General features: G+C 36.9%; 66 protein-coding genes and 7 pseudogenes. 25 read left to right on the forward strand and 48 right to left on the reverse strand.

The features are described from left to right. The 4 genes from H6F62_RS14045 to H6F62_RS14060 all read right to left on the reverse strand — a co-directional run. On the reverse strand, positions 1-1,532 hold a 1,532-nt coding region (locus H6F62_RS14045; protein WP_190372302.1), incomplete at its 3' end, for an N-6 DNA methylase. 158 nt (positions 1,533-1,690) lie between these two features. Continuing rightward, positions 1,691-1,915, reverse strand: a complete 225-nt coding sequence (locus H6F62_RS14050) for a hypothetical protein (RefSeq protein ID WP_028083582.1) — start codon at positions 1,913-1,915, stop codon at positions 1,691-1,693. 8 nt (positions 1,916-1,923) lie between these two features. Continuing rightward, positions 1,924-2,187 (reverse strand): hypothetical protein, encoded by a 264-nt coding sequence (locus H6F62_RS14055; RefSeq protein WP_028089732.1) that lies wholly within the window; start codon positions 2,185-2,187, stop codon positions 1,924-1,926. 10 nt (positions 2,188-2,197) lie between these two features. Then, positions 2,198-3,166, reverse strand: coding sequence for a hypothetical protein (locus tag H6F62_RS14060; RefSeq protein WP_190372303.1), 969 nt, complete (start codon positions 3,164-3,166; stop codon positions 2,198-2,200). A gap of 649 nt (positions 3,167-3,815) precedes the next feature. Here H6F62_RS14060 and H6F62_RS14065 point away from each other — a divergent pair. After that, positions 3,816-4,457 (forward strand): hypothetical protein, encoded by a 642-nt coding sequence (locus H6F62_RS14065; RefSeq protein WP_190372304.1) that lies wholly within the window; start codon positions 3,816-3,818, stop codon positions 4,455-4,457. A gap of 132 nt (positions 4,458-4,589) precedes the next feature. Here the strand turns inward: H6F62_RS14065 and H6F62_RS14070 are convergent, their stop codons facing one another. After that, positions 4,590-5,225 (reverse strand): molybdenum cofactor guanylyltransferase, encoded by a 636-nt coding sequence (locus H6F62_RS14070; protein ID WP_190372305.1) that lies wholly within the window; start codon positions 5,223-5,225, stop codon positions 4,590-4,592. 101 nt (positions 5,226-5,326) lie between these two features. On the opposite strand from H6F62_RS14070, the gene H6F62_RS14075 reads away from it, so the two are divergent. The 5 genes from H6F62_RS14075 to H6F62_RS14095 all read left to right on the forward strand — a co-directional run bounded on the left by H6F62_RS14075 (position 5,327) and on the right by H6F62_RS14095 (position 9,741). Further along, complete coding sequence (locus H6F62_RS14075; RefSeq protein WP_137909363.1) at positions 5,327-5,788, forward strand: nitrate reductase associated protein; 462 nt, start codon at positions 5,327-5,329, stop codon at positions 5,786-5,788. Between the two features lie 51 nt (positions 5,789-5,839). After that, a complete protein-coding gene (locus H6F62_RS14080; protein WP_137909362.1) occupies positions 5,840-6,046 on the forward strand; it encodes an RNA-binding S4 domain-containing protein in 207 nt (68 codons plus the stop codon). Between the two features lie 480 nt (positions 6,047-6,526). Further along, entirely contained in the window at positions 6,527-7,489 is a 963-nt protein-coding gene (locus tag H6F62_RS14085; protein ID WP_190372306.1) for a hydrogenase small subunit, read from the forward strand. 50 nt (positions 7,490-7,539) lie between these two features. Further along, a complete protein-coding gene (locus H6F62_RS14090; RefSeq protein WP_190372307.1) occupies positions 7,540-9,135 on the forward strand; it encodes a nickel-dependent hydrogenase large subunit in 1,596 nt (531 codons plus the stop codon). Positions 9,136-9,318: 183 nt separating this feature from the next. Beyond that, positions 9,319-9,741: a hypothetical protein gene (locus tag H6F62_RS14095; protein WP_137909345.1), complete on the forward strand. Its 423-nt coding sequence runs from the start codon at positions 9,319-9,321 to the stop codon at positions 9,739-9,741. A 638-nt stretch (positions 9,742-10,379) separates the two neighbouring features. Here H6F62_RS14095 and H6F62_RS14100 read toward each other — a convergent pair. Both H6F62_RS14100 and H6F62_RS14105 read right to left on the reverse strand, forming a co-directional pair. Further along, on the reverse strand, positions 10,380-10,691 hold the full coding sequence (locus H6F62_RS14100; RefSeq protein WP_137908524.1) for a helix-turn-helix transcriptional regulator: 312 nt from the start codon (positions 10,689-10,691) through the stop codon (positions 10,380-10,382). Then, positions 10,678-11,016: a type II toxin-antitoxin system RelE/ParE family toxin gene (locus H6F62_RS14105; protein ID WP_242026021.1), complete on the reverse strand. Its 339-nt coding sequence runs from the start codon at positions 11,014-11,016 to the stop codon at positions 10,678-10,680. The genes H6F62_RS14100 and H6F62_RS14105 overlap by 14 nt, the downstream gene beginning before the upstream one ends. A gap of 379 nt (positions 11,017-11,395) precedes the next feature. On the opposite strand from H6F62_RS14105, the gene H6F62_RS14110 reads away from it, so the two are divergent. Next, entirely contained in the window at positions 11,396-11,869 is a 474-nt protein-coding gene (locus tag H6F62_RS14110) for a hydrogenase maturation protease (RefSeq protein WP_190372308.1), read from the forward strand. Between the two features lie 41 nt (positions 11,870-11,910). Here H6F62_RS14110 and H6F62_RS14115 read toward each other — a convergent pair whose 3' ends face one another. From H6F62_RS14115 to H6F62_RS14125, 4 genes are all read right to left on the reverse strand, one after another. After that, on the reverse strand, positions 11,911-12,285 hold the full coding sequence (locus H6F62_RS14115; RefSeq protein ID WP_190372309.1) for a hypothetical protein: 375 nt from the start codon (positions 12,283-12,285) through the stop codon (positions 11,911-11,913). 18 nt (positions 12,286-12,303) lie between these two features. After that, positions 12,304-12,630, reverse strand: coding sequence for a hypothetical protein (locus tag H6F62_RS21345; RefSeq protein ID WP_322745893.1), 327 nt, complete (start codon positions 12,628-12,630; stop codon positions 12,304-12,306). A gap of 62 nt (positions 12,631-12,692) precedes the next feature. Beyond that, positions 12,693-12,896: a hypothetical protein gene (locus H6F62_RS21350; protein WP_347238712.1), complete on the reverse strand. Its 204-nt coding sequence runs from the start codon at positions 12,894-12,896 to the stop codon at positions 12,693-12,695. 598 nt (positions 12,897-13,494) lie between these two features. Then, entirely contained in the window at positions 13,495-14,001 is a 507-nt protein-coding gene (locus H6F62_RS14125; RefSeq protein ID WP_190372310.1) for a hypothetical protein, read from the reverse strand. A gap of 264 nt (positions 14,002-14,265) precedes the next feature. On the opposite strand from H6F62_RS14125, the gene H6F62_RS14130 reads away from it, so the two are divergent. Further along, the gene (locus H6F62_RS14130) at positions 14,266-15,606 is read left to right on the forward strand and encodes a glycoside hydrolase family protein (RefSeq protein WP_190372311.1); all 1,341 of its coding nucleotides are present in this window, start codon (positions 14,266-14,268) and stop codon (positions 15,604-15,606) included. Between the two features lie 215 nt (positions 15,607-15,821). Here H6F62_RS14130 and H6F62_RS14135 read toward each other — a convergent pair whose 3' ends face one another. From H6F62_RS14135 to H6F62_RS14205, 15 genes and pseudogenes are all read right to left on the reverse strand, one after another. Further along, the gene (locus H6F62_RS14135; protein ID WP_199290971.1) at positions 15,822-16,208 is read right to left on the reverse strand and encodes a hypothetical protein; all 387 of its coding nucleotides are present in this window, start codon (positions 16,206-16,208) and stop codon (positions 15,822-15,824) included. Then, positions 16,205-17,242 (reverse strand): annotated as a pseudogene (locus tag H6F62_RS14140) (site-specific DNA-methyltransferase). The gene H6F62_RS14135 and the pseudogene H6F62_RS14140 overlap by 4 nt, the downstream one beginning before the upstream one ends. Before the next feature lie 300 nt (positions 17,243-17,542). Further along, entirely contained in the window at positions 17,543-17,863 is a 321-nt protein-coding gene (locus H6F62_RS14145; RefSeq protein WP_190372312.1) for a helix-turn-helix domain-containing protein, read from the reverse strand. A 198-nt stretch (positions 17,864-18,061) separates the two neighbouring features. After that, complete coding sequence (locus H6F62_RS14150) at positions 18,062-18,313, reverse strand: FeoA family protein (RefSeq protein ID WP_137908516.1); 252 nt, start codon at positions 18,311-18,313, stop codon at positions 18,062-18,064. Between the two features lie 110 nt (positions 18,314-18,423). Next, the gene (locus H6F62_RS14155) at positions 18,424-18,723 is read right to left on the reverse strand and encodes a 2Fe-2S iron-sulfur cluster-binding protein (RefSeq protein ID WP_137908515.1); all 300 of its coding nucleotides are present in this window, start codon (positions 18,721-18,723) and stop codon (positions 18,424-18,426) included. A gap of 110 nt (positions 18,724-18,833) precedes the next feature. After that, positions 18,834-19,211, reverse strand: a complete 378-nt coding sequence (locus H6F62_RS14160) for an iron-sulfur cluster assembly accessory protein (protein WP_168358355.1) — start codon at positions 19,209-19,211, stop codon at positions 18,834-18,836. A gap of 61 nt (positions 19,212-19,272) precedes the next feature. Next, positions 19,273-20,055, reverse strand: a complete 783-nt coding sequence (locus H6F62_RS14165; RefSeq protein ID WP_028089549.1) for a HesA/MoeB/ThiF family protein — start codon at positions 20,053-20,055, stop codon at positions 19,273-19,275. A gap of 10 nt (positions 20,056-20,065) precedes the next feature. Further along, the gene (gene nifW / locus H6F62_RS14170) at positions 20,066-20,383 is read right to left on the reverse strand and encodes a nitrogenase-stabilizing/protective protein NifW (protein ID WP_137908514.1); all 318 of its coding nucleotides are present in this window, start codon (positions 20,381-20,383) and stop codon (positions 20,066-20,068) included. Beyond that, positions 20,380-20,580 (reverse strand): CCE_0567 family metalloprotein, encoded by a 201-nt coding sequence (locus H6F62_RS14175; RefSeq protein WP_028084342.1) that lies wholly within the window; start codon positions 20,578-20,580, stop codon positions 20,380-20,382. The genes nifW and H6F62_RS14175 overlap by 4 nt, the downstream gene beginning before the upstream one ends. Before the next feature lie 131 nt (positions 20,581-20,711). Further along, positions 20,712-21,188 carry a NifX-associated nitrogen fixation protein gene (locus H6F62_RS14180; RefSeq protein WP_028084341.1) on the reverse strand — a complete coding sequence of 159 codons (477 nt, stop codon included), beginning with the start codon at positions 21,186-21,188 and terminating at the stop codon, positions 20,712-20,714. Beyond that, entirely contained in the window at positions 21,185-21,604 is a 420-nt protein-coding gene (nifX, locus tag H6F62_RS14185) for a nitrogen fixation protein NifX (protein WP_035368007.1), read from the reverse strand. The genes H6F62_RS14180 and nifX overlap by 4 nt, the downstream gene beginning before the upstream one ends. A gap of 45 nt (positions 21,605-21,649) precedes the next feature. Then, complete coding sequence (gene nifN / locus H6F62_RS14190; RefSeq protein WP_190372313.1) at positions 21,650-22,978, reverse strand: nitrogenase iron-molybdenum cofactor biosynthesis protein NifN; 1,329 nt, start codon at positions 22,976-22,978, stop codon at positions 21,650-21,652. Positions 22,979-23,115: 137 nt separating this feature from the next. Further along, positions 23,116-24,486, reverse strand: a complete 1,371-nt coding sequence (nifE, locus tag H6F62_RS14195; RefSeq protein ID WP_190372314.1) for a nitrogenase iron-molybdenum cofactor biosynthesis protein NifE — start codon at positions 24,484-24,486, stop codon at positions 23,116-23,118. A gap of 446 nt (positions 24,487-24,932) precedes the next feature. Further along, positions 24,933-26,468 carry a nitrogenase molybdenum-iron protein subunit beta gene (nifK, locus tag H6F62_RS14200; protein ID WP_190372315.1) on the reverse strand — a complete coding sequence of 512 codons (1,536 nt, stop codon included), beginning with the start codon at positions 26,466-26,468 and terminating at the stop codon, positions 24,933-24,935. A 153-nt stretch (positions 26,469-26,621) separates the two neighbouring features. Next, positions 26,622-26,717, reverse strand: a complete 96-nt coding sequence (locus tag H6F62_RS14205; protein ID WP_199306435.1) for a nitrogenase molybdenum-iron protein subunit alpha — start codon at positions 26,715-26,717, stop codon at positions 26,622-26,624. A 217-nt stretch (positions 26,718-26,934) separates the two neighbouring features. Here H6F62_RS14205 and H6F62_RS14210 point away from each other — a divergent pair, with 217 nt between their 5' ends. From H6F62_RS14210 to H6F62_RS21245, 13 genes and pseudogenes are all read left to right on the forward strand, one after another. Then, on the forward strand, positions 26,935-28,245 hold the full coding sequence (locus H6F62_RS14210; RefSeq protein WP_190372316.1) for a site-specific integrase: 1,311 nt from the start codon (positions 26,935-26,937) through the stop codon (positions 28,243-28,245). A 676-nt stretch (positions 28,246-28,921) separates the two neighbouring features. Further along, positions 28,922-31,345, forward strand: a complete 2,424-nt coding sequence (locus tag H6F62_RS21240) for an esterase-like activity of phytase family protein (RefSeq protein WP_190372317.1) — start codon at positions 28,922-28,924, stop codon at positions 31,343-31,345. Between the two features lie 132 nt (positions 31,346-31,477). Then, positions 31,478-31,600: pseudogene (locus tag H6F62_RS21020) on the forward strand (type II toxin-antitoxin system VapC family toxin); the annotation flags it as partial. Continuing rightward, entirely contained in the window at positions 31,597-31,845 is a 249-nt protein-coding gene (locus H6F62_RS14220; protein ID WP_137908508.1) for a hypothetical protein, read from the forward strand. The pseudogene H6F62_RS21020 and the gene H6F62_RS14220, both read left to right, overlap by 4 nt. Positions 31,846-32,121: 276 nt before the next feature. Beyond that, positions 32,122-32,295, forward strand: coding sequence for a type II toxin-antitoxin system HicA family toxin (locus H6F62_RS14225; protein ID WP_199290972.1), 174 nt, complete (start codon positions 32,122-32,124; stop codon positions 32,293-32,295). Beyond that, positions 32,285-32,548, forward strand: coding sequence for a type II toxin-antitoxin system HicB family antitoxin (locus H6F62_RS14230; RefSeq protein ID WP_137908507.1), 264 nt, complete (start codon positions 32,285-32,287; stop codon positions 32,546-32,548). The genes H6F62_RS14225 and H6F62_RS14230 overlap by 11 nt, the downstream gene beginning before the upstream one ends. Before the next feature lie 279 nt (positions 32,549-32,827). After that, on the forward strand, positions 32,828-33,406 hold the full coding sequence (locus H6F62_RS14235) for a Uma2 family endonuclease (RefSeq protein ID WP_190372318.1): 579 nt from the start codon (positions 32,828-32,830) through the stop codon (positions 33,404-33,406). A 61-nt stretch (positions 33,407-33,467) separates the two neighbouring features. Next, positions 33,468-34,046, forward strand: coding sequence for a hypothetical protein (locus tag H6F62_RS14240; RefSeq protein WP_137908505.1), 579 nt, complete (start codon positions 33,468-33,470; stop codon positions 34,044-34,046). Between the two features lie 187 nt (positions 34,047-34,233). Next, positions 34,234-34,866: a hypothetical protein gene (locus H6F62_RS14245; RefSeq protein WP_137908504.1), complete on the forward strand. Its 633-nt coding sequence runs from the start codon at positions 34,234-34,236 to the stop codon at positions 34,864-34,866. 320 nt (positions 34,867-35,186) lie between these two features. Then, a complete protein-coding gene (locus H6F62_RS14250; RefSeq protein ID WP_137908503.1) occupies positions 35,187-35,702 on the forward strand; it encodes a peptidylprolyl isomerase in 516 nt (171 codons plus the stop codon). Between the two features lie 215 nt (positions 35,703-35,917). Then, positions 35,918-36,562 carry a hypothetical protein gene (locus H6F62_RS14255; protein WP_190372319.1) on the forward strand — a complete coding sequence of 215 codons (645 nt, stop codon included), beginning with the start codon at positions 35,918-35,920 and terminating at the stop codon, positions 36,560-36,562. A 119-nt stretch (positions 36,563-36,681) separates the two neighbouring features. After that, positions 36,682-36,936, forward strand: coding sequence for a PIN domain-containing protein (locus H6F62_RS14260; protein ID WP_199306436.1), 255 nt, complete (start codon positions 36,682-36,684; stop codon positions 36,934-36,936). Positions 36,937-36,945: 9 nt separating this feature from the next. Then, positions 36,946-37,071, forward strand: a complete 126-nt coding sequence (locus tag H6F62_RS21245) for a hypothetical protein (protein ID WP_255501589.1) — start codon at positions 36,946-36,948, stop codon at positions 37,069-37,071. On the opposite strand, the gene H6F62_RS14265 is transcribed toward H6F62_RS21245, so the two are convergent. The 3 genes from H6F62_RS14265 to H6F62_RS14275 all read right to left on the reverse strand — a co-directional run bounded on the left by H6F62_RS14265 (position 37,072) and on the right by H6F62_RS14275 (position 39,052). Then, positions 37,072-37,413, reverse strand: coding sequence for a DUF5615 family PIN-like protein (locus H6F62_RS14265; RefSeq protein ID WP_162501197.1), 342 nt, complete (start codon positions 37,411-37,413; stop codon positions 37,072-37,074). It abuts the gene before it with no gap. After that, complete coding sequence (locus tag H6F62_RS14270) at positions 37,410-37,634, reverse strand: DUF433 domain-containing protein (RefSeq protein ID WP_039201637.1); 225 nt, start codon at positions 37,632-37,634, stop codon at positions 37,410-37,412. The genes H6F62_RS14265 and H6F62_RS14270 overlap by 4 nt, the downstream gene beginning before the upstream one ends. 704 nt (positions 37,635-38,338) lie before the next feature. After that, a complete protein-coding gene (locus tag H6F62_RS14275) occupies positions 38,339-39,052 on the reverse strand; it encodes a Uma2 family endonuclease (protein WP_190372320.1) in 714 nt (237 codons plus the stop codon). Positions 39,053-39,186: 134 nt separating this feature from the next. Here H6F62_RS14275 and H6F62_RS14280 point away from each other — a divergent pair, with 134 nt between their 5' ends. After that, positions 39,187-39,576: a hypothetical protein gene (locus tag H6F62_RS14280; protein ID WP_137908500.1), complete on the forward strand. Its 390-nt coding sequence runs from the start codon at positions 39,187-39,189 to the stop codon at positions 39,574-39,576. Between the two features lie 16 nt (positions 39,577-39,592). On the opposite strand, the gene H6F62_RS14285 is transcribed toward H6F62_RS14280, so the two are convergent. Together H6F62_RS14285 and H6F62_RS14290 are read right to left on the reverse strand one after the other, a co-directional pair. Next, the gene (locus tag H6F62_RS14285; RefSeq protein ID WP_190372321.1) at positions 39,593-40,201 is read right to left on the reverse strand and encodes a Uma2 family endonuclease; all 609 of its coding nucleotides are present in this window, start codon (positions 40,199-40,201) and stop codon (positions 39,593-39,595) included. A 66-nt stretch (positions 40,202-40,267) separates the two neighbouring features. Then, on the reverse strand, positions 40,268-41,002 hold the full coding sequence (locus H6F62_RS14290; RefSeq protein WP_190372322.1) for a Uma2 family endonuclease: 735 nt from the start codon (positions 41,000-41,002) through the stop codon (positions 40,268-40,270). Between the two features lie 389 nt (positions 41,003-41,391). Between H6F62_RS14290 and H6F62_RS14295 the strand changes: the two genes are divergently transcribed. Together H6F62_RS14295 and H6F62_RS14300 are read left to right on the forward strand one after the other, a co-directional pair. Further along, positions 41,392-41,640 carry a hypothetical protein gene (locus tag H6F62_RS14295; protein WP_190372323.1) on the forward strand — a complete coding sequence of 83 codons (249 nt, stop codon included), beginning with the start codon at positions 41,392-41,394 and terminating at the stop codon, positions 41,638-41,640. A 25-nt stretch (positions 41,641-41,665) separates the two neighbouring features. Continuing rightward, positions 41,666-42,082 carry an HNH endonuclease gene (locus H6F62_RS14300; protein WP_190369975.1) on the forward strand — a complete coding sequence of 139 codons (417 nt, stop codon included), beginning with the start codon at positions 41,666-41,668 and terminating at the stop codon, positions 42,080-42,082. Between the two features lie 286 nt (positions 42,083-42,368). On the opposite strand, the pseudogene H6F62_RS14305 reads toward H6F62_RS14300, so the two are convergent. The 4 genes and pseudogenes from H6F62_RS14305 to nifH form a co-directional block, all read right to left on the reverse strand. Then, positions 42,369-42,839, reverse strand: a pseudogene (locus H6F62_RS14305) (nitrogenase component 1); the annotation flags it as partial. 297 nt (positions 42,840-43,136) lie between these two features. Beyond that, positions 43,137-44,546 (reverse strand): site-specific integrase, encoded by a 1,410-nt coding sequence (locus H6F62_RS14310; RefSeq protein ID WP_190372324.1) that lies wholly within the window; start codon positions 44,544-44,546, stop codon positions 43,137-43,139. A 97-nt stretch (positions 44,547-44,643) separates the two neighbouring features. Next, positions 44,644-45,558: pseudogene (locus tag H6F62_RS14315) on the reverse strand (nitrogenase component 1); the annotation flags it as partial. Positions 45,559-45,689: 131 nt separating this feature from the next. Then, a pseudogene (gene nifH / locus H6F62_RS14320) lies at positions 45,690-46,151 on the reverse strand (nitrogenase reductase); the annotation flags it as partial. Between the two features lie 110 nt (positions 46,152-46,261). Here nifH and H6F62_RS14325 point away from each other — a divergent pair. Further along, the gene (locus tag H6F62_RS14325) at positions 46,262-47,704 is read left to right on the forward strand and encodes a site-specific integrase (protein ID WP_137908496.1); all 1,443 of its coding nucleotides are present in this window, start codon (positions 46,262-46,264) and stop codon (positions 47,702-47,704) included. Between the two features lie 188 nt (positions 47,705-47,892). Here H6F62_RS14325 and H6F62_RS14330 read toward each other — a convergent pair whose 3' ends face one another. The 13 genes and pseudogenes from H6F62_RS14330 to nifU all read right to left on the reverse strand — a co-directional run bounded on the left by H6F62_RS14330 (position 47,893) and on the right by nifU (position 55,774). Then, positions 47,893-48,123: a hypothetical protein gene (locus H6F62_RS14330; RefSeq protein ID WP_137908495.1), complete on the reverse strand. Its 231-nt coding sequence runs from the start codon at positions 48,121-48,123 to the stop codon at positions 47,893-47,895. Further along, a pseudogene (locus H6F62_RS14335) lies at positions 48,123-48,248 on the reverse strand (type II toxin-antitoxin system HigB family toxin); the annotation flags it as partial. The pseudogene H6F62_RS14335 and the gene H6F62_RS14330, both read right to left, overlap by 1 nt. Further along, positions 48,238-48,453: a type II toxin-antitoxin system HicB family antitoxin gene (locus tag H6F62_RS14340; RefSeq protein ID WP_137908494.1), complete on the reverse strand. Its 216-nt coding sequence runs from the start codon at positions 48,451-48,453 to the stop codon at positions 48,238-48,240. The gene H6F62_RS14340 and the pseudogene H6F62_RS14335, both read right to left, overlap by 11 nt. Before the next feature lie 55 nt (positions 48,454-48,508). After that, a complete protein-coding gene (locus tag H6F62_RS14345) occupies positions 48,509-48,700 on the reverse strand; it encodes a hypothetical protein (RefSeq protein WP_242026023.1) in 192 nt (63 codons plus the stop codon). A 70-nt stretch (positions 48,701-48,770) separates the two neighbouring features. After that, on the reverse strand, positions 48,771-48,995 hold the full coding sequence (locus tag H6F62_RS14350; RefSeq protein WP_137908493.1) for a hypothetical protein: 225 nt from the start codon (positions 48,993-48,995) through the stop codon (positions 48,771-48,773). A gap of 134 nt (positions 48,996-49,129) precedes the next feature. Then, positions 49,130-50,455, reverse strand: a complete 1,326-nt coding sequence (locus tag H6F62_RS14355) for a type ISP restriction/modification enzyme (RefSeq protein WP_190372325.1) — start codon at positions 50,453-50,455, stop codon at positions 49,130-49,132. Continuing rightward, positions 50,452-50,616 carry a type II toxin-antitoxin system RelE/ParE family toxin gene (locus H6F62_RS20570; RefSeq protein WP_199306437.1) on the reverse strand — a complete coding sequence of 55 codons (165 nt, stop codon included), beginning with the start codon at positions 50,614-50,616 and terminating at the stop codon, positions 50,452-50,454. Before H6F62_RS20570 ends, H6F62_RS14355 begins: the two co-directional genes overlap by 4 nt. Position 50,617: 1 nt before the next feature. Continuing rightward, positions 50,618-50,755 carry a type II toxin-antitoxin system RelE/ParE family toxin gene (locus H6F62_RS20575; RefSeq protein ID WP_199294581.1) on the reverse strand — a complete coding sequence of 46 codons (138 nt, stop codon included), beginning with the start codon at positions 50,753-50,755 and terminating at the stop codon, positions 50,618-50,620. Between the two features lie 2 nt (positions 50,756-50,757). Then, positions 50,758-51,015, reverse strand: coding sequence for a type II toxin-antitoxin system ParD family antitoxin (locus H6F62_RS14365; protein ID WP_137908491.1), 258 nt, complete (start codon positions 51,013-51,015; stop codon positions 50,758-50,760). Between the two features lie 79 nt (positions 51,016-51,094). Continuing rightward, positions 51,095-52,849, reverse strand: coding sequence for an N-6 DNA methylase (locus H6F62_RS14370; protein ID WP_190372326.1), 1,755 nt, complete (start codon positions 52,847-52,849; stop codon positions 51,095-51,097). A gap of 146 nt (positions 52,850-52,995) precedes the next feature. Then, positions 52,996-53,574: a hypothetical protein gene (locus H6F62_RS14375; RefSeq protein WP_137908489.1), complete on the reverse strand. Its 579-nt coding sequence runs from the start codon at positions 53,572-53,574 to the stop codon at positions 52,996-52,998. 629 nt (positions 53,575-54,203) lie between these two features. Beyond that, positions 54,204-54,638, reverse strand: a pseudogene (locus tag H6F62_RS14380) (AAA family ATPase); the annotation flags it as partial. A gap of 224 nt (positions 54,639-54,862) precedes the next feature. Beyond that, positions 54,863-55,774, reverse strand: coding sequence for a Fe-S cluster assembly protein NifU (gene nifU, locus H6F62_RS14385; protein ID WP_137908487.1), 912 nt, complete (start codon positions 55,772-55,774; stop codon positions 54,863-54,865). Positions 55,775-55,795 lie beyond the last annotated feature (21 nt).

Raw genomic sequence — 55,795 nt, forward strand, 5'->3', positions numbered from 1 at the left:
CCAGTATATTCAATATCTACTAAATATCTTTCATCTTGATTTAAGACCCTTTTGCGTTTACTCGCATTTTGCGAACTGACAGAATAAGGAGGATTTCCTAATACTACAGTTACAGAAATGTCGGTTTTTACTTTGGCTGCTTGACTTGATTCTTCTGCGATAATTTGGGTAATACCGGGAATTAATTCCCCGGATTTTATTCCTGCTTCCAAAGCATTAGTTAAATAAATTTTTAATCTTTCTGCTGGTGCAAATTTATAACCTAAATCTCCTAATAATAAACCTAACTTTAGATGTGCTATGGTATAGGGAGTCATCAATAATTCAAACCCAAATAAACGCTTTAAAAGTTTTGCGTCTCTTAAAAAACTATGCCATTTATCAACACCATATTTAGCAACATGATCACGAATTTGTTTAATAACTGCATATAAAAATGTTCCTGTTCCAGTTGCTGGGTCAAGAATTGTGACTTTGCGATTTCCTAAACCATATTCTAAATCAAAAATTTCTTCATTAACTAAAATATCATTAACAGAACGGACAATAAAATTAACTACAGGTTCAGGAGTATAATAAACTCCTCTACTTTTTCTTAATGAAGATTCATAAGCGGCTAAAAATGTTTCGTAAAAGTGAATAACTGGATCTTCTGTGCGGGTTTCTTGACCAAAGTTGTCTAAAATATTGGTCATGTCTATTGTGTTAAATAAGTCTATTAAATTCTCAATTGATTTGTGAATTTTACTAATGCTATTAGTTCCTAAAACTAAATCAAATAAACCTTTTAAAAAAGGAATTTTATCGGTAATATAAATACTGGCTGTTGTGCGATTAAATGCAAATTCTCCAGGGTTTTGTGCATGACCAATTTTTGCAGTAAATAACCCATAAGCGATAGTTTGAGCGTACATATCTGCAAATTTATCATTATCTATATCTAAAAGTAGTAGTTTTTTAAATGTCTCTTGTAGACGATTTAATTCTTCTGTGGTTGTTTCTATTTCTAAAGATGATTGAATGGCGTTTCTAATGGTTTTAGTATAAGCTGCCATTTCTTTAGCCAAATCGTAATAATTATTAATATCTTTGGCTTTTTGATTTAGGAATAATTGTAGTAATTCTCTAATTGGTTGTAAATTATTAATTAGAATAATTTTACCTGATTTTAAATCAGCTAGTTTAGCAGTTTTTTCACATTCTCCGTTTACATACCACCGAAATTCTAGATAATTAGTTAAAATCAAATTGTCACCAATATTTGATTCTAAATAACGTTTGAGTTGTGGTATTTTTTCGATTTTAGTTAAATCAATATTAATATCTTTAGCTTCTATATATCCTAAAATCCGCTCATTTTTTCTGATAGTTAAATCGGGTATTCCTGCTTGATTACCTTTTTCTTCAATTCTGGCATTAATCCCTATCATTAAACCCTCAATGAGACGTTTTAGACTGGGGTAATGACTACTTTGTCCACCACTTTTAAGATTTTCTTGTAAATCTTGGATGTAGTTATTAAAATCAGACATAATCCCTGGATAATTATTTATTAAACTTCTTGCTTTTTATAATAGCATATAATTGTAATATATTTGTAGGTTGGGTTAAGCGACAGCGGAACCCAACAAGTTGTGAAAATGAAAATGTTGATGTTGGGTTTCCTGGGGTCAACCCAACCTACTGTAAATCATTTCATTCTAAAATCTTGCAATAAAAAAGGCATAATTGCACCCGTAATTAAACTAGCTACAGTAATGGGAATACAAAGGGGAATTGATGCTTGTGCTAGTAATACTAATATAACTGTGCCAATACCACTAGCAATTATGGTTTGACGCAGAAAATATATGGGGTCACGGAATAGTTTACCCTTAAAAAATAACTTAATAGAAAACCAACTTAATTCTAACATATATCCTCCTAGTAATTAGCTAATAAATTCAGGATAAATAACCCTAAAATTACCGCAGGAATTACCCCCGCTGGTGCGAATAAACTACCAATTATGGCTGCAAATTTGTATCCAATATCTTTACCAGCAAGGATAATTCCACCAATTGCACCACCAACCATTGATAAAATTACAGCAATGATTAACCAAGTAAATCCTGTGGTGAAATTTAATTCTGTATTTAGACTATACAGAAAGTTAATAAATTCTGGATCATTGACAAAATCAAACATGATGATTCTCCTATACTTGGATTTCTGCGGCTAAATCTTCTAGTGCTTTACCTACTATTTCTGCTTGTTCTAATTGTTGATTGTCTGTAAATATTTGCCAAGCTTGCTGATAGTATTCTCGCGCTTGCAAAAGGTTTCTTTGATTTCCTAATTCCGGTTTTTCAGGATTGTCAGGTAAGTTGAAAAGAACATTAGCTTTGTTAGAAATTGTGTTAGCATATTCTAACGGTGTATCTTGAGGATTACGCACTTTTAAAGCTTCATTGTAAGCTAAAATAGCCCGTAAATTATTTTCTACAGGATGAGAACTCACTAAATATTGTAAAGCATTTCCTAAATTATTTTGCAACATTGCATATTCTCTAGGATGGTCAATGATGTTAATATGTTTGAGAGCAGTTTCAAAAGACTGTATTGCTAAACCTTGACGTAAAGATTCCCGTTCTGATGACATAGGTATAGACAGATAAGCGATCGCTATATTATTATATAAAATCGCATATTCTTGGGGATACTTTTCCCAAGTAAACACCCGCAAAGCCTGATGATAAACATGAATACTATCAGTTATCCGCGCTAAATTTTCGGGAACTAAAGACTGTAAAACCAAACCCAAATTCATTTGGGCTGCTGCCACTTCCTCCGCAGTGGCAAATTGTTGTAAAATTGGCAAAGCTTCCTCATAATCTGCCCGCGCTTCTTGCAACATCTGGGAATCACCATCAGGAATCATCTGTAATGCCCCTGCCTTGCCCACCTTAGCCCGTGCTTTCAGTAAAACATATTCCAGTCCACACATTTGATATGCACGGTCAAATAGCCCAATTGCATGGCGTAAATCTTGGGATGTTTGCGGCTTTTTTTGTAAACCTGTCGCAATTTCCATCAGCATTTGGATTTTTTCTGCTGTTGTTGCTGACTCGGAAGATATAGCCGCGATCGCTGCTTTTACCGCTGAATCTGTCATACTAGATATCATAAATTATTCTGGGGAATTAAATTATCAATACTCACACATTTGGGTTATTAACTAAGCTGATTTACGCAGTTTTCGAGTTGATGCAGATTTCTGGATTTATCATTGTTTCATGACAAATTATGAAACCCACTTTTTTGATCAATTTCCTAGCTGAAAGCAAAATTTACCTAAAGCTAAATAGGGAGTTTTTACTTATTTCCTATTCACGAACTTGAGTACAAGGGCAACAACACCAATATTTTCCACTATAAAACATTTGCTTGATGAAAATCTAGAGTAAATTTACCAATATTAATCTCAGTTTAAAAAAATTTACTGTAATTTACAACTTGAATGATAGCTTTTACTAAGCTGTTACCCAGCTAAATTGTACCATCCTAATATGGTTAAATCTTGTTTGTGGTGCGGGCATCCTGCCCGCTATAATTATACAAACTATAATTATACAAACTAAATGCAGTACAGTTGATCACTCCAAGCCATATTTATTACATAATATATTTATATGATTATCTATGTAGATGATTAGAAATATTTATCTACTGTTTACTTGTTTTAGTAAAACTACTTGACATCTTTTACCATAACTGGTATCATCAGCTAGATGTATATTTTACAATCTTTGTTCATTCAATAACCACAAGACATTATGAATTTACAGAAAATTGCGCTTTTAACCGGATTATCTGTTGCCAGTGTTTTGGGCAGTGGCGCTTTATCACCCGCCCATGCTATTGTAACTAATTACGTGATATCAGGTGGTACATTCAGCACTGGTGGAACACTAACCGGAACTTTCAAATACGATGGCTCAACGTATACAGATTGGTCTATCAGTGTAACTGGAGCTAGTAGTACACCTTTACTCAGCGCTTTTACTTATAGTGCAGCGAACGGTTCTACCCTGTCGAGTTTTAGCCCCTCTGGCTTCACTCTTGATTATAGTGATAATAAATTAACCTTGCCTCAATATTTTGAACGGACGTTGACAGTATCTTTTGATCAACCTTTACCCCTGTCCATTGGCCAGAGTACGAATCTAACCAAATCTAATCGTAGCTATACTACTGGCTCTAGGGAGTCTGGGTACACTAATCAGGGTACTAATGCACGTGGTATTAATGGTGGTATCGTGACCGCAGTTCCCTGGGAAACAGACGCGCTTCCTTTAGTGGGTGCAACAATGGTATTTGGGGCTGGCGTTTTTGCTAAAAGAAAAATCGCCCAAGGGAAAATCAAGAACCTTAATTTTGAACCAGTTAAGTCTGAATGCTTAAGCAACGTTGATTAATAACAGTATTTAACTAAGCAAATTTTAAAAAGCTAAGTTGGATAAATATTAATTAATCTAATCGCGTCTAATTTTATCCAGATTCGCAAATTTAAGGAAATGTGCTTAGGGAAATTATTATTTTTAGACCATTTAGGGTCTCTTTAAATCCCCGATTTCTTTTAATTCGGGGATGTTCTTGTTAAAATTAAATAGCATTTGTGAATCTTCCAAAGGTAATACTTCTACTGAATAAGATTTTAACCACTGCTGAAAAGAACGTCCACCTTGTTCAATATACTGCCTTAATTCCGGTAAACAACGACGACGATAAAAACCACATAAAGGTTGCCAAATTTGATGATTTTGTACCAAAGCTGCTATTTTATTTTCGGGAATTGTGTTTAATTGACCTATCCAATTTTGCAATATTTCTAGCCGTAAATTTGGTAAATCACAAGCTAATAAAAGTACCCAATTTGTTTCTACTGCTGCTAAACCTTGCATAAAACCTACAAGGGGTCCATGGGTGCGGGGTTCATTGCCAGTTTCCCCAGGTAAAGGAACTTCTTGAATAAATTGACTTTTAGATGTGAGTAATTCTTGATAACGTTCTGGCCAGGGAGTGACAATATAAACTTTATCCGTACAAGCCGCTGCAATAGTACAAATTAATCTTAACATAGGCACACCGCCCATGGGAATTAAAGCTTTATCTCTACCCATGCGAGTGCTTTTACCACCAGCTAAAATAATAGTCGTAACATGATGCTGGGAATCAATATTCATAATATTTGGATTCTATTTAATAAAATTTAACTTTATTTTCTCATAAATCATTTACAATAACTATATAAATCTATTTTTGATCAAAAAATAACACCCATTTTATGACAGATTTTTTTGAATTTGAAGCGGATTTTGTTGATTCCTTGCGCTGTATTCCTATGCTAGTACGTTACAAACTAGATACTTGCGGAATTAAGCTAAAATTAGCAGAATGGAATCAGATGAATCAAGAATCACGTCAAAAATTAATCATATTACCTTGTGATACAGATAGTCAAATTCATAATTACAGAGATTATATTCAGCAGCTAGTATTGAAACTGACTGGTAAATCTGTAGCTGAATTACCAATTGAACCTGATCCAGCATGGCTAGATACTACCAATATTCCCAGAAGTGTTGACGAAAAAGCTCAAGAAATAGGTATAATTATCACTATCGAGGCTTGGGAAAATTTAACCATTTTACAGCGGTTTGTCCTAATTAAACTCAGTCGTCCTAGCCATGAAAATAAAAACTTTTTACCGGCTTTGGTAGAATTTAATTTATTGCCAAAATCCTAAATTCTGCTATATTGCTATAGATGATACTTTTTAAGTAATTAGTAAAGGCAAATGATTAAATTAGACCAGTTTTTAAAGTTTATTGGTATAACCTCTACGGGAGGTCAAGCGAAATTGTTGATACTTGATGGTGAGGTGAAAGTGAATGGTATAGTGGAAACAAGAAGGGGACGAAAATTAGGAGATGATGATATAGTGACAATAGGACGAGAAACTTTTAAAGTAGGGGAAATTATACAGCAAGTTGAGATTGAGTGAAGTACACTTTGTGCAGGCAAGATGCCCGCACCACAAGAGTTTTATTATTAATATCTGTACTTCATAAGATCGGGAACTGCTGTATCACGTCCTGATAATTAATTAATTTTTATACTTGTTATTTATTTGTTATTTTACTGCCATTTGCCTATTCAAAAACTTTTAAGTTTTATTTAGAAAAAAGGTAATTGACTTAAATAATACCTTAGATTATAATAACAAATATAGCTATAGCACTCCTAAAGAAAATGTGTTTGTGGCAATTGCAGTAGACATAGACATCTCCCTGTTCTCCTCCTCCGTGATCTCTGTGTCCCAAGTGGTTGGTTAATACAAATCTGGCCCACAAATCAAATAGGAGTCCAAATTAATGATCAAGAGGGTCAAAATCTACAAGCTAAATCCTGAAAAAAGGGAAATTATACCCCTCGAAAACTTCCTTAATTGTCCATTGTCAACATATATAAAAATACATAGCTAATGACTAATGTACTTTGGCTACAAGGTGGTGCTTGTTCAGGTAACACCATGTCATTTCTGAATGCGGAAGAACCGACAGCTTGTGATTTAATTGCTGATTTCGGCATGAAAATACTTTGGCATCCTTCCTTGGGTTTAGAATTGGGTGATAACGTCCAAATCATGTTATGGGACTGTATTTTAGGGAAAACGCCCCTGGATATTTTAGTATTTGAAGGCAGCGTAGTTAACGCCCCTAATGGTACAGGAGAATGGAACCGGTTTGCAGACCGTCCCATGAAAGATTGGTTAAACGATTTAGCCAAAGTTGCCAAATTCATTGTCGCAGTAGGAGACTGTGCGACCTGGGGGGGAATTCCCGCAATGTCACCCAACCCCAGCGACTCCAAAGGACTACAATTTCTGAAACGGGAAAAAGGCGGTTTTTTAGGTTCAGATTTTGTCAGTCAAGGTGGTTTACCCGTCATTAATATTCCCGGTTGTCCTGCACACCCCGACTGGATAACGCAGATATTAGTAGCGATCGCCACCGGACGAATTGATGATATAGTTCTCGATGAACTACATCGTCCCCAAACCTTCTTTAATACCTTCACCCAAACTGGTTGTACCCGCAATATTCACTTTGCATACAAAGCCACAACCGGGGAATTTGGCCAACGGAAAGGTTGTCTATTTTACGACTTAGGTTGTCGTGGACCCATGACCCGTTCTTCCTGTAACCGTATTCTTTGGAACCGCGTCTCCTCCAAAACCCGGGCTGGAATGCCCTGTTTAGGCTGTACAGAACCGGAATTTCCCTTTTTTGACCTTGAACCCGGAACAGTTTTTAAAACCCAAACCGTCATGGGAGTACCCAAAGAAATACCCCCCGGAGTCAACCATAAAGATTACGCAGTGCTTACCGTTGTCGCCAAAGACGCAGCCCCAAAATGGGCAGAGGAAGACTTTTTTACCGTTTAGTTATTGATCATTAGTAGAAACAATTACCTATTACCAATTACCCAGAAAATATGCCAATTCAAACCTTAGATATTTCACCCGTTGGTAGAGTCGAGGGTGATTTAGATGTGCGTGTCGAAATCGAAAATGGATATGTCACCAACGCCTGGACTCATGCCGAACTTTTTCGGGGTTTTGAAATAATTTTACGCGGAAAAGATCCCCAAGCCGGCTTAATTGTTACTCCCAGAATTTGTGGTATTTGTGGCGGTTCTCACCTCAGTTCTGCCTCTTGGGCGTTGGACACAGCTTGGGGAACAGAAGTTCCCAGAAATGCGATTTTGGCGAGAAACTTAGGGCAAATTGTCGAAACAATCCAAAGTATTCCTCGCTATTTTTACGGACTATTTGCCATTGATTTAACTAATAAAAATTATCGCCGCAGTCACTTTTATGATGAAGCTTGTCGGCGCTTTGCTGCTTTCACAGGTAAATCCTATGAAATCGGCATTACCATTTCTGGAAAACCTGTGGAAATTTACGCTTTATTAGGTGGACAATGGCCGCACAGCAGTTATATGGTGCCTGGTGGAGTAATGTGCGCCCCCACTTTAACTGATATTACCCGCGCCTGGGCAATTTTGGAATATTTCCGCACTAATTGGTTAGAACCAGTGTGGTTAGGATGTTCTTTAGAAAGATATGAAGAAATTCAATCTTATGAGGATTTTCAAAAGTGGTTAAATGAAGATGTTAAACATCGAGAATCTGACTTGGGTTTATATTGGAGAATGGGGTTAGATATCGGTTTGGATAGATATGGTGCGGGTGTGGGTAAATATGTGACTTGGGGTTATATTCCCCATGAGGATAAATACAATAAGCCCACCGTTGAAGGACGTAATGCTGCTGTGATTATGAAAAGTGGTGTTTATGATAGTTTTACTGATACTCATAGCTTGATGAATCAAGCATTTGCTCGGGAGAATTTAACCCATTCCTGGTATGATGAGGGTAGCCAAGATTGGCATCCAAGCGATCGCACTACAAACCCAATTAATCACAATCAAAAAGACTTTAATGGGGCATATTCTTGGTCAAGTGCTGTCCTCCACCAAGACTTAGGACGTTTAGAAGCAGGACCTCTAGCGCGTCAATTAGTTGCCGGCGGAAATCATGGGGAATCTTGGCAACATTATGACCCATTTATTCTGGATACATTTAAGAAAATGGGGGGTGCAAGTGTTCATGTTAGACAATTAGGAAGAGTCCACGAAATAGTTAAACTATATCGTCAAGCTGAACGGTGTTTAAGGGAGTTCAAATTAAACGATCCTTGGTATATTAAACCCGAAGAAAAAGATGGTAAAGGTTGGGGTGCAACGGAAGCCGCTAGAGGTGCATTATGTCACTGGGTAGAGATCGAAAAAGGCAAAATTAAACAATACCAAGTTATCGCTCCCGGTACTTGGAATATCGGACCCCGTGACGGTGCAGGAGAACTAGGACCAATTGAAAAGGCATTAATAGGAACGCCAATTCAAGACCCTAAAGACCCGGTAGAAGTTGGTCATGTAGCCCGTTCTTTTGATTCGTGTTTGGTGTGTACTGTTCATGCCCATGACGCAAAAACTGGTGAAGAATTGGCACGGTTTAGAACAGCTTAATTTATATGATTCAGATCCCGGACTTCTTCAAGAAGTCAGGGTTCTATATAATTGTTATTTACTGTACAAAAGTTCCTAAATCCGTGAGTTAGTCTGAATTTTAAGGAATAATTGATAATTCCTAATTATCAGATGAAGAATTATCAATTAGGAATTAGAAAATACTAAAATTGGTAACTAATTGTGTCTAATTTAGAACTACATCAATATCTTCCCCAGCTTCCTGATGCCGTACTGCAAGAATTTATAGAATGGTGTATGTTGGAGCAGTCAACAGCCGCAGGATTAGAATTTAAACCTGATCAAAGTAAGTTCAAGAATTTAGCCCCAGCGGATTATTCTAAGCAACTAGTTGATCAATTTATGAAAGTCAGACCTGACCCAATTAGAGCCGGTTTGGTGGCTGTCATTGCCGGTAAACAAGCTGATAAACACGAATTAACAGGTTTAGCTGCGGTGGTTGATTTTGTTTCTCTTTATGTTAAGTATTTAATTCCTAAAGATGGTACTAATCCAGAAGAAGCTGATGCAATTTTAGCGAAAGCATCACAACATCAATATGAGCGACTTGTGGAAATTTCCCAAAAGCATGGTGTAAGTTTATAGATTTATAGGGTGGGTAATTCCCACCCATGAAAATAATAATTGACAATAATTGTAGGTTGGCTTAAGCGAATCGCAACCCAACACAAAAGGGTAAGTCAATTATAAACCTCAGTTAAAGATTTTCAAGATGTTAATTTTTAATCTAAAAAATGAAAATTTATTTACTCACAATGAATAAATTATCAATAAATAATCCTGTTAATCCTTTAATCTTGATCATCCTGATTCTGACAATAGTAACCTCTGACGCACTTAGTTAATATAAATGTTGGGTTTCCTTGCGTCAACCCAACCTACTTTACTAAATTAATGTAAGTACGAGACATCTGCTCATTTCTTCATCTCTCTGGGACTGTGCGCCTCTGGGTTAGCTTTATTCCTCCACATCAAACCACACAGGAGAAATATCATCAACCTGTCCATTATAATTAATCGTAATTTCTTGACCTTCCCGAATATATTTATAAGCAATAATATCAATGATATTTTTAGCAAAATTCTTAATATAAGTAAGTTCTTACAAAGACCCTGATATCAATAAAAAGGGTGAAATAAGCGATTCCTACGGAGTGCTTCGCTATCGCAGAAAATCTATTTCCCCACTGAAAGTTTTACTCCACCTTACCCTCTGCCAGTCACTATGCAATTTGCTGTTCATCCATTGGAGTTAGATGAATTACTACCCGCTGATTCAGAGCATGAGCGATTTTTTGCAGCATGGAAAGAGAATGTCCTTCATAGTCAGCATCTTCTAGCCGTGCAATTACTGGTTGTTTTGTACCAATCAGTTCAGCCAACTGTTTCTGCGTTAACCCTGCTTTGGTTCTGGCTTCATATATTAACTGTGCCACTTCTCCATTAATGGCAGATACCGCTACCATTGCCTCAAGTTGAGGATCAGTACGAGTCATCTTGTCGATAATTTTAATCGCATCCTTAGTCTTGGCCATCATCATCTTCCTCCTCGTAGTAAGTGTGTGTTTCTGGGTTTTCCTCAAATAAACGCTTTCGCGCTATCGCTCGTTCGATATCAATTGCTGGTACTGCTGCTTGTTCTTTCGTAATGGCTTGTGCCAGAATCGCCACGTTTTGCCCATGAAAGAAGTACAAAATCCGGTACTGGACATGAATATGCTTTGCCCGCAATTCATAAATTCCATCTCGCAAGTAATCCGCCCCAGGGCGACGCAGTTCGTATCCTAAAGCCGCAAGCTGCTTGATGCGGGCTACACAGTTTGCATATCCTTTGCGGTCTTCTTTTAAAAGTCGCGTCAACCATTCCAGAACAGGTACTTCCCCATCCTCCTCCTAGTAGAAAACAACCTGGGTTTCAGGCACTGCACACTCTCTCACTATATCAATATTGTTATTATAGGCCAACTTGGATACTTTGGCACAATAACCTCCATGTTTGGTGTTTTGCGTAAGTAGGTTGGCGTTAAAAATTGTCGTTATAGTGAGGGAACTCTTAACTCTTAACTCTTAACAGAAAAGAGGTTTCGGGCAACTTTACTTTTCGTTACTGATGTCGGTTTTTTTCCGTTCACTTATTTAAACTCAGTATAAAGTCAATGATTAAAGATGTAGTCAGAATTTCCATAAATTTTAATTTTTTGTGCCAAGTTGATAATATTCATGTTAGGATAAATATCTCATGCTAACTATCATTGGTTGTGGTAATCTGAATCGCAGTGATGATGCTGTCGGCGTAATTATTGCCCAAGGTTTACAGCAATATCTCGCCCAAAATCCTCACCCCAAAATCCGCGTTTTTGACTGTGGAACTGCGGGAATGGAAGTGATGTTTCAAGCGAGAGGAAGTAAAAAATTAATTATTCTTGATGCTAGTTGCACAGGTTCAGAAGCAGGTGCTATATTTAAAGTCCCAGGGAACGAATTAGAGGCGCTACCCGAACCTAGTTACAACTTACATGATTTTCGTTGGGATCATGCTTTGGCGGCTGGGAGAAAAATCTTTGGTGATAATTTTCCTCAAGAGGTGACAGTTTATTTAATTGAAGCTGGAAATCTGGATTTGGGGCTGGAATTAAGTTCTGTGGTTCGACGTTCTGCTGATTTAGTTTTTGCTGAACTAATTACAGTTATCCAGCAGAATGTCATGGCTTAATCAACAATCTCAAATCCTAAATTCTCAAATCCTCAATTAAATCAGATCCAATCACGATAAACTGGTAACTCATCTACCCTCATTTCAAAAGGTACAGTTTGATGATCAGGTGGACAAATACGAATTTTGGCACTGCTAACAATGCCAGAAAGAACATTGGCCATGGGAACAATTTGTTGCAAAATTCGCCAGTTAGTAACTTGGTCGGGACATTCAATGACTAAAGTCAAAATACTAGCGTGGGTTGTGGCATACCAACGACAATTAGACAACAAATTATGAATAATGCGATCGCATCCTTCATAAAAGTATTTACTAATTGAATGTTCTAATTGTTGTCTAAGCATAATATCTACTGATGTTGGCTGTATAGGGTGCTTATCATCAGCATGGAATTGAGATTCTTTTTTCGTCATTTCCCGTTATTTTCCTATTTATTTACCAATTGCCATTGCGTACAATACGTCCTTATTGGTTTGTAGAAAGTCTTGGGTTTCATCATCATAAAAAGCACCAATCCTACTACAATCTATTTGCCAATAATTGCTAAATAAATACACACTCTTTCCAATAAATCCGGCTAATTGCACAGCGGTTTGATAACTCAAATAATTGGACACAAAAAACAAAGTTACAGCACAATCTCTATCTATAGCTTGATTAATGCACAAATAACCTATTTTTTCCCTAAAGTTACCCGCTTCAATGAGATGTGTATTTTTATAGAACCCTGGTGAAATTCCCTCGATATCATGCACCACTGAGTAAATTTCTATTTCCTCAAAATTCTCCGTTGCTATTGGTGGTTGAACTGCTCAAGCAATTACCAATAGACATTTTCTCCAAACAGAATGTTTTTGAAAACGCCTAATAGAACGTCTATTCCCAACGTTATCAAAAAACCGTTCTCGGTGAAAATCGCTGTAAATTGAGGATGTTCTAGTTTTTGCTGGTGACTAGGCTGTAAAGACGTTGCTTGATAGACATCTTCCACACATTTATTAACAATGGCCAAGACTACAGACAAAAGATATAGGTAGTCTTAAGCGTCTGACTAGTTTTTTTCGCGCTGCTTGTCGAAATCACACAACTAGTAATAAACTCCTGGTTCTCAAATCCCAAATCTGCATTGAGAATAAGTTTATCAAAATCAAAACATAGTTGTATGTTTTTTTCGTGAAGATATGCTCAAGCAGCGATAGCGCTTAAATGGTGTCCGCTGTCCAACAAACAATATCTACAACTCCTGTCTTGATATTTCCAGCTAGACCTATGATAAACACAACTAACTAAAAAGATGAATCTGTTGATACATTTATTTAGTATAACATAATTTTCTCATCCATCATCGCCTAATTTATAAATTAAGGTCAGACAATTATTCTCAACTATTATTCCTTCTACACCGCGTGTCTGTACATAAACTTCCGTAGGATATAAACCCCCCGCAGAGGGATTTACCCGCAATTTATACGAAATCCTGATCACGTAATAAATACGGGCATTATTTATTAACATTTTAGGTGTTTTTTATGGGATCTGGCTTTTTACCTTTATTTTTAAACACATTTAAACACATTTTTGATGTTTAATTAATAGTAGCGTCTTGGAAATTAAAAGTTTTATTATTCCGATACTACCTGTTTAATTACCTCTAAAGGTAACTCGAACACCTCTGCAATTTGCTGATCATTTAAGCCAAAATACCTTAATTTACTAATCTTTTCTATCTGAGTTTTATTCTGATTTCGTTGCTTTAATTTAGAATCACCAGAATGACTTTTATCTGGTTTAGTTTTAGGTTGTTTAGAACCAATATTTATACAGCCCTTTCCAAATATATTACTACTATTATTAACCAAAGAAATATTCACATTTCCTTGTCGTTCTAAAACTGATTTAAGATTACTTTTATCAACTGGTTCACCAAAAATATCAGATAACATTTTTAAAAGTTCGTAACCTACATCCTTTGCATGACCCGCGCTACAACCACAATTTTCCGCAATATCAGCATACTTTTGATACTTTAATGTCCCCTCAATAACTCCACGTTGCAAGTCATTGAGATGCTTTCCCGTGTTGAGATAAACAGCGTCATCCACAAGTTGTAGTAGTTCGTGAACCTGCATGGCTAAAAATGTAACGCGACATAAGTAATGATAGCAGACTTTATCCGTACTTTTCAGCTTTTTTCCGTCTGTTTGTAATTTTTTTTTGCAATCCGCTTTTTTCCGCTTTTCAGGTTTAGGTAAGTGGTGTAACGTGGGTGAAAAACAAAAGGAAACATAGTACCTTTTAACATATCTTATTTTTTGTGAACCCTCAACATTACTGGAGGTATATCAAAAAATTTGAAGATGATCTCAAAAGAACTTTAGCCTAAAGTTAAAAGCATGAAACCAAGTAACGAGTGTTTTAGTTTAATTAAAAAATGGGAAGGGTTGCACCAGAAGCGCCCTGATGGTTTGATTGGAGCGTATAAAGATCCAGTTGGAATATGGACGATTGGGTTCGGCTCTATAGAACACTTGGATTTGAACAGACCCATTCAGCCCGGTGATGTTATCAATGAAACAACAGCAGAACGCTGGCTTAAACTGGAAGTTGAAGAAGCAGCAAAAGATGTTGATCAGCTTTGTCGAGCAGCTTTAACACAAGGTATGTTTGATGCCTTAGTTTCCTTTGTTTATAACATTGGCATTGGAGCATTTGGTGAGTCAACACTATTACGAAAACTTAATAATGACGTAGATTACGAAGGTGCAGCCCGCGAATTTGACCGTTGGGTAAATGGTACAGACAATGGTAATACAAAAGTTTTGCCAGGATTAGTCAATCGTCGTAATGACGAAGAAGCTTTGTTCCGAAGAGATGGGTTAAATCCTTCGGTGGGAAATTCTGCAAGTTCCACTTCAGTCCCAACTACAACCCCTACTACTTCATTAGTAGAAGAACGTCCCTATCACCCTGCTCCCGTACCTCTACCATTTACCGGTGCATTAATTGTCAAGGGTGATGTGGGAGATGATTGCTACATCCTCAATTGCGCTCTTGCAGGATTGGGATTCCTGCGGATGGCTCCGCAGCCAAATGAGTTTAATGATATTACCAAAAGTGCTGTTGAACTGCTGCAAAGACGTGAGGCTTTAAGCAAAATTGATGGTAAGGTCGGACCAGAAACCAAAAGAGCGATCGAAAATGCTTTAAGACGAGCGCGAGGACTTGTTCCTGCTCCTACACCGGATAGAGGTGTTTACTGTCACCTTACACGCACCAGTAAAGATGCGTATGAAGGCTTGAAATTGTGTAAATTGGAGTTTGTACATCCCACACGAGGTGTGGTTGAATCCCTAGAGGTTGTATCTGGCGGACCAAGAGCGCAGCGTTTCTTACTATTTAGCGATCCTGACAGTTTTCCAGGTAGTCTACAGCCAATTCCTCAAGGTAGCTATATTATCGGCGATATTGACTGGGCAGGAGGTAAAGATAATTATAACGCATCCCATCCAGACTCACACAACGGACTTGGTCCTGTATGGGTTCCGTTCGTTGGTAAGCAATCAGATGACCGTGACGCATTTGGATTTCATGCTGATTGGAACTGGATTAAAGAGGGACACAGTCCTGGTAGTGCGGGTTGCGTCTGTGTAAGTTCTATTAATGATTTAAAAGAACTGGTACGTTTATTGCGAGAGTTTGATCCGCGGTTGCTAGTTGTAGATTGGGGATTGTAGCCCACATTCCGCACTTCATTTTGTAATACACCAAGATTACCAATATCGGGCTAATAATGGTCGGATAGCGATTCCTACGGAGCGCTTCGCTATCGCATTACCACCAGGAAAAATCAGGATTAATACTTAATTGGAAAAATGCTTATTTTTATTGACATTGTTGTAAAATTTTCTCCCAAGCTTGAATATGAAAATCTTTTACCTCCGTTGAATTTCTAGCATCTTGTACTAATTCTTCTGTATATGTTTTGATAAATTGTTGCTTTTGTTAAAAATGCAGTTTCCTTATTAGCGTATCGTGGAAAATTTATTTTAAAAAACGGTGTAGTTACCTTAGTATCAAGGACTCTAGCAGAATATCCATTTGGAAATTTAGCCATGTGCAACCTAATATCTTGCTCAGGTTTAATTATTTTCTTGAGTAGACTGGTAATAATTACTTGAATTAAAGATTTATCAGTTTCTATTTTATGAACGAAAATATCTACACAGTCTTTTATTTCTTCCTCAATTTCTGATAACGCTTGATTTTTAATTAATTCAATTGCTTCCTGATAAAATTGTTCTAATATTTCTATTTCTCGATGATAATTATATTTCATATAAATAATTCCTGTTGTTGAGAATCAGGTTGTTCCATGCGGTTATTAGCTAAATTTACATAATCAGGATTAATTTCAATTCCTAAATAGTTTCTATTTAAATTTCTAGCTGCTACACAACTAGTACCACTACCACAAAAAGGATCAAGAATAAAATCACCTTCTTGAGTTAACAATTTAATAAGTTCTTGAATAATATATAAAGGATAAACTGCTGGATGATGATTATTTTTAGTAATTTCTACCGGACTTTCAATGATGTCTTTTTTCATGGTGTTTCCTAAAATTCTAATAATAGTAAAACCATGATTCTTAATTTGGTTATTTCTCCCTCCTTCTTGTCCACCATAGGCTAATTTATGTATTCCATGAATTTTCATTCTAAATCCTTCAATTTCTCCATTATGTACTGCTAAAATAGCTTGATTTAATTCTTTAATAGCATGATTTTTTTGTGCCTCGCTTAAATCAGAATTTTTAATTAATTCCAGATATTTTTTACCTAATTTATCAGATGGTTTACCTTTAATACTTTTATTAAAGGTATCTAGATGTTGTAAATAATTATCTAAATTAAAGTAATAATCTTTTGATTTGGCAAATATGAAAAATGGTTCTGTAGCTTGTATTAATTTTCTTTTATCTTGACGTGGTGTAGGATTTAGTTTTGATCATGTAATTTGATTAATCAGAAAAATATTTTGATTTTGGGTAGCTTGAATGGCAAATTTATAAGGAATTAGAGATAAACCACCGTTAATATATTTATCTCCCAAATTAAAAACTATTGCTCCTGTTTTTTTCAAAACGCGCACACATTCCCCAAATACCGTTAAGATATTTTGTAAATATTCTGCTTCCGTTGTTTCATTCCCTATACCTAAATTACCATTTCCATAATCACGTTGCTGAAAATATGGGGGTGAAGTGATGATTAAATCAAAAGTATCACTTTCTATTTGTTTGAGAATAGATAGATTGTCACCGAGAAGAATTTTATTTCTAAAGTCTAATATTTGTTGTTGTACTTTCATATAATTTAATTATTAATTATATTAATTAAATTGTGATTTTCAAACTATCATACAGCATCTTTGTTTTTAACCTGACAAATTTAATAAAATTTAACGTTTGATTTAGTTTTGTAGGGTGTGTTAGCCATACAGCATTTTTGTTTTTAACCTGACAAATTTAATAAAATTTAACGTTTGATTTAGTTTTGTAGGGTGTGTTAGCGATCGCATAACGCACCTTTGAAAAATTTACCACCAACCATAAATGAGCGAGTTTTAGAGAAAATTTTATCTTTAGTTGACTTTAGTTGAAGATCTTCGTCAGATATCAATCTCAGAAATTCCTGATAAAGTAACTTGTGGACGGTTAGGAAATTCAACAACAAGCTTTAAATCACCACCTAAATCAGTAATATACTTTCGCAGAATTGAAAGCATTAAATCAGTATTTTGTTCCATTTGAGAAACATTTCCTTGATCAATTTGAAGAAGTTTTGACATTTGCTCTTGAGTGAGTTTGAGTGCTAGTCTCAATTGTTGTCGTGTCATTTCTTCAGCAATGAGAAAGTTAGATTCTTCAGCAATTTTTTGCTGTCTTTCTAGTGGTAACTGTTCTAGTTTTTCCTTTAAAGTTTTCCCCATTGTTTATTCTCACTTTTCTTCTGATTGGGTTTTTAATAGCTCATATTATTTCACCTCTCTAACTTTATAGTATTTTAACATCTTTTGCTTTAGGCTTTAAGTTTAAGTCTATAAATTTAAACTACGTATTAAATACTATACATAGGTTTAAGTGTAAAAACCACAATTTAAACCAATAACTAAACTTAATCACCATTTTCAGCCATCAATTACCCGCACATAAATAGCCCGCGCTATTTGGCGATTTATAGTCATAGATAAACTACCACATTTAATAATAAAAGTTGGAAATTGCTGTTCTACAGTAATGGTATTACCTGTTTTAATGCCCATTGATATCAGCTTTTTTCTAATTGTCTCATCCTGAGTTTGACAAAAAGTAACTATGCCACATTCTCCTGATTTTAGTAACTCTAAAGAACAGCCCATAACGGTAAAATTAGTAAACATTGAATTATCAAAATAAACAATGAAAATTGAAATGATGAAAGATGATAAACATCCTCCATCATTGTGAAAGTGAAAGAATTTAGGATTTCTAAATCCCGACAAATATTGTATTAAGCAAGGTAAGGTTCTTGGTGGGTTTTGATTGTGCAGTTAGAACGGGGATAGCTAACACATAATAAGGCGAATCCTTTGCCCATTTGCTCATCATCTAAAAAGGATTGATCATCTTGGTTAATTTCACCTTCAACAATCTTACCTACACAGCTAGAGCAAGCGCCGGATTTACAGGAGAAAGGTAATTCCAGACCAGCTTCTTCTGCTGCGTCTACAATTGTCATGTCTTCATCACATTCAATTGTGGTGTCTATATCTTCTTTTTTGTTGATCAATCTTACTTGATATGTCGCCATTTTCCGATTCTCCTCAAAGATTAATGAAGTGAGTTTTTGAGTTCGTTAAGTTTTCCGAGATCAAGTCAAAATTCAAAATAAAGGAGCTAACTTTTGAAGTTTGAACTATTCTATTTACCGCAAGGTACACCATTGGGAGTACCATCACTGGTTTTAAAGGACTTGCCACAACCGCAGGTATCAGTTGCATTGGGGTTGGAAAACTTAAAACCGCTATCCATAACTCCCTCAACAAAATCAACTACCACACCTGCTAATAACGGCGCACTTTTAGCATCAACGTAAATCAACACATTTCCTTGTTGAGTTACGATATCATCAGGTTGGGGCTTGCTAGTAATTTCGATGCCATACTCGTAGCCACTGCAACCACCATCTTTAACCGAGATGCGGACACCCTTTGTGGCGTTATTAGTTTCGTCGGTTGTAGAACCCTTGACAAATGCCCAGAGACGAAATTCTGCCTTTTCTGTTAAAGTAACAGTCATTTTATGTCTTATTCTGTAGCGAATATTCTGATTTGGATGTGGATTTTCAAGAAGTGGTAACTTACACCGTTGCGGCTTGAGATTGGGAATATCTCCAAGGGGCAGTATTACCGCAGACTGGACAATTGCGATCGCGGTGAGAACGACGTTTAGCAAATTCCATTCTGTTTAAATCAATGGTTAGTAATTCTGATAACAGCGGTTGACTAAAACCAGTAATCAGCTTTACCGCTTCCAAAGCCGTCAAACAGGCCAAGGTCCCAGAAACAGCCCCCAGCACGGAAAAACCGCGTCGGTCCCAATCCGGCTTTTCTGGAAACAGACAAGATAAACAAGGGGTGACACCGGGAATAATCGTGGTCAGGTAAGCCTCCATACCGTCCATGGCTGCCTCTACCATGGGCTTGCGCCAGCGGACACAGGCTTCATTTAACAAATTGCGTTCAGTGAAATTATGAGCGCAATCCAAAGCCATATCCGCCGACTGTACCAACCCATCCACATTTTCTGCGGTAATGTAATCGTGAACTACATCCACTTGAACATCAGGATTGATGGCTTTGAGGGTTTCTTGGGCTTTAAATACTCTGGGTTTACCCACCCAGTCATCAGTCATCAAAACCTGACGATTCATATCATCCAGCCGCAAATCACCACCTCGGACTAGGATCAGCCGCCCAACGCCTGCTACTGTTAAGTAAAGCGCCGCTGTACCACCTAATCCACCCACACCTGACACTAAAACAGTCGCTGATTTTAGGCGCTTTTGAGCTAATTCACCAAAATTAGGAAGCATCATTTGGCGACTATAGCGTTCCAATTCGGTAGGCGTTAGGTTAATCACTTTTTAACTCCTAATCTGAGGTGATTTCTGTCAGGGTGACAACATTTTTGGGCTTATCATTAAATACCTTGAACAGCTTTTGTTCATGGGGTGTGGATTCTATAAACACCTGATAAGCTTGTTGCAAAGCAACACAATATTTCTCTAATCTTTCTTGGTTACTGAGTTGAGGATAACTATCATCAATTTGACTCATGAACTGAGAAAACTTTTTCAAAATATGTAAACGGTTGACATTTACAAATTTTTGGTCATAGGGTAGATTAAAAAAGATGAAAAACTCTTCGGCATCTACGAGGTTTTTAAATTCATCAATATTGGTACTCATTTAGAATTCTCCATTTTTTTGAGTTGTTGCTTGAGTCCATCTAACTGACAGTAGATTTCGTAAGTTTCCGCAGCAACATCCATCAGTTTTTGGTAATCTGTGGGTAGTCCTTCTGCTAAATCATGCAGATCCATTTTCATTTGACCTGCTTTGCTATTTAGCTTTTTAATCTTGGTTGTGATTTCCTCAATTGTCATATTTTTTGTCCTTTGTCATTGGTCAGTTGTCCTTTGTCCGTTGTTAGTTGTAATTTGCTATAGAAGAGAACAAATTTGCAAGTCTCCTCTAACTAATCACCACTAACCACTGACTACTGACCAATGACTAATTAAAGATTGCCTACTTCCGGGAAACGTTTGGCTAAATCAATGCCTTTTTCCACAAACTTTGTGCCTTCTTCGTCTAATTTCTCGAAAGAATCAAAACCAAAACGATGAGCATCACGCAAAGTTTTCACAGCTAATAATAAGCGTCCTGAAAATACTAAAGCCCAACCAAAACCCTCATGTCCTAATTCAATAACTACATTAGAAATGAGTCCAGTTTCCTTTTCAATGCTGGCAGCTACCGCTCGAAAAAAGGCATTTATACGGGAAATAGTGGCGGGGTCAACTTCACCTTCTACAGAAATTTCTCGTTTCTTTTGTTTAGTAACAATATAGGGTTTGAGGATTAATTCATCAGTCCAATTTCGGTAGAAACCATAACTATCTTGCGCCCGAATTTGTTGAACTAATGCTTTCAAAAAAGGAGGTAAAATAACCTCTAAATTGTTACCAGTTCCATTCACATTATTTGTACTCATACTGTTGCTTCGTTTTCAATTTCTTCAGCAAAACTAGGTTTTTTCTGTTGTAAAGCTTTTCGTAACCAAGGTGGAGGATTACCTTTGAGAGTTTTGACTAATTTATCGAGAATTTCTGCAATTTTTTCCTCTTCAGATTTAGCCTTAACTGGGGTTACACCTTTCTTAATTAAACGAGCCGCTGCACTACCACCAATAGCCACAACATAAACAATTGTGCAATCATTAAGTGCTTGAAGTTTAGGGGTAATTTTATCCTCATTACCATCTTCTTTTAGATCACCTTCAAATTTGAGAGTTTCTACAAATTCATAGCCGTTGTCGGAAATTTCATAAACATCTATTTCCTTAGCCCAGCCAAAGTGAGCATTAACATGAATTCTGTCAGTTGTCGTAAAAGCAATTTTCACTTTCATTTGTCCTTTATTGGTTGTCAGTTGTCAGTTGTCAGTTGTTAGTTGTTATTTGTTGATTACTGATGACCATTGGTTGATCATTGATGATTCTTCATGTTCTATAAATAGGTTTCCCATGCCGAAAAGAAGCTCAATAGTACCGCGATAGCCTACTTTGGTAAATAGACCATTTCCTAATCGGTCATAAATAGGAATGCCTAAACGATAGAGGGGAATAAAAAAGCGTTTAGAGATGGTATTTACGTGGGAATTACCAATCAATAAATCAGAACCTATTGCCAATTTTTCAAAATCTTCTAAATCGCCAATGGTGACATTTTTAATAGGAAGTTCTTGAAGTAAGGGAGAACGAGTTGTGGTGACAGCATGATGAATTTCTGCCCCCATTGATTGCAAAAATTTAACTATAGTCCATAATAAATCTGGTTCTAAAGCTAAAGATACTCGTTTAGCACTAAAATAAAAGTGAGTATCTAACATTGCATCTTGCAATTGACGACGTTGACGACGATATTTTTCAGGAACGGGATTTCCACTTAATAAAGATAATTTTTGCAGAAATTCATCTACAGGTTCTAATCCTATTAGATCTCTGAATACTTGATAGTTAGTTCCGAAGCGTTCTTCTAAAATTTTCGCCGCCTGGCGCATACTTTCACCTAAGGCTAAGGTAAAAGCTGAACTACCCAAGGAACGTAATTCTTTTAAAGTTGTTCCACTAGCAGTTATAGCACTATAACCATCTTCCAAATGTCCATCTAATGAAGCTCCTAAATCAGGAACAAATATGGGTTCTAGTCCGAAAGCTGTAACTATTTCTCGAATTTCTTGAACATCTCCAGGAGTGAGAGCAGCACCAGCTAAAATTGTGATTTGTTCTGGTTTAATTCCCCCTGCTTGAGGAATTTCCTTAACAATACTTTCTACTGCGACTGCAAAACCGTCTTGTAAAGCACCTTTAAAATCGGGAGTGGGAGCAAAAATAATGGCTAAATGATTAAGTTCGGGGTGACGTTCTCGAATATCTTTTAAAAAACGTTCAATATCATCACCTCTAGTTTCTGTTAGCCCAGTAGTGCATAAACCAATGATTTCTGGTTGTACTTTTTCTACTAAAGTGAGAATAGCTTGCTCGACATTTTCCTCACCACCCAAAATAGTAGTAACTTCTGTCATTGCAGTGGTCGCAAGGGGAATTGCTTCCCGAAAATGTCGAACTAAAACTACTTTTGCGAAGGCTGTACAACCCTGAGAACCATGAAATAAGGGCATAGTTCCCTTTAAACCCAAGAAAGCTAAAGAAGCGCCTAAAGCCTGACTTTGTTTGAGGGGGTTGACAGTCACAGACTTTTCTGGAACAATTGCGATCGCCATAATCTCAATAATCTCAATAATCTCAATAATCTCAATAATCTCAAAATAATTTGTCAGGAGTTCAGGAGTTCAGGAGGAAAATATTGATCTTTTACCTTTTAGCTTCTTACTGTCACCTGTCACCTATCACCTGTCACCTAAACTTCCCAAGGAGCGGGCTTGCGAATTTGCTCCCACACAGGACTATATAAAGCCTCAGTCAACTCCCGCGCCATTTCTACCATACCCACATAACCCGCGTAGGGATGATGACGTTCTTGGTTAATATCTAAAAAGGGAATTCTGGCTTTTAAAGCTGTATATTGATTTCTACCGCCAGCAATAAGCATATCTGCGTTAGTCTCTGCAATTAATTTCAGGAGTTCGGAAGCGTTTCCTTTCTCCAGCATAATACCATCATTACCCAACAAATTTTTAATTTTAGCTTTATCTTCTTCCGTACTTTTGCGGGTACTTGTGGCCACAACTTCAATTCCCAAATCTTTCGCAGCGGAAATAATTGACCAACTTTTCACACCACCAGTATAGAGAACAATGCGTTTTCCTTTTAATTTTTCTCGATAGGGAGCAAGTGCAATATCTAAGGCCGCTGTTTCTTCAACAATGAGTTTTTCTGTGCGTTCCTGTAAATCAGCATCACCTAATTTAGCCGCCACAGTTCGCAAACAACGGTTAATATCATTAATGCCATAAAATGACTCTTCAATGTAAGGAATACCGTAACGCTCCTCCATTTTTCGCGCCATATTTAAAAGCGCTCGTGAGCAGATCATGACATTTAATTTTGCCCGGTGAGCATAACGTACTTCTTGATAACGAGCATCACCTGTAATTTTTGATAAAACCCTAATTCCTAACTTTTCAAATAAGGGTAAAACTCCCCACATTTCCCCCGCAATGTTGTATTCACCTATTAAATTAATATCATACGGGGTAGTATATTCAGGTTCAGCAGTTCCCACTACATATTCTAGTAAAGCCTCACCACCAAAACGATTACCTAAGTTCTTACTACCAATGAATCCCGGAGCAATAACAGGAATGACAGGAGTTCCAATTTTTTCGGCTGCTACCTTACAAACTGCATCAATATCATCACCAATTAGGGCTGTAACGCAGGTGGCGTAAACAAAAATTGCCGCAGGGTTGTAGTTTTGATTAACTTCTAAAATCGCTTTATAAAGCTTTTTTTCACCGCCGAAAATTACATCATTTTCCCCAACATCGGTAGTAAAACCCGTTTTATAAAGCATTGGACCTGAAGACAAACTCCCACGACTTCCCCAGGAATTTCCAGCACAAGCGATCGGACCATGAACCAAATGAGCCGCATCAGTAATTGGGACTAAAGCAATCATCGCACCATCAAAAGCACAACCCCCTTGAGCCGCACCTGGTTGAGCTTGTTGGGTACAAGATTTATTCTTTTTTTCTCCCTGTTTTTTTTGATTATGTTCACATCCTGATTCATTGAGCAATTCGTTAATTTTACTTTGGGTGATTTTCATTTTTATTCTCGCAGTAGATAGAATTTATTAACAGTACAAATCTTGATGAAAGTCCATCATTAAAATGATGATTTACACAAAATTACAGCCAAATTCACATATTTAGACTACAGTTTAAATTAATATATTTCTTCCTTTGCGTCTGAGCGCGAAACAAGATTAACTTAATATTTACACAGATAAACCTGCAAAAAAGATATGTATTTATCTATATTTTCCAGAGTGGGATTTTCATAACATTGATTAACGCTAATCAAAAGAGATAATTTTTCTGGGAACTTATGGGAAAATTCATCTGTCAGGTAGATGAAAGGAACAAAGAGTAGGCTATTTAGGCTAATGGAATTGGAGATAGGGGAGAGGATTTTAGGGAATTTACCCAATTTCCTGTCCCCTTTGCTTATTTGCGACCGAAAGGAGGGGAAAATCCCACCCCTAGATAATTCTTAACGAACTAAGTCGTAGGAAATATCGGTTTGACCAGGAACATTGGTAGTACGGTCAATTTCTTCAAAGATTGTATTGACAATCCAGTTCAACAGGTTAATAACACCTTTATAACCAACAGTTGCGTAACGGTGGTAGTGGTGACGGTCCATGATAGGATAACCAATTCTCACCAAAGGTACACCACAATCACGCCATAAATACTTACCGTAGGAGTTACCAATTAATAGGTCTACGGGTTCGGTAAATAACAGGGAGCGTAAGTGCCACAAGTCTTTACCACCCCAGATTTTAGCGGACTTACCGAAGGCGCTAGAATCTAACAATGCTTGCAATTCTTTCTCAAATACTTCATTGGTGTTGTGAACCAAGATGTGTACTGGTTCAGCGCCCATTTCCAACATGAAACCAACTAAGCTGTAAACTAAGTCAGGATCACCATAGATAGCGAAACGCTTACCATGTAACCAAGCATGGGAGTCAGTCATCGCATCAACTGCACGACCACGTTCGATTTCTAACTCTTCAGGAATAGCCTTACCAGTCATTTCGCTGAGTTTCATCAAGAACTCGTCAGTTCCCTTGATACCCCAAGGACGAGAAACACAAACGTCTTGACCCCATTCCTTAGCAATGTATTCACGGGTCTTGGCTGTGGAGTAAGCTTGAAGAGCAATGGTAGCTTTACCGTTAATGGAATCTGCTGCATCTTCGAGCTTAGTACCACCTGGGTACATATTGTACGCACCATCATTAGGTGAGTCAACATAATCACTGTTGTCAGATAATAAGGTGTAGTCAAAACCGAATAGGTTAGCAATGCGCTTAACTTCGCGGTTGTTTTCTACGTAGGTATCAAAACCAGGAATAAAGTTGATTTTACCGTTGCTCTTGGCTTTCTTCTTACCTGCGGTTAAGGTAGAAAGGATTCCCTTCATCATGTTATCGTAACCAGTGATGTGAGAACCAACGAAGCTAGGAGTGTGAGCAAAAGGGACTGGGAAATCTTGAGGAACTGAACCAGCGTCTTTAGCGTTACCAATGAATGATTGTAAGTCATCACCGATAACTTCTGCCATACAGGTGGTGCAAACAGCAATCATCTTAGGATTGTATAGTTTGTAAGAGTTAGCCAAACCATCAATCATGTTTTGCAAACCACCGAATACAGCCGCGTCTTCTGTCATGGAAGAAGAAACACCCGCAAATGGTTCTTTGTAGTGACGGGTTAAGTGGGTACGGAAGTAAGCCACGCAACCTTGAGAACCTTGAACGAAGGGAAGAGTACCTTCAAAACCTACGGCCGCAAACATAGCGCCTAAAGGTTGACAACCCTTAGCTGGGTTAACGGTTAAAGCTTCCCGCGCAAAGTTCTTTTCCCGATATTCCCAGGTTTTTGTCCAGTCTGCTACCCGTTGTACTTCTTCGGAAGTGTGGCCATTTTCAAACTGTTTCTTGTTTTCAAACAGTTGTTGGTATTCTGGTTGGTGGAATAGCTCAACGTGATCCTGAATCTTTTCTGGATTCTGAGGCATTTTCTGTATCTCCTGCGGTGTATGATGTTTGCGTTTGGTGGAGAGTCGGAAATACCACTCAAGATTCAGAATGCAAAATTCAAAACTGAGAATTTTTAATTTTGAATCTTGAATTTCCAACTCTCCTGGGGTAAAACCCCAGATTTTTGTTCCCTAGACGGCCGCTTTAGCTTTAACTTTAGCTTGAGCTTTTTTGTTCCAGGGAGCGCCAATTAATCCCCAGGTTGGGCTGTTGAGCGCCAAGTCCATGTCACGAGCGAAAATGGCAAATCCGTCGTAACCGTGGTAAGGACCGGAGTATTTATTCTGCTGGTTTAATAGGTTTTAACTAGAAAAGTTGATGATTTCTGCAATGTCAGCGATAAACTATGTTTGCGGTTAACGCATTTATTTTTAGTCTCAATATAGTCTAAAAGTTTAAGAATTAAGTTTCGCGCAAAGACGCGGAGGAGCAAAGGCGCAAAGGATGAAAGAAAATCTATTATGGGAATTAAAACAGGTAAATCTGCGTTTGAAGTCTGCAAAAACCAGGGTAACAATCCGAGAATCAAATGGATGTCTGCAATTACGGGCAACTTTACCTATTAAACCAGGTGATGCAGATATCAACAACACAGGCAAAAAACAATATAACCTCAGTTTGAATATTCCAGCCAATTTAGATGGACTGAAAACTGCGGAGGAGGAGGCTTATGAATTAGGTAAGTTAATTGCGAGAAAAACTTTTATTTGGAATGATAAATATTTGGGAAATTTAGGAAATGACGGCATTAAAAAAGAGTTAATAACTATTGGTGAGTTATTAGCAAAGTTTGAAGATGAATATTTTAAAAGCCATAAACGCACTACTAAAAGTGAACATACTTTTTTCTATTATTTTTCCCGAATTAAACGTTATACAAATGCTGATGATTTGGCTAATGGGGAAAGTTTGATTAATGCAATTGAAAAAATAGATAAGGAATGGGCTAAATATAATGCTGTGAGGGCTATTTCTGTATTTTGTCAAGTTTTTAAAATTGAAATTAATTTAATTAATTATGCTAAAGTCCCTGAAAGTAATTCTCGCAATATTCCCACTGATAAACAAATAGTTACAGGATTTTACAAGTTTGATGAATATCTCAATCATCGCGGTAAGCAAGTTAATCAAGATGTCAAAGATAGTTGGCAATTATGGCGTTGGATCTATGGAATGTTGGCGGTTTTTGGGTTACGTCCCCGTGAGCTTTTTGTTAATCCTCATATTCATTGGTGGTTGAGTGATGAAAATATAGATTTAACTTGGAAGGTTGATCAAGATTGTAAAACTGGGGAAAGAGAAGCTTTACCTTTATATAAAGAATGGATTGATGAATTTGATTTAAGAAATCCTAAATATTTGCAAATGTTAGCGATCGCAATCAGTAAAAAAGACCAGAACAATCATGCAGAAATCACGGCTTTAATTCAAAGGGTGAGTTGGTGGTTTAGAAAAATTGGTTTGGATTTTAAACCCTATGATTTACGTCATGGTTGGGCAATTCGAGCGCATATTTTGGGCATTCCTATGAAAGCTGCGGCGGATAATTTGGGTCATAGTGTGCAGATTCATACGAAAACTTATCAACGTTGGTTTTCTTTAGATATGCGAAAATTAGCAATAAATCAGGCTTTGAATAAACGGAATGAAGTTGAGTTGATTAAGGATGAAAATACAGGGTTGAAAATGGAAAATGAACGGTTGAAGATTGAGGTGGAAAAGTTGAGAATGGAAATGGTTTATAAAAATAGTTAATTTCGCTTATTAATTGATATAAGCTGTACTGCATTTAATTTGTGTAATTATTTTGTGTAATTATAGCGGGCAAGACTTGTACTGAGCTTGGCCGAAGTATGCCTGCACTACAAGATTTAGCCTAGGATTCTACAATTTAGCTGGGTCACAGCTTACTTAGGAAAGAATATATAAGTATTGTTTAAGCTTGAATTAGGATGCGTAAATTAATCGCTAATAAGCACAAATACATATACTTCTTTAATCAATAGACATTGCTGATATAGATAATAAAATTATAAGCGAAACATAATTGATATTGGCATGATGCAACGCATAAATTTAACCATTTATTGTACTTTGCTTATTTTATTGTTAACCTTCCAGTGCCAATATCTTAACTGTTCGGATTAGTTCTTTGTTACTTAATCGTCCAATCAAAACTGAGTGTTTCATGCTGTACCTAGTCCTGACATTAAAGAAGAGATAATAGCTCAACACAGTCTCTAAAGACCTGATGACGAGTTTTTAGATCTTTTGTTCCTTGTCAAGAGAGGTTTTCAGAGCATGGTTGCTCGAGTTTTAGGTTAGACCCCCTGTGGGCATAAGAACCTGGTTTCTGGCCTGACAGGCAATGTAATTAAAAAACTGAACTGGCACGTAAAAACGACATCAACAGAAAAATTCTCAATATAATATGCCTACAACAACACTAGCCGGTTTCGCTGGCTTTCCTGCTGCAACCTACTCCAGTAGCTTCTTTTGGGACACATTTACATCCGGTAGTCAGATTACTGGTAACACCAATGGTGTCACCGTACCTTTGACTACTCTTGGTCTGCCTCTTGGTGGTTTCAGTTCCATGCAAGTTGGTAACAATGGCACTTACTGGTTTCAACCAGATAACGGTTATGGTCAAAAACCTAACAGTGCCGACTTTTTGTTACGTCTTTACCAAGTTGACCCAAGCTTAAAAGGAGCGGAAACTGGTGCAGATGGTAGTGTCCAGTTTTTGAACTTTATTCAATTCCGCGACCCAGACAAGAAGATTAACATTCCTAACTTCACTCTGGTTAACGAAAACACTGCTGAGAGAAACCTAACAGGTGGTGACTTTGATATCGAGTCATTCGTCTTTGATAAAGACGGCACAATCTGGGTGGGAGACGAGTTCGGTCCTTACCTATTGCGCTTTGATGCTACTGGTAAATTGCTAGAAGCTCCCATTGCTGTACCTAACGTCTTCGCTCCCCAAAACCCTGCTGTATTGGCTGGAAATGCCACTGCTAACTTAGGTTCTAGAGGGTTGGAAAGTACAGCAATCAATACCAGCAAGACCAAGCTCATCACCGCTTTGGAAGGTGTCGTTACTGGTGACAGTGCTACCAACGATGTTCTCCGTATCTACGAATTTGACTTAACCAGCAAAACCTTCGGCACACAATACAAATATAAACTGGAGAAGACTTCTAACTCCCAGTCAATCAATGACTTGACAGCTATCAATGATAATGAATACTTAGTCATTGAAAAAGACCGCTTAACTGGGGCTGCTGCTGAATTCAAAAGGATTTATAAAATTGACTTGACCCAGGTAGACGCCAATGGCTTTCTGATCAAGCAAGAAGTCGCTAACCTGTTAGACATTCAAGACCCCAATGACTTGAATGGTGATGGTTCAAACAGCTTTAAATTGCCATTCCAAAACGTTGAAGCTTTGACTATCGTTGACAAAAATACCATTCTGGTAACAAACGACAACGATTTTCCTTTCGTTGCCGGCAGCAGAACCCCCGGTCAAGTAGATGGAACTGAAGTCGCTCTATTGAGACTAGACACTCCTCTTAACATACCCAGAAGACTAAGCATCAGTGATGTAACTGCGGTAGAGGGATCAAATGCTGTGGTGACAGTGACTCTGAATGAAGCTAGTACTACTGCTGTAACAGTTAACTACGCTACCGCTGCTGGTACTGCTGCGACCACTGACTACAGTGCTAATACTGGTAGCACACTCAGCGGCACACTCACCTTTGCTCCAGGGCAGACCAGCAAGACTATCACCTTTAGGACTACATCTGATACAACTGCTGAAGCGGATGAAAGATTCACCGTTACATTAACTAACCCTGGTGGTGCAACTATCCCCTTCGTAACTGGCACAGTAACTATCACCGATACCGTTAGCTCTGCTGCTACTGCTACATTAGCGGCAACAAAAACAAACCTGACCCTAACTGGAACTGCCAATGTTAATGGTATAGGTAACGCTGGTAATAACACCGTTAGAGGTAACAGTGGTAATAACCAGCTTGATGGCGCTGCTGGTAATGACATCCTCATTGGTGGTGCTGGTAATGACACCCTCATTGGTGGTGCTGGTAATGACAGTCTTGATGGTGGTGCTGGTAATGATACTTATCGCTTCACTCTCGCTACACTAGGTAACGACATCATTAGGGATACCTCTGGTATAGATACCATTAGCTTTGATGGTGCTGCGGCTTCATTAGGTGCCACTGTGAATTTGGGTATCAACACTGCTCAAACCGTTGTGACTAATACACAAATCACATTAACTGCGATAGATGCCATTGAAAACGCCATTGGTGGTTTGGGTGCTGACCGTCTCACTGGTAATGCTCTTAACAACACCTTAACCGGTGGTGCTGGTAATGACACTCTTAATGGTGGTGCCGGTGATGACACCCTTGTTGGTGGTTTGGGTACTGACAGCTTAGTTGGTGGTGCTGGTAATGACCAGTTCGTATTCAATGGCACCGCAGCTTTCAGTGCCGCTGCAACTGGTAATGGTATAGACATCATCGCTGACTTTAGCGCTGGTGACAAGATCGCTTTGAGAAAAGCAGTATTTACGGCTGTAACCAGTGTTGCTGGTGCCGGATTTAGTGTGGCTTCAAACTTTGCCGTTGCTACAAGTGCGGCTAGTGCAGCAACAAGCAGCGCTCAAATTGTTTATGTCCTAGGTACAGGTACAAGTAACGGTGGCCTCTACTATAACCAAAATGGTGCTACTGCTGGTTTTGGTACCGGTGCTCAGTTTGCATCTATCGTTGGTACTCCTACTTTAGCTGCTAGTGATTTCATTGTTACTGTTTAATCTGGAGTTATTACTTACACTCGGATTTTTCACAAACAATAACTTAGTTTATTGATTTTACTCATGCGGGGAAGTTTGACTTCCTCGCTTTTTTTGATGGGATATTTTTGTCAGTTGCTATAATCAAGACAAAATGATTTGTTAATTGCGGCGATCGCATTAGCAAATGATCTCACTCTAGTTACTCACAATACACGGGAATTTAGCCGTATTGATGGCATAAAATTAAGAAAACTAAAGATCATCGACCAATGACAACTACACTCGTTAAACCCTCCCAATTCTTACCTGAAGGAATCTGCATCAAGCGTATTAAGAACCTCATGCTATTCAAATTTACCGATAAGCTAAGTGAACGGATGCAAGAACTCCTTGATAAAAACAAATTGGATACCCTCACCCCAGAGGAAGCAATAGAACTAGAGGCAATAGGGGAACTTGACGACATCTTCAGTTATATTAACGCTGCTGTTGCTGCTCAAGATCATGCCCATTCCTAAAACTCTTTATCAGCAGGTCAGACAACGCGCTCAATGTCGCTGTGAATACTGTCACTACCCTGAACTTCTCAGCACAGCCCCCCTTTCTATTGACCATTTGCAACCTCAATAACCTACTAATATTATTTTTGTAAAGTATGGTATAACTGGTCAATCAACAATCATCTCAACCACCTAGCCGAAAAAATGCTATGATTAGTCAATGGGTAAACTAAGTAAATTAATTAAATATCTTCTCTCTTTCCTGAAGCCAGATTTGAAGAAATTAGTTATGTTTTGGAAGCATTTGGATATCAGGAAATTAGAGCGAAGGGAAGTCATCACGCTTTTGAAAATGATCAAGGAGAAGTGATTATTATTCCCAAAAAAGGGGGTAAAAAAGTTAAACGAACGTATATTGAAGAAACGATTAGATTACTAGATTTGGAAAATTGGCAAGATGAAAACTAATTCTCAACTTGAGCATCAATCTTTAGAATATTATCTGTCTTTAAAATATCTCATGTCTATTTATCCAGAAGAGGACGGAGGATATACAGTAATGATTCCTGACTTACCAGGTTGTATGAGTCAGGGCGAAAGTTTAGAGGAGGCAATAGAAAATATTAATGAAGCGAGAGAGTTATGGATAGAAACTGTTTATTGTAGTGGTAAAAAACCAATTCCTTTACCTTCTAAACTAATTTCTATCATTAATTCGTGAACAACCATCAAAAATCAAAAATTTTATCCAACCTGAACGAATCAGAAATGTAAAAGTAGTAGTTGAACAACTGACAGGAAATATGGAACGGGAAAAGCTATAGCAAGTAGCTTTGAGTCAGGTACACCTTGTGCGGGCAAGATGCCCGCACCACAAGAGTTTTATCATTAATATCTGTACTTCATAATATCGGAAACTGCTGTATGTTGGCTAGAGACAAGTTTAAAACATCTTTCTTATCAGTTGCTATAATCAAAACAAACTGAGAAAAATCCTGCTATGATAGCCATTCCCCAACAACCGGCAAAAATGACCATTGAGGAATATCTTGCATGGGAACTTAACCAAGATATTCGCTATGAATACATCAACGGTGAAGTTTTCGCCATGACTGGTGGTACAATTCCCCATAATGATATTGCTCTCAATCTTTACACATCTTTACGTCCTCACCTCCGTCCTAGAGGTTGTCGAATCAATGTATCAGATGTAAAAGTGCAAGTTACCTCTAAAGGTCCATACTTCTATCCTGATCTGATCGTCAGTTGTCACCCTGAAGACATCAATGCCCGTAAATTTATTCAAAATCCTAAATTAATTGTTGAAGTTCTTTCTCCCGGTACAAGCGGTAAAGATAGAGGTGAAAAATTCCGATATTATTTGACCATACCCACTTTACAAGAATATATCTTGATTGATTCAGAAAAAATCTCCGTTGAACGTTATTCTCGAGGAGAAGGAAGAATGTGGCTTTATTATCCCTACACTACTGGAGACATGATTACTTTATCAAGTATTGCATTTGAATTTCCCATAGAAATGCTTTATGATAGTGTGGGGTTGGAAACAGAAACATAAAATCACATTTCCAAAATAAATCTGATTAATTTCAGATGAAATTTAATCTCTTATTAAAATTATGACAAAGCGGAAAAAAAGCAATCTTCAATGGATTAAGGAAACCCTAGAACTGAAACCAGATCATCATTGGGAATCTCCCCCAGAATACAATATTTTTGTCGCAGGTAGGGGGGCTGTGCGGTTTAATGTCCCTCGTGGTTGGATAACTCAACCCCAGGAAAAATCATTTAAGTTTACAGATAAAAAACCACCTGATGATGATTGTTGCTTAGAAATGTCTTACAATCATTTACCTCCTAATGATTGGACTCTGTTTCCCCTCAAATCTACTTTAAAGAAAATTATGGAAGATGATAGTCGTGATGTAATTGCAAGAGGAGAGGTGATCACTGTCAAAAGACAAACGGCTAAAATTATGTGGTGTGAAATTAAATTTATTGATACTCAAGCCGAACCCAGGGAAGCTTTTTCTCGGACTTGTGTTGGTTTGGGTTCTAATATTCAATGTTTAATTACCTTTGATTATTGGGCAGATCAAGCAGAACAATTAATACCGGTTTGGGATGAAGTCATGCGGAGTTTAACACTAGGATTATATATCAGAGATCCTAGAACCGGTTTAGCTTTTCCTGATTAAAAGGTTAATTAACAAATCATCTGTGTTTATCTGCGTTTATCTGCGTTTAATTATGATTTATTGTACCTAACTCGAATAGTAATTACTGATGGTAACTATTTATAGTAGTTATTGCACTGGATTGGCAAAATGTGGTTAGATGTTGTGGAAAACTTTCGTAATTTGCTTTTTCATACTTCGTCTTAATATGCAAACCGATCTTATTAAACAATTACAAGTCAATCTTTCTGTAACTGCTGCTACCTTAGCCTTGTTGGTGACAGCACCATCAATTGCTCATGGTCAAGTTAAGAGTACCACCACTAAGCCAGTCTCATCAACTCCTAAGACATCAGTAGTTAATATATCCATTACTGAGGCTGAAGTGCTGGACGCTCAAAAGTCCTGGGGTAATGCGTTGGTTAATATCAGCACTACCTATGATCAAAAGGGGATAGCCGCTGCTAGAACATTGGCGGACAAGGTGATAGATGAATTATATGCTTATCAGTCGGGATTGGTGTTGTTTAAGCCTACCTTAACAACTGGAGACCAAACCTTCCGCACGACACACAAAGGAGCTTTGTCTTATTTTGTGGGTGGTGATTCCTCTTTCCCTAAAGATACTGGTTTTGCTCTCAAAGGATGGCGAAAAGTGGAAATTCGCAACGCTGGCATTTTTATTGTCGGTAATACTGCTACCACTATGGGTAATGTTTCCCTGACTGATAAAGCCGGTAAAGTCACAACAGTAGATAAAACCTGGCAGTTTATTAGAGGTAATGATGGAAAATTGCGTATTATCTTACACCATTCTTCTCTGCCTTATAGTCCAAAATAAACATCGCTTAGATCTCCGAATTCTCCCAGAAGTCGGGGATGTGAAATAACTCTATTGATTAGCGATCTGCTACGGTGGATTCATTAGGTCATTTGCACCTTAATATTCCCACACAAATTGAGCCGGGACAAGTAAATATTGTCATAGTAATTAATCCAATTGTTGCATGTAAAGATCAAACTAAAGATCAAAATCCCAACCATGATTTTACATTTCTTTACAGAGTTTAGTTTTTTCATGCCAACTTATTTATTTTCAAGATATTGGGTAAACTAGAAGCGATAAAGTAAACCATTACACAGATTGGTAATTCAATATTCATGGCAAATCCCACCGCAACTCTGGAAACTTCCCTTGGTACTATTACTCTTGAGCTATTCACTGATGTTATGCCCATAACGGCGGGAAATTTCATCAAATTGGCTAAAAGTGGGTTTTATGATGGTCTACATTTCCACCGGGTGATTAATAACTTCATGGTGCAGTTTGGTTGTCCCTACAGCAAAGATCCTAGCTCCCCCCGTGCAGGAACAGGTAATAGTCCTGATGGGTGCATTCAAGATGAGCATCCTGAAGATGGGAAACTTTCTAATGAACCGGGAACTCTATCTATGGCTAATACCGGGCGGCCTAATAGTGGTAGTTGTCAGTTTTTCATCAACACTGTCCACAACTCCTATCTGGATTGGTTTACCCCCGGTCAATCTAAGCATCCCGTGTTTGGTCGAGTGACTGAAGGCATGGATGTATTAAAAGCCATTGAAACCACTCCAACAGGATCTGGCGATCGCCCCAAAACTCCGGTGAAAATGATCAAAGTGACTGTCCACGAATAAACTAGAATAAACCGAAAAATTGGTGCGGAGATTTTCTCCGCACATCCCTATTTTCAGGCAAAATCCTCTGTTTTTTTAATTGTTCACCCGACAAACTAGATGCCCAACTTCTCAGATCATTAAATGATAGCATGGTAATTACTGATGGTAACTATTGACTGGATTGGCACAACGTGGTTAGATGTTACTGAAAACTTTTGTAACTTGCTCTTAATATGCAAACCAATCCGATTAAACAATTACGAGTCAATCTTTCTGTAATTGCTGCTACCATAGCCTTGTGGGTTACATTGTTGGTGACAGCGCCATCCATGGCTCATGCTCAAGTTAGTAGTACCATCACTAAGCCAGTCTCATCAACTCCTAAGACATCAGTAGTTAATATATCCATTACGGAGTCTGAAGTGCTGGCCGCCCAAAAAGCCTGGGGTAATGCGTTAGTTAATATCAGCACTACCTATGATCAAGAGGGGATAGCCGCCGCTAGAACATTGGCTGAGAAGGTGATAGATGAATTATATGCTTATCAGTCGGGATTGGTGTTGTTTAAGCCTACCTTGACAACTGGAGACCAAACCTTCCGCACGACACACAAAGGAGCTTTGTCTTATTTTGTGGGTGGTGATTCCTCTTTCCCTCAAGATACTGGTTTTGCTCTCAAAGGATGGCGAAAAGTGGAAATTCGCAACGCTGGTATTTTTATTGACGGTAATACTGCTACAACTATGGGTAATGTTGACATTACTGATAAAACAGGTAAAGTCACAACAGTAGATAAAACCTGGCAGTTTATTAAGGGTAATAATGGCAAATTGCGTATTATCGTACACCATTCTTCTCTGCCCTATAGTCCAAAATAAACATGGAATAGATCCCCGACTTCCGGGAGAAGTCGGGGAGTTGACAGGTGACAGGTGACAGTTGACAGTTGACAGGAAAGCGATAGCGTAACCGCTGCTGCAAGCAGATCGCCAACTTTTTGACTTTTTGGACAATTTCTTCAGCGAGTGGAGATTGTTGGTTTGACGGGGGTGATGGGGTATTGGTTGAGAAGATCATCGAAATTCGTCAGCAATATCGCTTAAAATTACCTGATGCAGTAATCGCGGCCATGATAATCCAAAATTCAGCCAGCTTAGTGACTGTTGATCAAGAATTTGCAAAGATCAATATTTTGACGGTAATTAATAGACATCTCCGAAAATTAAATATGCGTGACTTACAACCCTTGTAGAGACGTTCCATGGAACTTCTCTACATTCTTTTCTGGAGATGTCTAATTGGTAGCGATCGCTGTGGTACATTGTCTGATAGCTTACAGGATGTGATTGATCATTTTAAGCGATCGCTTTCTAGTATCAAACATTAATTATTTAAAAGCTTCAATCTGATCTAAATAAACATTAATTAACTGATGATCAGCCACTAAAATTTCAATTTCTGGCCAAACTCTGGACAGGAGTGAGTGAAATTGACGTTTTCGCACATTCCCAAAGCGTAGATGTACTACTTTAGGCGGGAGTAAATCAACCATCATGCGATCAGAAAAATCTGCATCTTTGGTAACAATTACCAGTTTTCTTTCTTTCGCATACTGCCATATTTGGGTATCACTTGGACTGTCACCTAAGATGGAAACATGGACAATGAGTAAAGATGGGGTAAATTGAATTTTCACGGGTAGATTTTCATCGAATAAAAACCCATTCATGCGATTTTTCTCACTTCGTAGTGATTCCCCATCAACTTTGCTGCAAATTGAATACAAGCATAAATATCTTCTCGTTGTAGAGAGGGGTACTCTTCCAGAATTTCCTCAATTGAATCACCAGCGCCTAAAAACTCCATAATTGTTTGTACAGAAATTCGAGTATTAGTAATAATGGGTCGTCCATTGCAAATATCTGGATGAATAGTTATTCTGCTTTCCATTTTGTTTACTTCTTGTCGTTATTAGTTAATTGTAGCATTTGTCTGATAGCGTGGCGCAAGCTATATGAGGATTTCCAGGATTTACAGGATGAGGGATCTATTTGCAGATGAGGTTGCTAATTTGACGGTGATTAATTGGTAGCGATCGCTGTGGTACATTGTCTGATAGCTTACAGGATGTGATTGATCATTTTAAGCGATCGCTGGTTATCTTATTCAAGAATTATTTGCAGGTGACACCAATAAATTATTGCAGCTAAGTAGGTAAACGGAAAAAAACCGACATAAGTAACGAAAAGTAAAGTTACCCAAAACCTCTTCCCAGTTAAGAGTTCCCTTGTCATAACGACAATTTTTAACGCCAGCCTACTTAGATCAACCTTTTATAGATATTGAATTAACGGCTTTTTTAGAGCAAAGTTTAGATATCTTACCAGCATCAGAAGTAGAATTACTGCATTTTCTAGCTGGTCAAAATGGCTCGATTTTATTAAGTGAACTGGAAAATAGTCATCAGGTTTATGAGCTAATAGTTTGTAGTATTCAATCCCTAAAAAGGCGTTTCCTTCTTTCTACTCAACAGATAAATGCAGAAGTGAGTTTAGAGATTTCATCTCTGATTAGGAAATTTTACCACAAACTAGATTATAATTAAATCCCTAAATTCCCGACTTTTTCAAGAAGTCAGGGATCTAAATTCTAAATTAGATTTTATCTGGGTCAATATTTAATTCTCGCAACTTTGCTGCTAACCGTTGAGCTTTTTCATCAAACATTGCTGCTCTTTGGGTTTCTATTTCTGCACTTTCTTCCGGTGTGGGAACTAAATCTCCATCTGGTGTAAAATACCTTAATAAACCCTGAACAATTCCTAAATATAAACCTAATTCTTGACTCCATAAATGTCCCTTTTCATTGGGTTCTACAGGTTGATATTTACCATGTATTAAATAAAAACCTGCAAATTCTAAAGTATAGGGATCAAACCAAAAATACTCAGGTGTGCGGAAAATATCTTGATAAAGTTCTTTTTTAGTTTCTCTGTCAGTTTTCGCTGTGGTTGGTGAAAGAATTTCCACAATCAGGTTAGGATATTTACCATTTTCTTCCCATACAACCCAACTTTTTCTAGTTTTTCGTTCTGTTCCTAACACCACGAAAAAATCTGGACCTCTAACATCTTTTGATTTTTTTTGATGGGGACTATAGTAAATACTGAGATTTCCGACAGCATAAAAATCATTTCTCTCTTTCCATAACCATTTGAGAGATTTTATTAAGAGCATTATTTGTTCGAGATGCAGTTCTGTTTCCACGGGAGGTTCATCACTATATAGGTCACTGGGTGGGAAAATTATCTCTTCTGATATATCTTCTAATGTGTTAGATGGGGATTCTGGTGCTTGAGTAATCATCATGGTATGATACCAAGTAGTTATTTGTTGATTATAACATGACTGCGAAAATGTTAAATTATACCTACACAACACAAAAAATTTTAATTATGTTTATGAAAATGTTACGATATCAGTGGTAGTAGAGGAAAACAACGATGAAAAAAGCATTGATGATCAAAATACTCATTTCATCCCTAACTTGCTTAAATATATTTACTCCTCATCAGGTTGCGGCTCAACTGTTACCGCAACCTTGGGTGACGGTGGGAAGTAAAGATAGTGAAGTTACTTATGGTGCGGGTGTTAAAGTTTTAGGTTTTGGTGTTGAAGTAGGAAGGGGTCCTGAAGGTGCTATGGGAGGAGATTTTTTAAAATTCTTGAGTTTACCATTTATTTCACCTTATGTCGGAATTGGTTGGTATTCGGAAGATCAAGGAGTGGCTGTTTCCGGTGGTGTACAAGTAGTCACTAGCGATCATGTTTTTCTGGGTGCTGGTTACAATTCTGTGCGAGGAGTTAATGGTCAAATCGGTGTGAAATTTTAGAGGATGTTTGGGTTTTTTAATTCTTTTTTTCAATCTCCTTGTCGCCCGTTAAGCCTTCTATTTCTTCTTGAGTAAAAATAGGAGGCCATAATTCAGAAACAGCTAATTCCCAACCTGGAAAAAGTTCTGGTAAAGTTAAAATATCGCCATTATGAAAAACTATTGCTTCACCTTGAGAACGATAAACTGTTACAGTTTCTTCATCAGGATCAATTAAAATTCCAATAATTGCACCTAATTTGATCAAGTTGAGAATCTTATTTTTTAATGTTTTAATTCTATCACTTTGAGATTTAATTTCTACTACTAAATCTGGTACAAGTTCACCAAAATAGCGGGGACTTTGACGCAGACGTGCAGCACTGACAAAAGAAACATCGGGAGCGGTGAGGTTGCTATCAGGTAAAATAAAACCTCCCGCAGAATCAAATACTCTTCCTAAACGACGGGGATAAACCCAATTCGCTAATAGTCGGCTAAAAAGAATACCAATTTCGCTAGATACGATATCTGATGGACCCACAATAGAAATTCTCCCGTTTGTTAATTCAACATCGTAATCTAAACCTGCATCATTGATAGCAGTTTGCAGTTTTTCTACATCTTTAATAGTCATGATTGACATAAAATAATACTCCTAATATACAAAGTTGGGGTGATTCAACCAAACACAATTTGATTTGAGATTTCCTTAAATTGTATCTGGATCAATATTTAACTCTCTCAATTTTGCGGCTAACCTTTGAGATTTTTCATTTGATATTTTCGCTTTTTCTGCTTCCATTGCTGCTCTTGTTGCTTCCATCTGTGCGCTTTCTTCCGGTGTAGGAACTAAAACTCCTGATGATGTAAAATATCTTAATAAACCCTCATGAATCCCTAAGTATAAACCCAATTCTTCACTCCATAAATGTCCTTTTTCGTTAGGTTGTAAGGGTTGATATTTGCCACTAATTAAATTAAATCCTGCAAATTCTAATGTATAAGGATCAAACCAAAAATAATCAGGTGTACGGAAAGTATCTTGATAAAGTAGTTTTTTAGTTTCTCTATCAGTTTTAGCTGTAGTTGGTGAAAGAATTTCGACAATGACATGAGGATATTTGCCATTTTCTTCCCACACTACCCAACTTTTTCTAGTTTTTCTTTCTGTTCCTAAAACTACGAAAAAATCTGGACCTCTCACATCTTCTGATTTCTTTTGATGAGGACTATAGTAAATAGTTAGGTTTCCGACAGCATAAAAATCAGTTCTCTCCTTCCATAACCATTCTAAACATTTGAGGAGGAGAATAATTTGTCGTAAATGCAGTTCTGTTTCCACGGGAGGTTCATCACTATATAAGTCACTGGGTGGGAAAATAATCTCTTCTGATATATCTTCTAATGTGTGAGATGGGGATTCTGGCGCTTGAGTAATCATCATGATATGATACCAAGTAATTATTGTTTGATTGTAGCATTAATTGTCTGAAATGGCTAACGCCACGCTTCGCTATCAGGATATCCAGGATTTTAGGATTTATCAGTAGGGTGCGTCAGACAGATATAGGGTTTTCCAGTCTGGTGAAGTACAAAATTATCTGCGTTTATCTGCGTCCATCTGCGTTCAATTATTACTGCTTGTACCTCACTTGAATGGGAATGGCTATAACCTAGTAAAAAAAAGATAAATTAAAAATCTGACGCACCCTAAAGCTAGAAAATGATGTAAACCTTAAACATTAATGATAGCGATTCCTACGGAGTGCTTGCGCGATCGCACTTTCCCAAATATTCAATGATAAAATCAAGAAAACTAAAAATAATCTACCTATGACAGCTACACTCATTAAACCTTCCCAATTCCTACCAGAAGGAATCTGTATCAAGCGTATTAAAAACCTCATGTTATTCAAATTTACCGATAAACTAGGGGAGCGAATGCAAGAACTCCTTGATAAAAATAAATTGAATACTCTTACCCCAGAGGAAGCAATAGAATTAGAAGCAATAGGGGAACTTGATGACATTTTCAGTTATATTAACGCTACTATTGCTGCTCAAGAAAATGCCCATTCCTAAATCTCTTTAATCTCTTTACGAGCAAGTGAGACAACGCGCTCAGTATCGCTGTGAATACTGTCACTACCCTGAACTTCTTAGCACAGCACCTCTTTCTATTGACCATTTGCAACCTCAATCTTTGGGAGGTACTGATAATCTTGATAATCTTGCCCTTGCCTGTCGTCGTTGCAATGAAAGACGTTACAATTTTACTACAGGTATTGATCCCGACACTGGAAAAGAAACTCCCTTGTTTAATCCCCGTCAGCAAATTTGGGCTGAACATTTTATGTGGACATTTGACGGTTTATGTATTATTGGCAAAACTCCCACAGGACGAGCAACCTGTGAACGTCTTGATCTAAATGATGAACGTCGTGGAGAAAAATTCATTCAAAAATCTCGACAAAGATGGGTTGAAAGTGGTCTACATCCTCCTGAAGATGATCCACAAGAATAATGGAAAAAATAGTTATTAGGGTACATTGGACAAATAATCTAACATACCCTACTATTTAGGCTAATAAAATTCCTAATAAAAAAGTTTTATATTAAACACTCTTGATTTAAGTCAAATTTAAGCCAAGCCTCAAACCTTGAAAAATCAAACCTTTACCACTTGCAGTTATTCACAAACAATGTTATTATTAAACATAATAAAATCCATTTAGTCTAAAAATTAAACTCTCTTAATTCCCCAACTAAAAAACCTTAAACTAACGCACCTTTCCACCAACATTACCAAGTTCGGAGTAATCCCAAGAGTGCATTTGACGGAAAGGAAGACCCATCTTTTGGAAGACATACTTCTCTTTCACACCAGAAGCAACTAAGTCTGGCTTCAATGCTTTGATAAATTCTTCAAATTCGTAAGCGGTAACGTCGTCATAAACGATAGTTCCGTTTTCAATGTAGTGAGTAGTACGTTTATAGTCGTCATTATGAGCGAACTCATAACCAGTACCAATCATTTTCATTCCTAAGTCTTGGAAAGCGGGAACAACGTGACGGGGACGTAAACCACCAACCATCATTGCCACTGTCTTACCTTCCAAACGGGGGCGATATTTAGCAACGATCGCATCCATGGTAGGTTGGTATTTAGCGATTACTTTCTCTGCGTTTTCTTGAATCTTAGCATCAAACTTAGAAGCAATTTCGCGTAAGGAAGCAGCAATCTTGGTAGGACCAAAGAAGTTATATTCTAACCAGGGAATATAAATTTATATTCTGAAAAATATCCATATATAAGATTTTTTATTCTGCTATTTCTAAATCAGCTTATTTATAGATTAAAAATAGATTAAAAAATATTGTTTCTGCATCTAAAAACTAATTATCACCTCAAATTAATTCACAAAATTTGCTTAACCTTGGCTTAAAATTCCCAAATTAATAAAATTGTTTATCTCCAACAGTTTTTCATTTTGATAGATGAATATAGACTTTTCCAATCTAATCAAGTACACACCAATTTATACCCTATTCCCTAGGAGATTGGGAACTGCTATAGTCTATTTCCATACTTCAGCAATTTGATATTTTGCTAAAGTTTGTCTTAACTGTTTGATCTCAGCTTTTAACTGGAGATTTTCTTGTTTTATAGCTTCGATATCATCCTTTTTATCCACAGCTTGTTTAATTACCTTTTTCCGGTTTTCTAAACTAAACCACTTTTGATAAATTTCTGTATGAATTTCTACAGAATGTCCTAAATTATCAGCAGCAGCCTTAATTGGTACAGCCATAATATGCGCTCTAATTGCCCAAGCATGACGCAAATCATAAGGACTAAAGGGAATATCTACACGTCGAAACCATGAAGAACAATTAACTCGAATAGTATTAATTTCTGTATAACTACTTTTTCCAGAAACTTGGCTATTTAAAAGTTCTAAACATTCTAAATTTTTTAAATCAAATAATTCAACCCATTCGGGATATAAGGGTAAAGCTTCCCGATATCCGGTTTTAGTATCAGGGTGTACTTTCCAAGTGTGATCTTTATTTTCAGGATTAAACCACCAACTAATATCAGGATTTACAAATAACTCTCTAGGACGTAAACCATAAGTAGCTAACATTCCATAAACCCATTGCCACATTTTCCAACTTGTTAAACAATCTCTTTTAATTGTCCCTTTTCTCGTAAGTGCATACTTGGCAAATGATTGATAATATCTGACTATATCTTCATCACTAGGAATATCTCTGGGTTGACTTTTTGGTTGTTTATTTTTGATTCCTTCTAAAGTAAAGCTAGTTAAGTTAAGTGTGGATCTTAATATCTTTAAGCTTTTAATCGTACTGTACTTTGCATACTCATTATTTAACTCCTGTAATTTTTGATCTATTGCTGATTGTGTCAAAACTGTATCCAATCCGACTAGCCTTTTTAGATGACTGATATAATAAGAAAAAGTGTGTTTACTTTTTTCTGTGAGTTTATGAGTTTTAAAATATTGAGTTTCAAATTCTGCTAATATCTCACCCACAGTTTTGACTATATCTTTAACTTGATCAGTAGTTTGTCCTAAGTATTTATCATTCCATGTAAACTGTTGACGAGCAATTAATTTACCTAACTCATGAGCTTCCTCTTCTGCTGTTTTTAAACCATCTAAATTAGCAGGAATATTTAAAGAAAGTTTATATTGTTTTCTCCCAGTTTTTCTGACATCAATTTCACCAGGTTTTAAAGGTAAGGACGCTTGTAATTGAATAGTACCTCCACTAACAACTAGTCCGACCTTGATCTTAGCTGCTTTTAATCGAGATTTGACATCTACTAAACCTTGTTGAAATTTCTCTTCCAGATGTTGCCGAGTAGCTTTCATTTGTGTCTGCGTTCCTAAATAGCTGCCATCGGTAGATGCTGGTGGTGTAAAATCGGTAAAAATTTCCTGTAACCCTTTTTCTCTCATTATCTTAAATTTGGATTAAAATTTAGTCCATTTAGAACAATGAGCAAATTAAACAAAGTTATATATAGACTAAATTCTGGTAGATTTAAGACACATTATCATAGTTTAGACAGGGAATACCATAAGCCTCTTCCATGTGACGGCTGATATAGTTCATAGAACGATAGCAGTGGATGAGGTTCATCTTCACGTTTGGTGTCATCAACATTTCGTTGATTGTACCGTCACCAGACCATTGTGCAACAACACGCAAACCGATTTCTTCTAATAAAATCCGGCTGGCCCAAGCGTCACCACCGATGTTATAGTCACCAATGATGGCTACGTCATAGGGAGTACCTTCAAACTTGAGTGTACCGTCTTTCTTGCCTTGATCTGCTCTGGGGAATACCCAGTCACGAATCATGTCGTTAGCAATGTGGTGTCCTAATGATTGAGACACACCACGGAAACCTTCGCAACGTACGGGAATAACTGGCTTACCGATGGTTTTAGATGTCTTCTTAGCTACTGCTTCGATGTCATCACCAATCAAACCGATAGGACATTCAGATTGAATAGAAACCCCGCGATTTAAGGGGAATAATACATCTAATTCTTCAATTAATTTAGTGAGTTTCTTGTCACCACCAAATACGATGTCCCGTTCTTGGAAGTCGGAGGTGAAGTGCATAGTACCGAAGGTATCAACACCTGTTGTACCTAAGTAGTAGTTACGACGACCAGACCAAGACCAATAACCGCAACCTACAGGACCGTGGCTGATGTGGATCATGTCCTTGATAGGACCCCAAACCACACCTTTAGAACCTGCGTAAGCACAACCACGGGCGGTCATTACACCGGGTAAGGATTTGATGTTAGATTTAACACCACAATCGGTTTTACCTTCTTCGTGAACGTTTAAGTGCTTCTCGCGCTTTTTAGCAGCTTTTTCGGGGTAAGCTTTGAGAACTTCTTTAATTAGTTCTTTTCTTTCTTCAACAATCTTCTTGTTGTCTGGAACTGTCATGTCTGGCCTCTTCTGGCTTTTAAAGATATTAATTGGGTAGGGATGGGGAAATTAATCCCCAAGGGCAGAAAGGAAGGTAAAAAGGAGGTAATGTAGAGTTTTCCTTTTTCCTATTCCTCAATTACTAAATACTACTTGGTAGCAGCAGCGGGTTTACCGATGATTTCAGCGTGCTTGGTGTCATCATCAAGAATACCAAATTCAACCAACAATGCTTCCAACTCATCCATTTCGATAGGTGTGGGGATGGTGAGTTTTTGGTTGTTGATGATTTTCTTCGCTAATGCGCGGTATTCATTACCTTGAGTGCTATCAGGTGCATATTCGTTAACGGTCATACGACGCAATTCTGCGTGTTGAACGATGTTGTCGCGGGGTACGAAGTGAATCATTTGGGTGTTCAAACGTTCAGCTAAGGTTTCGATTAATTCGATTTCGCGGTCAACCTTACGGCTGTTACAAATCAAACCACCTAAACGTACACCACCGGAGTGAGCATATTTCAAAATACCACGAGCGATGTTGTTTGCAGCGTACATCGCCATCATTTCACCTGAGGTAACGATGTAGATTTCTTGTGCTTTACCTTCACGGGTAGGATGATTGATATAATCTAAATTCGCGTAAAGTGTTTATTTTCTACAATGTTTACTGCGATCATTGTCAGAAATGGACAGTTTTTTTATTAGGGTAAATCTAGGGTATGAACAGATCACAGGAAGCATTTACCAATTTTCAACCAACAGCTATGACCGACGGGGGATATTTAGGTAGAATGCAAGCAGTAAATGACCAAGAAATTTACATCAAAACTAAGTTACGGACGGAATTAAAGGCGGTAAATACTAGACTAAAAGCTGCTAAGGTTTGTGTTTATATCCGAAAATCTGGTAATTGCTTACAGTTGAGAAGTACCCTACCTATTAAGCCAGGGGATATTGATAAAAACGGTAGCGGTACAAAACAATATGATATTTCTTTGGGTATTCCCTTTAATTTTGATGGTTTAAATACCGCAGAAGAGGAGGCTTATGAACTAGGAAAGTTGATAGCTAGAAAACAATTTCAATGGACGGATAAATATTTAGGAAAAACCAGGATTAAAGCCAATTTACAAAATATTAGTGACCTAATTATAAATTTTGAAAAAAACTATTTTCAAACTAGAAAACGTACTCTAAAAAGTGAAAATACTTTTAATAGTTATCTATATATTGCCCAAAAGCATTTACCTAAAGATAAACTAGCAATCAATGCTAATTTTATTGAAGCTGTTAAATTTTGCCCATCATCTGATAGTGTCAAAAACGAGTTAATTAAAGTGATTCGGGTGTTATGTAAATGTTCTGGTTTAGAAGTTCCAGTATTAAATAATTTTAAAATCCAATCTACTGCTAAAAGAAAGCGGGATATCCCAACAGATTTAGAGGTTGAGAAGGAATATTTAAGGTTTGAAAACTATGCTTCGAACCGTCCTACTAAGTTAATAAATAGGGAAGATCGGAATAATTGGAAATTATGGAGATGGGTATATGGAATGTTAGCAACTTATGGATTAAGACCATTAGAAATTTTTGTTAACCCTGATTTAGATTGGTGGTTATCATCTGATAATACCATGAATACATGGCGGGTAAATGAAGAATGTAAAACAGGTGAGAGGGAAGCATTACCATTATATCCCCGTTGGATTGAGAGTTTTAATTTAAAGACTGATCGGGAAGCAATTGAGTTATTAAAAACAAAAATTGCAGATAAAATTACCAGTAAACAAATTAATGCTGTGCGACATGGTACAGATAGATGGTTTAGATTTGTAGAGATTCCTTTTCAACCCTATGATTTACGTCACGCTTGGGCAATTCGAGCGCATTTGATGGGGATTCCTATTAAAGCTGCGGCTGATAATTTGGGTCATTCGGTGAATATGCACACTTCAATTTATCAGAAGTGGTTTAGTTTAGAAAATCGCAATGTGGCTATTGAGGAAGCTATTAAAAAGAAGTCAAAGGTGGAAGAGTTACAAGAGATGGTTATTGACCTTGAAAGGGAAAATGATCGGTTAAGAATTGAGAATGAACGATTGAAGTTACAAATGGGACACAGTTTGATGAAAATTGAGTTACAGCAGATTTCATCTTCATGAGGTAGGCTTTTTGCGGGCAAGATGCCCGCACCACAAGAGTTTTATTATTAATATCTGTACTTCATAATGTCGGAAACTGCTGTAAGATAACAGTTAGCCTCACGCAGAGATGCAGAGGCGCACTGACTACATATTTTTGATCTTCATCTGACCACTGAATTAATATACTGTAATGATAATTCATTTAGTTACTCTTCTTCTAGTTCAGGAATATGTTCATTTTCATAGTTTTCAATTAAAACTCCGATGACTTCCATGAGGGATGCAAGAGGATGGTTTTCATCTTCACCAACTTGATCTATCAGAGAATCTAGTATATCAACTAAGTGTTCATATTCCTGCTCTGTGTGAGGAACAAAGACGTTTTCCGCAATGGATGACCAAGCATTAATGGTTTGTTCAAGGTTTAAAGTTTGCATTATTCTTTCCACTTTCCTTCATCATATTCTGAATGTGTTAGCACAGCACGGATATAGATTTTTTGGCGGTTATAATGAATTGCTGCAATTAGTCTAACTTTGTTACCACCAATATTAAAAGGTGAGACTTTTTAAACCTAAATTTATTTCCCCATGTTCCAGTTTATCAGCAATTACACGCAAAGCTAATGCTTGTACATTAAATATTGCTTGTTGTTGAGTTAAACCATAAGATAAAACACCGGGAATTTCTAAAATTTCTGCTATCCAATGTCCATCTTCTTCTTGTTCTACTTCAATAGTGAAGTGATTAGGAATTGAGTTTTTCATTTTTAACCTTGTTGTATAGGATTTAATTTTTCTTGATATTTTTAAGTTTTATTTTTTAAGTTTTATAAATATCACCTCTAAAGCCTATTTCATAAATTTGTAGTTCATCTTGTTCTATATCCACTGTAAAAATAATCCTAATTTTACCTACCCGCATTCTTAAAAAACCTTGCCATTCTCCTTCTAATGTTTTTATATCAAGTTCTCCAGATGGTACTAAACCAGATTCTTCAACTGAATTTAACAATTGCAATATCTTATTACGTACTTTTTCTGTATCTTTATCTCAAAGTTTCTTGAGAAATTTCAGCGCATTTTTACTGAAGTTTAGTTCCATTTCGCACCCAATCTGTCATATTGATAAAATCATCTTGATCATAATCTGAAGGTGATCCAAATTGTTCTTGAATTTCCTGCATTTCTTTGTCACTAACACGAGGTATCAAAGCCAAACAAAGAGCAAGTCTTTCTTTCTTTAATACTTCTAGCATTGTTTCTCTTACAGTTTCTTGAATAAGAGTTTTAAGTTCTTGGATTTCCATGAGCATTATCCTTGAGAATATAAGTATTATACCGTTTTTATCGCATTTCGACAACCCACAACATCAAAAAAATAATATCTTCATACAACAATAGATCCCTGACTCATTCAAGAAGTCGGGGATCTTGGTACTTATCAATCTTTTGGTAATCCCAAATCTGGTAAATTATTAACGATTTCTACTGTCTCTAAACTCACAGTAATTATCTGTTTAATTAACCTGACAATATATTGTTCATCATCAAGACGATTAGGATCATTTGTAATTTCACTGCGCTTATCTGTGGTAACTTGATATTGATCTATTATCCAATCTAAGGCCGAACGGTTGCCTAAACGATATAAAAATACTGCTGATGGTATACCTGTTAAGGTGAGAAAGTCGTTATATTTGATTTGGGTTTTATCTTTAGATAGGCGCATTTTTTCTACACGCCAATCAATGGGTAAGTCTTTATTTTCTAGGTGTTTCAGGTGATATTCTGGTTGTTTTTCATAGTTAATATGAATTTCTGCTAGTCGTTTTCCGGCTATGACAAAAGGATGAAATTGGGGCGCAAAGGGAATGCGGGGAAGTTCTCTTTTCAGGTTGGCTGCGTAGCGTTCCCGGTAGTGGGGATGATGTAGCACTGCATAGATATAATAGAAGATATCCCATTTAGTGATTGTAGTATCTTGGTAATGGTTTTGATATTGTTTTAATGCCCAATCTGTGATATTTTCTTGGCGGTTTGTTCCGTCTTCATTGTAAGTGTAGAATGGGAAACATTGTGAACCACCTTGAGGTAATAGATCAGGAATATAATTAATACTAAGGGCAAACATAGGAATTTCAGTTCCAACTTTGATCCAAATTACCTGATTTTCTTTTTCAGTTTCAGGTGTTGGGAAGATTATATGCTGTTGGTATCTACGTTGATTTAGTAGATGATCAAAATAAATATATTGTTTAATAAAGGGGCGATAAAAACAATTCCGAATTTTTAAATTATCAAATAAAAGAAACTCTTTTCTTTCTAAAGCTAATTTAAGTCTATCTGTCCACTTTATAAAGCTCGAATCAGTATCTATAAAAGTTTCAATATCAGGTTTTGATGGCTGTTGAAAGTATCTACTTACTTCAATATTATAGTTTTGAATAAATGTTTTTATTTTATCCTGTAAATCATTATCACAAAAAGAGAAAACCCATTCATCTCGATTAGATGCTACACCTAAACTAAATAGCTTAAAAATAACTTGTGGATTTGGGTCTTTTTGCTTTTTGACTTCTTTTGATCCAATTGCTATAAAATTATCAAAATCATTTTCTAAACCGTCTGTTAACCAATTATTATTTTTATCTGGTTTAATTTCTTGCCAATCAACATCATACCAGTTAAGGTTTTCTAAATATTTTAACTTTTCTTCCTTTGTCCAAAATTCATCCATTCGCGCATAGTATATTTTAGCTTTTTTCATTCTTGTTTTCCAAATTCTTCAAATACAGCGTTTAAATCTCTTTTTCCATAAACAACACGGACAATTTCAATTCCATTTTCTAGGGGATAATAAAAAATAATATAATCATCAACAATAAACCCACGTAAATTTGATAAAATCTCAGAATAATCTTTTCCCATGCTAGGAAAAGACTAACTTACATTTTTCCCGAATAGTATCAAAAAGTTTACTCGCGGCTTTAATATTGGTTTGTCCGATAAATTCACAAATTTGATTGAGGTCTTTCACCGCAAGTTGAGAGAAAAAATAATTACCCATTTTTAACCCTGTCCCATTTGCTTTAACTTTTCTTGTAGTTGTTGGAAAACTAATTCACCTTCAACTACTTTCCCCTCATGAAGTTGTTGTGTTCCGTCCATGAGTTTTCGTCTTAGTTCACTCAGTTGCTTTTCTTTAAGATCATGTTGTTCTAACAGTTGAAAAGCTACTGCTAATAACTCATCCACACTATGATACTTACCTTGTTGTAGTTTTTGAAGAATGAATTTTTCTTGTTCTGGTTTGACGACGATTTGCATTTTTATCTCCTTATCTACTGTTGAACTGAGAATAATTCCTAATTTAGATCATCAATATTAATTTGATTTTAGCATAAAATCACCTAGTTTGTTTCTTGACTAATATATTAACACTCACTCCCACCTGAATACCAAATACATTATGAGTTGTACCTGACAGTTTAGGATTTTTGCGAACATTACCCCCTAAATCAAATACGTAAATTTGATCAAAATGTTTTTCTAATTCCTGTCTCATGCCATCAAAAGCGATTTGTTCAATAAAACTGTTATTAGTGACAAAAGCAATAATACCCTCTTCTTTGATTCTATCACTTGCCCAACGAATTGCTTTCACATAAGGATCTGATAATTTATTTTTTAATGTTGCTTTTGATGCTTTTGCGTAGGTTGCAGACACACGATCATCTATACCTGTTTTATCTTTTGTAGTATATTTCCTATTTTTATTGTTATCATTTTCATTCAATTGTCCTGCATTATAAGGAGGATTACCAATAATCACAAAAATATCAGATTTCCTTTGTTTTTCTACTCGTTTCATGTTATCTGGACTAAATAAATCCAATTGTTGAATATTTTGATCTTCAAAGGTATCAACTAAACAAATACCCTCAAAAGATTTATATTCTCCTGCTTGCTCAAAATACTCATGCTCAATATTCATAGAAGCAATATAATAAGGTAATAACATCACTTCATTACAATGTAATTCATGTTCATATTTATAAGGTAAAGCTGATTTTTGAATTTCCGCTATTTCTCGCATTATTCTAATAATAAAATTACCTGTTCCCACAAAAGGGTCAAGAATATGGACACCTTTATCAATTAAGGATTTACCAAACTCTTTTTGTAAAATATTCTCAACACTTTTGACCATAAAATTAACAATCGGTTGAGGAGTATAAACAATTCCGTGGGTATCGGCAACTTTTACGGAAAAACCTTGAAAAAAGCGCTCATAAATTTTATTGAGAAAATCCTGTTTTTGGGAAAAATCATCAATGGTTGCTGCGGTTTCTTCAATTGCACCATAAAACCGATCTAAACTACTTAAAAAATGACTGCGACTAAAGGATTTAGAAGTTAAAGCATTAATTACTTTTTCAATTTCCACAGCGATGATATTGCGTTGAGCAAAATCAGGATTATTAAACACATTTCTAAAAATACGCTCAGTTAATAAATGTTGAATTAACATTTCCTCAACCGCTGCTTCTGCAATATTAGGATTAATTGATTGACGACAAAGTTTGAAAAATTCGGCAAAAGCATCAATAAATTTTTTATTTTTCTGGCTTTGTTCTTTAATTAATCTTAATAATGCAGTTGCGTGTTCTTCTACTCGCAGTCCAAACTCATCAGCGGCTTTTTCCCATTGTTCAATTGCGGGAGGACGATATTCAAAAATTTGTCTTAATACATCTACTAAGTTTTGGGGTTTGGTAATATCTTCATCCATTACCAATTTACCATCTTGGTAAAGAATTGCCCTTTCTGGTTGTTGAAAAATAATATTATCTTTGGGATAATCAATAGCTAGTTTTTTCTGGACTTCTTTTTTTAAATTATCTTTACTGTCTTTAGCTTCCCAATAAGCACGAGCTAAGTTATAACTATCAACTAAAGCCCCATCAACTCTTTTTCGTTTTTTAATCGCATATTCTTGTACTAGAGTCCATTGAAACTGTTGACAGCAAGACTCAAGCAACTTTTGAAAAGCGACTTTTACCGCAGTTTCATGGACAACTCCCAGTTTTTTGAAATTTTCTAATTCTTGGTAATATTGCTTGACAGGTTTATGGGTTGGTTTGAGGTGAAGACTGGACATATAATTAAAACTAGTTTGTGGTTATATTACCACATTTTACTTTTGCTACGGTAAGTTAGATAGGAGTGAAAATTATCCTAGGGACAATTCATGAATTGTCCCTACAAGGGTTTGGTGGTTATGCAGATTTAATTACCACCAGATGTCTATTGTTCATGAGCTAAACGCTGTCTCGATTTTAAAGTTTCTCTTAATAAGTACCTAACCCAGCTATCTAAATCTGCCCCAAATTTATACTCATCAAGCAAAGCTGCTTCTAAAAAACCCAGAAATATTTGAACTAAATCAGAATTAGTCAGTTCTAGATAGCGATTAAAGAAATTTGATTCTTCAGGCCAGTGAGGTAAGGTTTTATCTCCTAAGCCCATATCTTTCGCTAATTCAATTAGATCATGGTAATCTGTGTACCAGATATTCTCAGAGCCCATATCAGGAAATATCCTGGCGTTATTACCAAGGTATACTATTACTTTCATAAGACTATCAGTAACTCGCTGTTGTTCTGGAGCAGAGTAATGTTCTTCGATAGCTGCTCTCAAACTCTGCCCCAATTGATAAGCTCTTTGAAAAGTTATCTGTTTATCCCTTTCCAATTGGTCTTTTGAAGGTTTTTCACCCTGAAAATATTCGCTTTGAGGCCAGCTGTCATGATTTATTCGCGCTGCATCGAATTCAGGATTATGAATACCAAAAATGAGCGTCTGTAGTAGGTTGAAAAGTGACATAGCAGAATACCCTCAGATCTAGACCTTGATTTAACAAATAGTATAGACTAAAACTACCTATATAATTAAGTTTATAATTAAGTTTTTACTAACAAATTTGCAAAAATACTTACTTATAGCATCATATACCATGATACTGTGTAATGTAAATTTCTGGTTAAATTTCTGGTTGGAGTGCGATTAGATTATATCTACTCAAATGCCTGTTACAGCAAGTAGCTTTGAGTGAGGTACACTTTGTGCGGGCATCTTGCCCGCACCACAAGAGTTTTATTATTAATATCTGTACTTTGTGAATATCGGAAACTGCTGTAATATTTTGGTAGCTATTAGCTATAAAATTTAGAATGGTTTTAATAGATAGTATAGATAACAGAAAAGGAGTTCATAGGAAATTATGATAGTGTATTTACATTCAACTTTTAGAACTCTCTTGAAAAATCAGTAACCCATTTATCAAAAATCATGTATACCCCTTGACAATAGGGACAAAATAGGGTAAACAAAAGCAGAAAAACAAAACAAAAACCCCATTTACCAAAAATTTCCCAGGGCAAAAATAGGGCATAAAAAAACAAAAAACCTCAAACAATTGCACCAACAAAAACCCTGGAAAAAACAGCTTATTCTTCACGGATAGGCATAGCAAAACCACCACATACAACGTCACCTAATACGTCGTAAGATACGAAGTCTAAATCTTGGTAAGCACCGTTTTCTTCTAGGAAGTTAATAGCGGTGATAATACCACGACCAGCGCAACCTACACCGGGTTCTGGACCACCAGATTCTACGCACTTAACACCACGGAAACCGGTTAACATGACTTCGTGGAGTTCCAAATCTTCAACAGCGCCTCTTTCAGCAGCCAAGTGTAATACGGTGGTTTGAGCCTTGGAGTGAAGCATCAAACGAGTAGAGTCAGCTTTAGGGTCGCAACCTACGATCATGATGCGTTGACCCATTTCAGCCATAGCTGCGAGGGTGTTTTGAGAAGTGGTAGATTTACCGATACCGCCCTTGCCGTAGAAAGCTATCTGTCTAATATTTGCGTCAGTAGTCATTGTTCGTGTTTTCCTAGAATTGGTTGATTTCGTGTTTTTCGTCTGTCGGTTCTCACGGCCAAGTTCTACGGCGGTGAGCGTGTGTAGAACGTCGCTACGGGGGCGATCGCTCTACAAAACATCTAGTGGTGTTCATAGTATTTATTGGGTTGTAGGGATTTTTGTTTGTGAGTGGTCAGTTGTTTTTTGCTAATGACTCATGACCACTGACCAATGACTAATTTCTAAACTGCTTCGACAATAATTTCTTTGCTGATGCGATCGCGTAATCTCGCTTCAATGGCAATCTTTAAGGTAGCGGTACTGCTAGAACATGAACCGCAAGCACCTTGAAGAATTACCTTAACTTTATCACCTTCGACATCATAAAGTTCTACATCTCCCCCGTCGGCGATTAACACGGGTCGGACTTCTTCATCTAATACTTTTTGAATCAGGGCAATTTTTTGGACTGTAGTTAATGGTTTTTGTTGCTCTGCAATAAACTTTGAATTAGGAATTTCTGTTTTAGTTTTCGCGCCGTAGATGTTGAGATTTTGTTGGGCGAACTCCTGCTGAACTTCCTTGATTATATCATCAATCTTCGTTAAACAAGAACCGCATCCGCCACCAGCTTTTACATAATTTGTTACTTGTTCGGCACTGAAGAGATTGTTTTGGGCGACTGCTTTTTTAATCTTAGCATCAGTTATTCCGAAACAACTACAGATGAGGACACCTTCTTCATCGTCATGTGCCTCTAGAGGAATACCACGATAATTATAAATGGCAGCTTCTAAAGCCTCTTGACCCATAACAGAACAGTGCATTTTTGCTTCAGGTAGACCACCTAAATAATCAGCGATTTCCTTATTTGTTACTCCTAAAGCTTCATCTAAAGTTAGACCTTTAATCATTTCAGTTAAAGCACTAGAAGAAGCGATCGCACTAGTACAACCAAAAGTTTGAAAACGTGCATCCAGAATTTTATCTGTTGCTTCTTCAACCTTCAAATGTAATCTTAAAGCATCACCACAAGCAATACTTCCCACTTCACCAGTTGCCACCTTGACACCAGCTTCACCGGTTTCTTCAATTGCACCTTGATTTTTAGGATCGTAAAATAACTCTAATACTTTATCAGTGTAGTCCCACATAGCTAATTTTAGATTTTAGAT

The organism is Anabaena sp. FACHB-1391, from assembly GCF_014696755.1.
Lineage (GTDB): Bacteria > Cyanobacteriota > Cyanobacteriia > Cyanobacteriales > Nostocaceae > Dolichospermum > Dolichospermum planctonicum.

What these genes read in the sequence shown, in the direction of transcription:
- H6F62_RS14050 (WP_028083582.1), bottom strand. Translation starts at nt 1,915, where the DNA reads ATGTTAGAATTAAGTTGGTTTTCTATTAAGTTATTTTTTAAGGGTAAA.
- H6F62_RS14100 (WP_137908524.1), bottom strand. Translation starts at nt 10,691, where the DNA reads ATGGCCAAGACTAAGGATGCGATTAAAATTATCGACAAGATGACTCGT.
- H6F62_RS14075 (WP_137909363.1), top strand. Translation starts at nt 5,327, where the DNA reads ATGACAGATTTTTTTGAATTTGAAGCGGATTTTGTTGATTCCTTGCGC.
- H6F62_RS14355 (WP_190372325.1), bottom strand. Translation starts at nt 50,455, where the DNA reads ATGAAAAAAGCTAAAATATACTATGCGCGAATGGATGAATTTTGGACA.
- H6F62_RS14145 (WP_190372312.1), bottom strand. Translation starts at nt 17,863, where the DNA reads ATGGGGAAAACTTTAAAGGAAAAACTAGAACAGTTACCACTAGAAAGA.
- H6F62_RS20575 (WP_199294581.1), bottom strand. Translation starts at nt 50,755, where the DNA reads ATGGGTAATTATTTTTTCTCTCAACTTGCGGTGAAAGACCTCAATCAA.
- nifK (WP_190372315.1), bottom strand. Translation starts at nt 26,468, where the DNA reads ATGCCTCAGAATCCAGAAAAGATTCAGGATCACGTTGAGCTATTCCAC.
- nifW (WP_137908514.1), bottom strand. Translation starts at nt 20,383, where the DNA reads ATGAGTACCAATATTGATGAATTTAAAAACCTCGTAGATGCCGAAGAG.
- H6F62_RS14270 (WP_039201637.1), bottom strand. Translation starts at nt 37,634, where the DNA reads ATGGAAAGCAGAATAACTATTCATCCAGATATTTGCAATGGACGACCC.
- H6F62_RS14290 (WP_190372322.1), bottom strand. Translation starts at nt 41,002, where the DNA reads ATGATGATTACTCAAGCGCCAGAATCCCCATCTCACACATTAGAAGAT.
- H6F62_RS14295 (WP_190372323.1), top strand. Translation starts at nt 41,392, where the DNA reads ATGACAGCTACACTCATTAAACCTTCCCAATTCCTACCAGAAGGAATC.
- H6F62_RS14350 (WP_137908493.1), bottom strand. Translation starts at nt 48,995, where the DNA reads ATGGAAATCCAAGAACTTAAAACTCTTATTCAAGAAACTGTAAGAGAA.
- H6F62_RS14070 (WP_190372305.1), bottom strand. Translation starts at nt 5,225, where the DNA reads ATGAATATTGATTCCCAGCATCATGTTACGACTATTATTTTAGCTGGT.
- nifX (WP_035368007.1), bottom strand. Translation starts at nt 21,604, where the DNA reads ATGAAAGTGAAAATTGCTTTTACGACAACTGACAGAATTCATGTTAAT.
- H6F62_RS14340 (WP_137908494.1), bottom strand. Translation starts at nt 48,453, where the DNA reads ATGAAAAACTCAATTCCTAATCACTTCACTATTGAAGTAGAACAAGAA.
- H6F62_RS14090 (WP_190372307.1), top strand. Translation starts at nt 7,540, where the DNA reads ATGCCAATTCAAACCTTAGATATTTCACCCGTTGGTAGAGTCGAGGGT.
- H6F62_RS14285 (WP_190372321.1), bottom strand. Translation starts at nt 40,201, where the DNA reads ATGTCAATCATGACTATTAAAGATGTAGAAAAACTGCAAACTGCTATC.
- H6F62_RS21245 (WP_255501589.1), top strand. Translation starts at nt 36,946, where the DNA reads ATGGAACTTCTCTACATTCTTTTCTGGAGATGTCTAATTGGTAGCGAT.
- H6F62_RS14255 (WP_190372319.1), top strand. Translation starts at nt 35,918, where the DNA reads ATGCAAACCAATCCGATTAAACAATTACGAGTCAATCTTTCTGTAATT.
- H6F62_RS14135 (WP_199290971.1), bottom strand. Translation starts at nt 16,208, where the DNA reads ATGAAATATAATTATCATCGAGAAATAGAAATATTAGAACAATTTTAT.
- H6F62_RS14265 (WP_162501197.1), bottom strand. Translation starts at nt 37,413, where the DNA reads ATGAATGGGTTTTTATTCGATGAAAATCTACCCGTGAAAATTCAATTT.
- H6F62_RS14375 (WP_137908489.1), bottom strand. Translation starts at nt 53,574, where the DNA reads ATGTCACTTTTCAACCTACTACAGACGCTCATTTTTGGTATTCATAAT.
- H6F62_RS14245 (WP_137908504.1), top strand. Translation starts at nt 34,234, where the DNA reads ATGCAAACCGATCTTATTAAACAATTACAAGTCAATCTTTCTGTAACT.
- H6F62_RS14220 (WP_137908508.1), top strand. Translation starts at nt 31,597, where the DNA reads ATGACAACTACACTCGTTAAACCCTCCCAATTCTTACCTGAAGGAATC.
- H6F62_RS14205 (WP_199306435.1), bottom strand. Translation starts at nt 26,717, where the DNA reads ATGGACTTGGCGCTCAACAGCCCAACCTGGGGATTAATTGGCGCTCCC.
- H6F62_RS14055 (WP_028089732.1), bottom strand. Translation starts at nt 2,187, where the DNA reads ATGTTTGATTTTGTCAATGATCCAGAATTTATTAACTTTCTGTATAGT.
- H6F62_RS14210 (WP_190372316.1), top strand. Translation starts at nt 26,935, where the DNA reads ATGAAAGAAAATCTATTATGGGAATTAAAACAGGTAAATCTGCGTTTG.
- H6F62_RS14370 (WP_190372326.1), bottom strand. Translation starts at nt 52,849, where the DNA reads ATGTCCAGTCTTCACCTCAAACCAACCCATAAACCTGTCAAGCAATAT.
- H6F62_RS14250 (WP_137908503.1), top strand. Translation starts at nt 35,187, where the DNA reads ATGGCAAATCCCACCGCAACTCTGGAAACTTCCCTTGGTACTATTACT.
- H6F62_RS20570 (WP_199306437.1), bottom strand. Translation starts at nt 50,616, where the DNA reads ATGGGAAAAGATTATTCTGAGATTTTATCAAATTTACGTGGGTTTATT.
- H6F62_RS14325 (WP_137908496.1), top strand. Translation starts at nt 46,262, where the DNA reads ATGAACAGATCACAGGAAGCATTTACCAATTTTCAACCAACAGCTATG.
- H6F62_RS14160 (WP_168358355.1), bottom strand. Translation starts at nt 19,211, where the DNA reads ATGACTGTTACTTTAACAGAAAAGGCAGAATTTCGTCTCTGGGCATTT.
- H6F62_RS14230 (WP_137908507.1), top strand. Translation starts at nt 32,285, where the DNA reads ATGAAAACTAATTCTCAACTTGAGCATCAATCTTTAGAATATTATCTG.
- nifU (WP_137908487.1), bottom strand. Translation starts at nt 55,774, where the DNA reads ATGTGGGACTACACTGATAAAGTATTAGAGTTATTTTACGATCCTAAA.
- H6F62_RS14275 (WP_190372320.1), bottom strand. Translation starts at nt 39,052, where the DNA reads ATGATGATTACTCAAGCACCAGAATCCCCATCTAACACATTAGAAGAT.
- H6F62_RS14130 (WP_190372311.1), top strand. Translation starts at nt 14,266, where the DNA reads ATGAAACCAAGTAACGAGTGTTTTAGTTTAATTAAAAAATGGGAAGGG.
- H6F62_RS14365 (WP_137908491.1), bottom strand. Translation starts at nt 51,015, where the DNA reads ATGCAAATCGTCGTCAAACCAGAACAAGAAAAATTCATTCTTCAAAAA.
- H6F62_RS14080 (WP_137909362.1), top strand. Translation starts at nt 5,840, where the DNA reads ATGATTAAATTAGACCAGTTTTTAAAGTTTATTGGTATAACCTCTACG.
- H6F62_RS14155 (WP_137908515.1), bottom strand. Translation starts at nt 18,723, where the DNA reads ATGGCGACATATCAAGTAAGATTGATCAACAAAAAAGAAGATATAGAC.
- H6F62_RS14150 (WP_137908516.1), bottom strand. Translation starts at nt 18,313, where the DNA reads ATGTTTACTAATTTTACCGTTATGGGCTGTTCTTTAGAGTTACTAAAA.
- H6F62_RS14085 (WP_190372306.1), top strand. Translation starts at nt 6,527, where the DNA reads ATGACTAATGTACTTTGGCTACAAGGTGGTGCTTGTTCAGGTAACACC.
- H6F62_RS14065 (WP_190372304.1), top strand. Translation starts at nt 3,816, where the DNA reads ATGAATTTACAGAAAATTGCGCTTTTAACCGGATTATCTGTTGCCAGT.
- H6F62_RS14280 (WP_137908500.1), top strand. Translation starts at nt 39,187, where the DNA reads ATGAAAAAAGCATTGATGATCAAAATACTCATTTCATCCCTAACTTGC.
- H6F62_RS14125 (WP_190372310.1), bottom strand. Translation starts at nt 14,001, where the DNA reads ATGCAGGTTCACGAACTACTACAACTTGTGGATGACGCTGTTTATCTC.
- H6F62_RS14240 (WP_137908505.1), top strand. Translation starts at nt 33,468, where the DNA reads ATGACAAAGCGGAAAAAAAGCAATCTTCAATGGATTAAGGAAACCCTA.
- H6F62_RS14180 (WP_028084341.1), bottom strand. Translation starts at nt 21,188, where the DNA reads ATGAGTACAAATAATGTGAATGGAACTGGTAACAATTTAGAGGTTATT.
- H6F62_RS14175 (WP_028084342.1), bottom strand. Translation starts at nt 20,580, where the DNA reads ATGACAATTGAGGAAATCACAACCAAGATTAAAAAGCTAAATAGCAAA.
- H6F62_RS14060 (WP_190372303.1), bottom strand. Translation starts at nt 3,166, where the DNA reads ATGATATCTAGTATGACAGATTCAGCGGTAAAAGCAGCGATCGCGGCT.
- H6F62_RS21240 (WP_190372317.1), top strand. Translation starts at nt 28,922, where the DNA reads ATGCCTACAACAACACTAGCCGGTTTCGCTGGCTTTCCTGCTGCAACC.
- nifE (WP_190372314.1), bottom strand. Translation starts at nt 24,486, where the DNA reads ATGAAAATCACCCAAAGTAAAATTAACGAATTGCTCAATGAATCAGGA.
- H6F62_RS14110 (WP_190372308.1), top strand. Translation starts at nt 11,396, where the DNA reads ATGCTAACTATCATTGGTTGTGGTAATCTGAATCGCAGTGATGATGCT.
- H6F62_RS14115 (WP_190372309.1), bottom strand. Translation starts at nt 12,285, where the DNA reads ATGACGAAAAAAGAATCTCAATTCCATGCTGATGATAAGCACCCTATA.
- H6F62_RS14330 (WP_137908495.1), bottom strand. Translation starts at nt 48,123, where the DNA reads ATGCAAACTTTAAACCTTGAACAAACCATTAATGCTTGGTCATCCATT.
- H6F62_RS14235 (WP_190372318.1), top strand. Translation starts at nt 32,828, where the DNA reads ATGATAGCCATTCCCCAACAACCGGCAAAAATGACCATTGAGGAATAT.
- nifN (WP_190372313.1), bottom strand. Translation starts at nt 22,978, where the DNA reads ATGGCGATCGCAATTGTTCCAGAAAAGTCTGTGACTGTCAACCCCCTC.
- H6F62_RS14310 (WP_190372324.1), bottom strand. Translation starts at nt 44,546, where the DNA reads ATGAGAGAAAAAGGGTTACAGGAAATTTTTACCGATTTTACACCACCA.